General features: G+C 66.1%; 60 protein-coding genes (2 of these 60 cut by a window edge). 30 read left to right on the plus strand and 30 right to left on the minus strand.

All coding sequences use genetic code 11. The features are described 5' to 3' along the window. On the plus strand, nt 1–39 hold the end of the coding sequence (nadD, locus tag KDG50_00445) for a nicotinate-nucleotide adenylyltransferase (protein MCB1863871.1). The gene continues 609 nt to the left of window position 1, outside the view; the window shows 39 of its 648 coding nt (coding positions 610–648); its start codon lies beyond the left edge, outside the window; its stop codon occupies nt 37–39. Between the two features lie 279 nt (nt 40–318). Here the strand turns inward: nadD and KDG50_00450 are convergent, their stop codons facing one another. Next, nucleotides 319–810 carry an Appr-1-p processing protein gene (locus KDG50_00450; GenBank protein MCB1863872.1) on the minus strand — a complete coding sequence of 164 codons (492 nt, stop codon included), beginning with the start codon at nt 808–810 and terminating at the stop codon, nt 319–321. 238 nt (nt 811–1,048) lie between these two features. Between KDG50_00450 and pepN the strand changes: the two genes are divergently transcribed. Together pepN and KDG50_00460 are read left to right on the plus strand one after the other, a co-directional pair. Then, nucleotides 1,049–3,694 carry an aminopeptidase N gene (pepN, locus tag KDG50_00455; protein MCB1863873.1) on the plus strand — a complete coding sequence of 882 codons (2,646 nt, stop codon included), beginning with the start codon at nt 1,049–1,051 and terminating at the stop codon, nt 3,692–3,694. Between the two features lie 172 nt (nt 3,695–3,866). After that, nucleotides 3,867–4,094, plus strand: a complete 228-nt coding sequence (locus tag KDG50_00460) for a hypothetical protein (GenBank protein MCB1863874.1) — start codon at nt 3,867–3,869, stop codon at nt 4,092–4,094. 31 nt (nt 4,095–4,125) lie between these two features. Here KDG50_00460 and KDG50_00465 read toward each other — a convergent pair whose 3' ends face one another. Both KDG50_00465 and KDG50_00470 read right to left on the minus strand, forming a co-directional pair. Further along, entirely contained in the window at nt 4,126–4,452 is a 327-nt protein-coding gene (locus KDG50_00465; GenBank protein ID MCB1863875.1) for a YqcC family protein, read from the minus strand. After that, nucleotides 4,449–5,738 carry a TAXI family TRAP transporter solute-binding subunit gene (locus tag KDG50_00470; protein ID MCB1863876.1) on the minus strand — a complete coding sequence of 430 codons (1,290 nt, stop codon included), beginning with the start codon at nt 5,736–5,738 and terminating at the stop codon, nt 4,449–4,451. The genes KDG50_00465 and KDG50_00470 overlap by 4 nt, the downstream gene beginning before the upstream one ends. Nucleotides 5,739–5,919: 181 nt before the next feature. Here KDG50_00470 and KDG50_00475 point away from each other — a divergent pair, with 181 nt between their 5' ends. The 7 genes from KDG50_00475 to KDG50_00505 all read left to right on the plus strand — a co-directional run bounded on the left by KDG50_00475 (nt 5,920) and on the right by KDG50_00505 (nt 11,214). Continuing rightward, a complete protein-coding gene (locus KDG50_00475) occupies nt 5,920–6,408 on the plus strand; it encodes a DNA starvation/stationary phase protection protein (GenBank protein MCB1863877.1) in 489 nt (162 codons plus the stop codon). Continuing rightward, nucleotides 6,405–7,148 (plus strand): 2,3-bisphosphoglycerate-dependent phosphoglycerate mutase, encoded by a 744-nt coding sequence (locus KDG50_00480; GenBank protein MCB1863878.1) that lies wholly within the window; start codon nt 6,405–6,407, stop codon nt 7,146–7,148. The genes KDG50_00475 and KDG50_00480 overlap by 4 nt, the downstream gene beginning before the upstream one ends. A gap of 82 nt (nt 7,149–7,230) precedes the next feature. After that, nucleotides 7,231–7,605: a hypothetical protein gene (locus KDG50_00485; GenBank protein MCB1863879.1), complete on the plus strand. Its 375-nt coding sequence runs from the start codon at nt 7,231–7,233 to the stop codon at nt 7,603–7,605. A 44-nt stretch (nt 7,606–7,649) separates the two neighbouring features. Then, nucleotides 7,650–8,822: a hypothetical protein gene (locus tag KDG50_00490; GenBank protein ID MCB1863880.1), complete on the plus strand. Its 1,173-nt coding sequence runs from the start codon at nt 7,650–7,652 to the stop codon at nt 8,820–8,822. 223 nt (nt 8,823–9,045) lie between these two features. Next, nucleotides 9,046–9,336 carry a DUF3144 domain-containing protein gene (locus tag KDG50_00495; GenBank protein ID MCB1863881.1) on the plus strand — a complete coding sequence of 97 codons (291 nt, stop codon included), beginning with the start codon at nt 9,046–9,048 and terminating at the stop codon, nt 9,334–9,336. After that, nucleotides 9,314–9,991 (plus strand): endonuclease, encoded by a 678-nt coding sequence (locus KDG50_00500; GenBank protein ID MCB1863882.1) that lies wholly within the window; start codon nt 9,314–9,316, stop codon nt 9,989–9,991. Before KDG50_00495 ends, KDG50_00500 begins: the two co-directional genes overlap by 23 nt. Nucleotides 9,992–10,029: 38 nt before the next feature. Continuing rightward, on the plus strand, nt 10,030–11,214 hold the full coding sequence (locus tag KDG50_00505) for a hypothetical protein (GenBank protein ID MCB1863883.1): 1,185 nt from the start codon (nt 10,030–10,032) through the stop codon (nt 11,212–11,214). Nucleotides 11,215–11,290: 76 nt separating this feature from the next. Here the strand turns inward: KDG50_00505 and KDG50_00510 are convergent, their stop codons facing one another. Beyond that, nucleotides 11,291–12,184, minus strand: coding sequence for a hypothetical protein (locus KDG50_00510; GenBank protein ID MCB1863884.1), 894 nt, complete (start codon nt 12,182–12,184; stop codon nt 11,291–11,293). A 670-nt stretch (nt 12,185–12,854) separates the two neighbouring features. Here KDG50_00510 and KDG50_00515 point away from each other — a divergent pair. From KDG50_00515 to KDG50_00525, 3 genes are read left to right on the plus strand one after another with little or no spacing between them, the layout of a single operon-like run. Further along, on the plus strand, nt 12,855–13,466 hold the full coding sequence (locus KDG50_00515) for a hypothetical protein (GenBank protein MCB1863885.1): 612 nt from the start codon (nt 12,855–12,857) through the stop codon (nt 13,464–13,466). Next, the gene (locus tag KDG50_00520; protein ID MCB1863886.1) at nt 13,466–14,122 is read left to right on the plus strand and encodes a hypothetical protein; all 657 of its coding nucleotides are present in this window, start codon (nt 13,466–13,468) and stop codon (nt 14,120–14,122) included. The genes KDG50_00515 and KDG50_00520 overlap by 1 nt, the downstream gene beginning before the upstream one ends. A gap of 18 nt (nt 14,123–14,140) precedes the next feature. Further along, nucleotides 14,141–14,911, plus strand: coding sequence for a zinc-dependent peptidase (locus tag KDG50_00525; protein ID MCB1863887.1), 771 nt, complete (start codon nt 14,141–14,143; stop codon nt 14,909–14,911). A gap of 28 nt (nt 14,912–14,939) precedes the next feature. Here KDG50_00525 and KDG50_00530 read toward each other — a convergent pair whose 3' ends face one another. After that, nucleotides 14,940–15,662, minus strand: coding sequence for a hypothetical protein (locus KDG50_00530; GenBank protein ID MCB1863888.1), 723 nt, complete (start codon nt 15,660–15,662; stop codon nt 14,940–14,942). 275 nt (nt 15,663–15,937) lie between these two features. Between KDG50_00530 and KDG50_00535 the strand changes: the two genes are divergently transcribed. The 4 genes from KDG50_00535 (at nt 15,938) to KDG50_00550 (ending at nt 22,556) form a co-directional block, all read left to right on the plus strand. Further along, a complete protein-coding gene (locus KDG50_00535) occupies nt 15,938–16,906 on the plus strand; it encodes a DUF2157 domain-containing protein (protein ID MCB1863889.1) in 969 nt (322 codons plus the stop codon). Then, entirely contained in the window at nt 16,903–17,979 is a 1,077-nt protein-coding gene (locus KDG50_00540; GenBank protein ID MCB1863890.1) for a DUF4401 domain-containing protein, read from the plus strand. The genes KDG50_00535 and KDG50_00540 overlap by 4 nt, the downstream gene beginning before the upstream one ends. Next, entirely contained in the window at nt 17,972–18,457 is a 486-nt protein-coding gene (locus KDG50_00545; GenBank protein MCB1863891.1) for a GDYXXLXY domain-containing protein, read from the plus strand. Before KDG50_00540 ends, KDG50_00545 begins: the two co-directional genes overlap by 8 nt. A 130-nt stretch (nt 18,458–18,587) precedes the next feature. Continuing rightward, complete coding sequence (locus KDG50_00550) at nt 18,588–22,556, plus strand: patatin-like phospholipase family protein (GenBank protein MCB1863892.1); 3,969 nt, start codon at nt 18,588–18,590, stop codon at nt 22,554–22,556. A gap of 24 nt (nt 22,557–22,580) precedes the next feature. Here KDG50_00550 and KDG50_00555 read toward each other — a convergent pair whose 3' ends face one another. After that, on the minus strand, nt 22,581–23,552 hold the full coding sequence (locus KDG50_00555) for a YafY family transcriptional regulator (GenBank protein ID MCB1863893.1): 972 nt from the start codon (nt 23,550–23,552) through the stop codon (nt 22,581–22,583). An 81-nt stretch (nt 23,553–23,633) separates the two neighbouring features. Here KDG50_00555 and KDG50_00560 point away from each other — a divergent pair, with 81 nt between their 5' ends. Beyond that, nucleotides 23,634–24,641, plus strand: a complete 1,008-nt coding sequence (locus tag KDG50_00560; protein MCB1863894.1) for a phosphotransferase — start codon at nt 23,634–23,636, stop codon at nt 24,639–24,641. 127 nt (nt 24,642–24,768) lie between these two features. Here the strand turns inward: KDG50_00560 and KDG50_00565 are convergent, their stop codons facing one another. After that, the gene (locus tag KDG50_00565; protein MCB1863895.1) at nt 24,769–25,548 is read right to left on the minus strand and encodes a DUF4395 domain-containing protein; all 780 of its coding nucleotides are present in this window, start codon (nt 25,546–25,548) and stop codon (nt 24,769–24,771) included. A gap of 737 nt (nt 25,549–26,285) precedes the next feature. Here KDG50_00565 and KDG50_00570 point away from each other — a divergent pair. Continuing rightward, a complete protein-coding gene (locus KDG50_00570) occupies nt 26,286–26,789 on the plus strand; it encodes a hypothetical protein (GenBank protein MCB1863896.1) in 504 nt (167 codons plus the stop codon). A gap of 71 nt (nt 26,790–26,860) precedes the next feature. On the opposite strand, the gene KDG50_00575 is transcribed toward KDG50_00570, so the two are convergent. The 12 genes from KDG50_00575 to KDG50_00630 form a co-directional block, all read right to left on the minus strand. Then, entirely contained in the window at nt 26,861–28,888 is a 2,028-nt protein-coding gene (locus KDG50_00575; GenBank protein ID MCB1863897.1) for an NADPH-dependent 2,4-dienoyl-CoA reductase, read from the minus strand. Nucleotides 28,889–28,925: 37 nt separating this feature from the next. Continuing rightward, complete coding sequence (locus KDG50_00580) at nt 28,926–30,002, minus strand: histidinol-phosphate transaminase (protein ID MCB1863898.1); 1,077 nt, start codon at nt 30,000–30,002, stop codon at nt 28,926–28,928. 16 nt (nt 30,003–30,018) lie between these two features. Beyond that, entirely contained in the window at nt 30,019–31,335 is a 1,317-nt protein-coding gene (gene hisD / locus KDG50_00585) for a histidinol dehydrogenase (protein MCB1863899.1), read from the minus strand. 21 nt (nt 31,336–31,356) lie between these two features. Beyond that, a complete protein-coding gene (locus KDG50_00590) occupies nt 31,357–31,998 on the minus strand; it encodes an ATP phosphoribosyltransferase (protein ID MCB1863900.1) in 642 nt (213 codons plus the stop codon). Then, complete coding sequence (murA, locus tag KDG50_00595) at nt 31,995–33,254, minus strand: UDP-N-acetylglucosamine 1-carboxyvinyltransferase (GenBank protein MCB1863901.1); 1,260 nt, start codon at nt 33,252–33,254, stop codon at nt 31,995–31,997. The genes KDG50_00590 and murA overlap by 4 nt, the downstream gene beginning before the upstream one ends. A gap of 10 nt (nt 33,255–33,264) precedes the next feature. Beyond that, nucleotides 33,265–33,558 carry an STAS domain-containing protein gene (locus tag KDG50_00600; protein ID MCB1863902.1) on the minus strand — a complete coding sequence of 98 codons (294 nt, stop codon included), beginning with the start codon at nt 33,556–33,558 and terminating at the stop codon, nt 33,265–33,267. Next, entirely contained in the window at nt 33,555–34,166 is a 612-nt protein-coding gene (locus KDG50_00605) for an ABC transporter substrate-binding protein (GenBank protein MCB1863903.1), read from the minus strand. Before KDG50_00605 ends, KDG50_00600 begins: the two co-directional genes overlap by 4 nt. After that, a complete protein-coding gene (gene mlaD, locus KDG50_00610; protein ID MCB1863904.1) occupies nt 34,163–34,651 on the minus strand; it encodes an outer membrane lipid asymmetry maintenance protein MlaD in 489 nt (162 codons plus the stop codon). Before mlaD ends, KDG50_00605 begins: the two co-directional genes overlap by 4 nt. Nucleotides 34,652–34,654: 3 nt before the next feature. Beyond that, a complete protein-coding gene (gene mlaE / locus KDG50_00615; GenBank protein ID MCB1863905.1) occupies nt 34,655–35,398 on the minus strand; it encodes a lipid asymmetry maintenance ABC transporter permease subunit MlaE in 744 nt (247 codons plus the stop codon). A gap of 38 nt (nt 35,399–35,436) precedes the next feature. After that, nucleotides 35,437–36,252, minus strand: coding sequence for an ATP-binding cassette domain-containing protein (locus tag KDG50_00620; protein ID MCB1863906.1), 816 nt, complete (start codon nt 36,250–36,252; stop codon nt 35,437–35,439). A gap of 103 nt (nt 36,253–36,355) precedes the next feature. Then, nucleotides 36,356–36,934 carry a hypothetical protein gene (locus KDG50_00625; protein ID MCB1863907.1) on the minus strand — a complete coding sequence of 193 codons (579 nt, stop codon included), beginning with the start codon at nt 36,932–36,934 and terminating at the stop codon, nt 36,356–36,358. Beyond that, nucleotides 36,931–37,440, minus strand: coding sequence for a dihydrofolate reductase (locus tag KDG50_00630; GenBank protein ID MCB1863908.1), 510 nt, complete (start codon nt 37,438–37,440; stop codon nt 36,931–36,933). The genes KDG50_00625 and KDG50_00630 overlap by 4 nt, the downstream gene beginning before the upstream one ends. A gap of 71 nt (nt 37,441–37,511) precedes the next feature. Here KDG50_00630 and KDG50_00635 point away from each other — a divergent pair, with 71 nt between their 5' ends. From KDG50_00635 to KDG50_00650, 4 genes are all read left to right on the plus strand, one after another. Continuing rightward, nucleotides 37,512–38,198, plus strand: coding sequence for a methyltransferase domain-containing protein (locus KDG50_00635; protein MCB1863909.1), 687 nt, complete (start codon nt 37,512–37,514; stop codon nt 38,196–38,198). A gap of 10 nt (nt 38,199–38,208) precedes the next feature. Next, nucleotides 38,209–38,976, plus strand: coding sequence for an NRDE family protein (locus KDG50_00640; GenBank protein MCB1863910.1), 768 nt, complete (start codon nt 38,209–38,211; stop codon nt 38,974–38,976). A gap of 51 nt (nt 38,977–39,027) precedes the next feature. Continuing rightward, nucleotides 39,028–39,909 (plus strand): dienelactone hydrolase family protein, encoded by an 882-nt coding sequence (locus tag KDG50_00645; GenBank protein MCB1863911.1) that lies wholly within the window; start codon nt 39,028–39,030, stop codon nt 39,907–39,909. 141 nt (nt 39,910–40,050) lie between these two features. After that, nucleotides 40,051–40,854, plus strand: coding sequence for a hypothetical protein (locus tag KDG50_00650; protein ID MCB1863912.1), 804 nt, complete (start codon nt 40,051–40,053; stop codon nt 40,852–40,854). A 41-nt stretch (nt 40,855–40,895) separates the two neighbouring features. Here the strand turns inward: KDG50_00650 and KDG50_00655 are convergent, their stop codons facing one another. The 6 genes from KDG50_00655 to KDG50_00680 all read right to left on the minus strand — a co-directional run bounded on the left by KDG50_00655 (nt 40,896) and on the right by KDG50_00680 (nt 45,130). Further along, entirely contained in the window at nt 40,896–41,921 is a 1,026-nt protein-coding gene (locus tag KDG50_00655; GenBank protein MCB1863913.1) for an SPASM domain-containing protein, read from the minus strand. 61 nt (nt 41,922–41,982) lie between these two features. Beyond that, nucleotides 41,983–42,420, minus strand: coding sequence for a sel1 repeat family protein (locus tag KDG50_00660; protein MCB1863914.1), 438 nt, complete (start codon nt 42,418–42,420; stop codon nt 41,983–41,985). Continuing rightward, nucleotides 42,375–42,596: an acetyltransferase gene (locus KDG50_00665; GenBank protein MCB1863915.1), complete on the minus strand. Its 222-nt coding sequence runs from the start codon at nt 42,594–42,596 to the stop codon at nt 42,375–42,377. The genes KDG50_00660 and KDG50_00665 overlap by 46 nt, the downstream gene beginning before the upstream one ends. A gap of 25 nt (nt 42,597–42,621) precedes the next feature. After that, on the minus strand, nt 42,622–42,852 hold the full coding sequence (locus tag KDG50_00670) for a BolA family transcriptional regulator (GenBank protein ID MCB1863916.1): 231 nt from the start codon (nt 42,850–42,852) through the stop codon (nt 42,622–42,624). Beyond that, nucleotides 42,852–43,550: an MBL fold metallo-hydrolase gene (locus tag KDG50_00675; GenBank protein MCB1863917.1), complete on the minus strand. Its 699-nt coding sequence runs from the start codon at nt 43,548–43,550 to the stop codon at nt 42,852–42,854. Before KDG50_00675 ends, KDG50_00670 begins: the two co-directional genes overlap by 1 nt. Beyond that, nucleotides 43,547–45,130: a peptide chain release factor 3 gene (locus tag KDG50_00680; protein MCB1863918.1), complete on the minus strand. Its 1,584-nt coding sequence runs from the start codon at nt 45,128–45,130 to the stop codon at nt 43,547–43,549. The genes KDG50_00675 and KDG50_00680 overlap by 4 nt, the downstream gene beginning before the upstream one ends. 42 nt (nt 45,131–45,172) lie before the next feature. On the opposite strand from KDG50_00680, the gene KDG50_00685 reads away from it, so the two are divergent. Beyond that, nucleotides 45,173–45,511 (plus strand): DUF3301 domain-containing protein, encoded by a 339-nt coding sequence (locus tag KDG50_00685; GenBank protein MCB1863919.1) that lies wholly within the window; start codon nt 45,173–45,175, stop codon nt 45,509–45,511. 428 nt (nt 45,512–45,939) lie between these two features. On the opposite strand, the gene KDG50_00690 is transcribed toward KDG50_00685, so the two are convergent. The 5 genes from KDG50_00690 to petA are packed head-to-tail and all read right to left on the minus strand — an operon-like array spanning nt 45,940 to nt 49,768. Then, nucleotides 45,940–46,332 (minus strand): ClpXP protease specificity-enhancing factor, encoded by a 393-nt coding sequence (locus KDG50_00690; protein ID MCB1863920.1) that lies wholly within the window; start codon nt 46,330–46,332, stop codon nt 45,940–45,942. Between the two features lie 33 nt (nt 46,333–46,365). Next, complete coding sequence (locus KDG50_00695) at nt 46,366–46,971, minus strand: glutathione S-transferase N-terminal domain-containing protein (protein MCB1863921.1); 606 nt, start codon at nt 46,969–46,971, stop codon at nt 46,366–46,368. A 57-nt stretch (nt 46,972–47,028) separates the two neighbouring features. Beyond that, entirely contained in the window at nt 47,029–47,781 is a 753-nt protein-coding gene (locus tag KDG50_00700; protein ID MCB1863922.1) for a cytochrome c1, read from the minus strand. Then, entirely contained in the window at nt 47,781–49,172 is a 1,392-nt protein-coding gene (locus tag KDG50_00705; GenBank protein ID MCB1863923.1) for a cytochrome bc complex cytochrome b subunit, read from the minus strand. The genes KDG50_00700 and KDG50_00705 overlap by 1 nt, the downstream gene beginning before the upstream one ends. A gap of 5 nt (nt 49,173–49,177) precedes the next feature. After that, nucleotides 49,178–49,768, minus strand: coding sequence for a ubiquinol-cytochrome c reductase iron-sulfur subunit (gene petA, locus KDG50_00710; protein MCB1863924.1), 591 nt, complete (start codon nt 49,766–49,768; stop codon nt 49,178–49,180). Nucleotides 49,769–50,114: 346 nt separating this feature from the next. Here petA and fabL point away from each other — a divergent pair, with 346 nt between their 5' ends. The 6 genes in view from fabL to KDG50_00740 are tightly spaced (at most 56 nt apart) and all read left to right on the plus strand, a layout consistent with a single transcriptional unit that may run on beyond the window. Continuing rightward, on the plus strand, nt 50,115–50,870 hold the full coding sequence (gene fabL / locus KDG50_00715) for an enoyl-[acyl-carrier-protein] reductase FabL (GenBank protein ID MCB1863925.1): 756 nt from the start codon (nt 50,115–50,117) through the stop codon (nt 50,868–50,870). Further along, complete coding sequence (fabG, locus tag KDG50_00720; protein ID MCB1863926.1) at nt 50,870–51,634, plus strand: 3-oxoacyl-ACP reductase FabG; 765 nt, start codon at nt 50,870–50,872, stop codon at nt 51,632–51,634. The genes fabL and fabG overlap by 1 nt, the downstream gene beginning before the upstream one ends. Nucleotides 51,635–51,690: 56 nt before the next feature. Continuing rightward, nucleotides 51,691–52,071 (plus strand): hypothetical protein, encoded by a 381-nt coding sequence (locus tag KDG50_00725; GenBank protein MCB1863927.1) that lies wholly within the window; start codon nt 51,691–51,693, stop codon nt 52,069–52,071. Nucleotides 52,072–52,099: 28 nt separating this feature from the next. Further along, nucleotides 52,100–52,945 carry a hypothetical protein gene (locus KDG50_00730; GenBank protein ID MCB1863928.1) on the plus strand — a complete coding sequence of 282 codons (846 nt, stop codon included), beginning with the start codon at nt 52,100–52,102 and terminating at the stop codon, nt 52,943–52,945. Continuing rightward, nucleotides 52,938–54,254, plus strand: a complete 1,317-nt coding sequence (locus KDG50_00735) for a beta-ketoacyl-[acyl-carrier-protein] synthase family protein (protein MCB1863929.1) — start codon at nt 52,938–52,940, stop codon at nt 54,252–54,254. The genes KDG50_00730 and KDG50_00735 overlap by 8 nt, the downstream gene beginning before the upstream one ends. Next, nucleotides 54,251–54,485, plus strand: the start of a protein-coding gene (locus tag KDG50_00740; GenBank protein MCB1863930.1) for a hypothetical protein. The gene runs 1,055 nt beyond the window's last position; 235 of the gene's 1,290 nt are visible here — the first part of the coding sequence; its start codon is at nt 54,251–54,253; its stop codon lies off the right edge, out of view. Before KDG50_00735 ends, KDG50_00740 begins: the two co-directional genes overlap by 4 nt.

A 54,485-nucleotide genomic window follows, 5' to 3' on the forward strand; every position in this document is an offset into this window, starting at 1 on the left:
ATCGCTGAACACGGTTTATACGGTTCAGGCGCTGCTTGAATACAGCGGCTGGTCGGGGACAGGACGCGAGTGGGCCAAGTGGCAAGATCTGTAACGCTCAGCCACGCCGCAAGTCTTGTGGGCAAGGCGCAGTCCGCAGGGAATGGCAGGCCCTTTCCAAGGACCGCGACACAGCCCACGATGCTTGTGGCGCGGCCCTTCGGGAGCGCGACTGGGTGTTGCGTTCCTTGGCAAGGGCGGGGCCATTGCCCGCGAAACGCGCCTTGATTCGCGCTCGCACGGTGACTCTGAGTGTCACAGAACCTTCCACTTGGCCCACTAGGCCCCAGGTTCCTGTGCCTGCTGGCCCTTGTGGTAGGTCGTATAGATGTAGACCGGTGTCGAAATATCCCCGAGCGCCTGGTCGATCACCGGCTTGACCTCGCTCCAGTCGAGCCCACCGACCCCGGTGGCCACCTTCGGTAGCGCCAGCGACGCAATCGCGGATTTCTCCAGCTCATGTCGCAGCCGCTTGAAACAATGGCTCACGTTGCTCAGCGTGGCACGGCCGGGTTTCGCGCCCGGATGGTGCTCGCCTTCCTGCGTCAGCAGGTTATAGATTCGTACACCGCCAACACCGCCCCATTCCCACAGTTCGCCCGGCTGCGGATGGGTCTGGTGTGCGTAGTGACGAAAGTCCTTGACCATGGCCGGCCACATCTCCCGCAACGCGAGTGCCAGACCGGAATCGAAATGGTCGTTCGGCGCCACCCCGTGTGCGATTGCCTGAGCCTTCGTCAACAAGATATCGCCCGTCACTTCATGAATCACGTCGCCTGCTCCGAATGTGGATGAATAACGTCCATCTCAACATCCGGGGAGAGCGTCCGGGATGACGCTGATCAACAAATCGCGAGGGCTTGATTCAACTGGTGTGGCAGGCCGGATGCGGCGAGTGTCCCCGCTGGGACCGGATCTCCGCGGGATTCAATCCGGGGATTGGACTGGCGCTGGTGCGCGGTCGGCGCCGTGCTAGCATTTGCGACTCCCGACTGCGCGGTGTTCACCGATGCGCGAAGGTAATCCCAAAACCGTCCGTCTGCGTGATTACACGCAGCCGCCCTACCGCGTCGCGAGGGTCGAACTGCGCTTCGAACTGGAGTCGCCGGAAACCCGCGTGCACGCGAAGCTCTCGATCCTGGCGGCGCCGCAGACACCGACCGGCGCGCCACTGCGTCTGGACGGCGAAGGTCTGCGACTGGAACGCATCGCCGTGGATGGCCGCTCGCTCGCGCCTTCCGACTACACGCGGGATACGAACGGCCTGACCCTGCACGTGCCGCCCGCGGAGTTCGAGCTCGAGACCGAGGTCACGATCCGCCCGGACGAGAACACCGCGCTCGAGGGCCTGTACCGTTCCGGGCCGAGCTACTGCACGCAGTGCGAGGCCGAAGGGTTCCGGCGCATCACGTTCTATCCGGACCGTCCCGATGTCCTCGCCGTCTATACGACGACGGTGGTGGCCGATCGCCAGGAATGTCCGGTGCTGTTGTCCAATGGCAATCGGGTGGATTCAGGCACGTTGCCGGGTGGTCGGCATTTCGCGACCTGGCACGATCCGTTCCCGAAACCGAGTTATCTGTTCGCGCTCGTCGCCGGTGATCTCGCCGAGGTGCGCGATGTGTTCACGACGCGTTCCGGGCGCAAGGTCGACCTGCATGTCTATGTCGACCCGGGCAACGAGGATCGCGCCAGTCATGCGCTCGCTTCACTGGCACGTTCGATGCGCTGGGACGAGGAGGTCTTCGGCCGCGAATACGATCTGGATATCTACATGATCGTCGCGGTGGACTTCTTCAACATGGGCGCGATGGAGAACAAGGGGTTGAACATCTTCAACTCCAAGTACGTGCTGGCGCGTCCCGATACCGCGACTGACGACGACTACGAGCACATCGAGGGTGTGATCGCGCACGAGTACTTCCACAACTGGTCGGGCAATCGCGTGACCTGCCGCGACTGGTTCCAGCTGAGTCTCAAGGAAGGCTTCACCGTGTTTCGCGACCAGGAATACACGGCCGACCAGACCTCGCGCGCGGTCAAGCGCATCGGCGACGTGCGCCTGCTGCGCAGTCACCAGTTTCCCGAGGATGCCGGCCCCATGGCGCATCCGGTGCGGCCTGATTCGTATGTGGAAATCAATAATTTCTACACCGTGACCGTCTACGAGAAGGGCGCGGAGCTGATCCGCATGCTGCATCGACTGGTCGGCGCCGAAGGCTTCCGGCGCGGCACCGACCTGTATTTCGAGCGACACGACGGCCAGGCCGTGACGACCGATGACTTCGTCGCCGCGATTGCCGATGCGAACGGCGCGGACCTCGCGCAGTTCAAACGCTGGTACACGCAGGCCGGCACGCCGGTCGTGCGGGTGCAGGCGCAATACGATGCCAATACGCGGGAATATCGCCTGGGCTTCGAACAGCACACGCCCGACACGCCGGGCCAGCATCGCAAGCTGCCCCTGCACATGCCGATTGCCGTGGCGCTGCTGGGGCCGGACGGTCTGCCGCGCGCGCTGCGCATGCAGGGTGAATCAACCGCCGGTGCAACCGAGCGTGTGCTTGAGCTGCGCGAGGCGCGTGAGACATTCGTGTTCGTGGATGTCGCGGAGCCGCCCGTGCCTTCGCTGCTGCGCGGTTTCTCGGCGCCGGTGCGGCTCGAATACGAATGTCTGGATGATGAACTCGCCTTTCGTGCGGCACACGATGATGATCCGTTCAACCGCTGGGATGCCGGTCAGCAATATGCCGAACGGCTGTTGCTGCGCGAGATCGAGGACCCGGCGAACTTCGGTGCGCCGCCGGCGGTGTTCATCGAAGGGCTTCGGCGCACTCTGCTGGACAACGCGCTGGATGGTCGGCTGCGCGCCGAGGCGCTGACCCTGCCCGGCGAGGCCTGGCTTGCGGAATGCGTGCGCCCGGTCGATCCGCTCGCGATTCACATCGCGCGGCGGCGGCTGCATCGAACTGTCGCCGACGCACTGGCCGGCAGATTCGCGGAGGTCTGGGCGGCGCTTGCGCCGCGCGGCGCGTATTCGAATGCCCCGGCGGAAATCGCGCGCCGGCGGCTGCGCAATGTCTGTCTCGCATATCTGGTCGACACCGGCGAGCAGGACTGGATCGAGGCCGCGCACACCCAGTTCCGCGATGCCGACAACATGACCGATCAGCTCGCCGCGCTGGAGGCGCTCAGCCACACCGACGTGCCTGAACGCGACGCGGCCCTGGCCGCGTTCCACACGCGCTGGCGGGATGACCCGCTGGTGCTCGACAAGTGGTTCAACGTACAGGCGCGGTCGCAGCGCAGCGACACGTTCGAGGCGGTGCAGGCGCTGGTCGAACATGCGGATTTTGACTATCGCAATCCGAATCGCGTGCGCTCCGTGGTCGGCGCGTTTGCGGCCGGCAACCCCGCGCGATTCCATGCGATCGACGGCGCGCCGTACCGCTGGTTCGCCACACAGATCCTCCAGCTCAACGCAAGCAACCCGCAGATCGCCGCGCGTCTGCTCGGCCCGATCCGCAACTGGCGGCGGCTCGAACCGGTACGCCGGTCGATGGTCGAGGCGCAGTGGCAGCGCATCCTTGCGCACGAGGGCCTGTCACGCGACGTCTACGAGATCGCGTCGAAAAGCCTCGCTGAACCCGCCTGACCCCGCGCGCGCGACGCGCCACGGCGGTGCGCGCCGCACCGTTTTGTAGCGCTATCGCAACACTGTTGTAAATTGACAATTCGCAATGCGGGGGTGGCTTTTCGCAGCGCACAATGACCGCCACTTGATCAGTAATTGGTTAATTACTGAATTTACAACGGAGGTCGTCGAAATGCGCTACATCCTGACGAGTCTGATCGTGGCGTCGCTGTTCGGGATTGCGACGGTGTTCGCCTACGGTGCCGGCTCGATCCAGAGCCCGCTGTGGGTGGATGCCGTGTTCTGGTCGATGATCGGCGCTGGTTCACTGCTGGCCGCGATCGACTGGACTGCCTGCCATCTGTGTGCGCACTCGGCGCCGGGCCGGCATCCGCTGGCGTGCCGTCTCGCGCGCTGCTGACCGAAATGATCGCCAGGCAGTCGCTGCTGTGTCAGCGACTGCCCATGCGGTTCAGTACTTCATCGAGCGCGCCGATGTGGCGCTCGAGTGCGCCGGTATCGGCCGCGACTTCGGCAAAACGCAGTTCGGCCACCGGGCGGATCTCGCAACGCCCGGGCAGTGCCGTGCCTTGCGCGAGCAGGACGCGGGCGCGCGGGATGAAGATCCACTGCAACCACTGTTCGAGCCTGAGGGTGTCGTAACAGAACGGCGTCGCGCTCTGCAGTGCCCGCACGGGTGGCGGCTCGTCGTCCCACAGCGAAAGTCGCTGTAATTCACGCTCGATATCGTCCAGCAGCTGGAGCGGGTCGGCGCTCACGCGCAGTCACCGCGCACCTTGCGGCGCACGAGTTCGATGTGCGCACGCAGGTGGTAGACCTCGTCGGTATACGACAGCGGCACGGGTACGCCCATGATGTCACGCGCAATGCGGTCAAGGCGGTCTTCGAGCGTCTGCGGGTCGACGCCCGGGATATCCGCATCGCTGTCGATCGCCTCGAGCTGTTCGTACCAGCGGAACACGCGCGAGCGAACGCGCCAGCGATACACCGGCGGCAGGAAGCGTGCGAGCGGAATCATCAGCGTCAGCAGTGGCAGCAGCAGCACCGCGATGCGGTCGAGCAGGGTCGCGGCCCAGAACGGCAGATAGCGCTGCAGGAACGGCACGCCGCGCTCAAAAAACCGTTTCGCCTCGGGTGCCAGCGGCAGGTCCATGCCCTTCGCGGACGGGTAGTCGTCGGGTTCGCTGAGCAGGTCGCCGTCGTGAAACAGCCGGTGGGCGTACTGCATCGCGAGCGAGCGCAGCGCCGGGTGCAGATCGGCGTTGACGGCCAGCAGCGCCGGGGTCGCGAGCAGCCTGACGTGTGCCGACGGCAGGTCGGTGGCCGGGTCGATGACGCCGGCCGGCAGGTCGACGACCTTCAGGTAGTGGTGTCGACGCGGGTAGGTCTCGATGCGCGCAAGCTGCATCGGCGCGACCGCCGGTGCGCGCAGCAGCCGGTCGACGGCGTCGGCGCGATACGAGGCGACGATGAATGCGACGTCTGCCGTGCCGGCGAGCAGGGCCGCAGCCGCGTCATTCGAGTTGAGTTCCAGCAGCGTTGCCGAACTGGCGTCGATGCCGTTGTCGGCGAGCAGCGCGCGCGCGACGACCTGCGTGCCGCTGCCCGGTGCGCCGACGGCGATGCGCCGCCCGCGCAGCCGGTTGAGCCGGTCCGGTGCCGGAGAGATGCGCGAGAACACCCAGACGGGTTCGAGATAGAGGCTGGCCAGCCCCTCGACGCGGTCGTCGTCCGGCGGCCGTGTGGCGGCCAGGCCTGACTGCACGAAACCCAGCGCGGCGCGGCCGTCGGCGAGGCGCTCGAGGTTGTCCATGCTGCCGGCGGTCTCCAGCACCGTGGCCTGGATGCCCTCGGACGCGAACAGCTTCGCCAGTTCAGTCGCCCAGCGGTGATAGGCGCCACCGGGCGCGCCGCCAGCGATGGCGATCTCTTTGGGCGGCGCCGGCTTGACGAACTGGAAGGTGATCGCGAACGCGACGACGGTGATCAGCAGCGCCGGCAGGCCGATGCGGCGCAGATCTTGCGAGCGGTTCTTGCTTTTCAAGGTGATTCAGGCGGTTCGAAACGATGGGCGCGATTGTATCCCGGTGTCTGCGTCGGGGCCGAAGGGCGATACGTTTTTACAATCGAGTTGTTTTAATCAATTCATTAGATTTATTTACGACGCGACCCTATCCTCCATAGCCATGAAGAACCGTTCTCACCCAAACGCGGAGATTTCAGTCATGGCCGCCACCCCGAAGATCGATATTGGCATCAGCGAAAGCGACCGACAGGCGATTGGCGCGGGTCTCGCGCGCCTGCTTGCAGACACCTACACCCTGTACCTCAAGACCCACAACTTCCACTGGAACGTGACCGGGCCGATGTTCAACACCCTGCATCTGATGTTCGAGACGCAGTACAACGAGCTCGCGCTGGCCGTGGACTCGATCGCCGAGCGCATCCGCGCGCTGGGGCTGCCCGCGCCTGGCTCGTACGCGCAGTTCGCGAAGCTGACCTCGATCGCCGAGGAGACCGGCACGCCGAACGCCGAACAGATGATCGCCCAGCTCGTGCGTGATCAGGAGGCCGTCGTTCGCACGGCGCGTGGCATCTTCCCGACGGTGGACGACGCGCACGACGAGCCCACCGCCGATCTGCTGACCCAACGCATGCAGGTGCATGAAAAGGCCGCGTGGATGTTGCGCAGCATGCTCGAGCGGCCGTCATGAGCCGCGCGGACGACGGCATGCGCGAGATCGTGCTGATCCGCCATGCGCAGAGCGAGTGGAATCTGCAGAACCGTTCGACCGGCTGGGCCGACGTGGAGCTGACTCCGGGTGGCGTGTTCGAGGCGCGCCAGGCCGGGCGGCGCTTGGCGGCCGCCGGACGCGGTTTCGACGTGGTGTACACATCCCTGCTCAAGCGTTCGCGACATACCGCCCGTCTTTTGCTCGAAAGCCTCGGCACCGCGGACCTGCCGATGTATGCGAACTGGCGCCTGAACGAGCGCCATTATGGCGCGCTCGAGGGTCTGAACAAGGATGGCACCCAGGCCAAGTACGGCCCGGACCAGTTCCAGCGCTGGCGGCGCGGCTATGCCGATCGCCCGCCGGCGCTCGCGTCCGGAGACGAACGCTGCCCGGTGCACAAGGGCTATGCGGCGGCGGTGCCGGCGTACGCGTTTCCGCGCACCGAAAGCCTTGCCGATACCGAAGCGCGGGTCGTGCCGCTGTGGGACGGCGTGATCAAGCCGCAGATGCACGCCGGCCGGCGCGTGCTGGTCGTCTCGCACGGCAACACGATGCGTGCGCTCGCGCGCCACATCGAGGGCCTGGACGTGCCGGCCGTCGAAGCGCTCGAGTTTCCGACCGCGACGCCGGTCGTCTATCGCTTCGATGCGCGCGGGCGGTTTGTCGAGCGCAGCTGTCTTGAAGGCCCCTGCGACGGCCCGGTCGCACACGCGGCATGAGGTGATTGCGCATGCGCATGGAGGCGCATGCTTGCCTGCGCGTATGATCGGGACCAGGCATTTTTTGACCGGCGCCGATCCAATGCTTCGAAATCTGCGGGTTTTTTCTGTGCTGTTGCTCGTGCTGCTTGGCGCCGGTGACGCGCGTGCCGCCGCGGTCGTGCAGGCCTACGTGCCGCGGGTTGCGATGCCCGGTGATGTGATCGAGATCTACGGCACGGGCTTTGGTTCATATCGCCAGAAACATTGGATGCACCTGCGCTATGGTCGCGGCAACGACATGCTCGGCCTCATCGAACCCGGACGCATCATGCTGTGGCTGCCGCATGTCATCCGGCTGCGTCTGCCCGAAGACCTCACACCGGGGCCGTACTGGATCGCGCTCTATGACAGCCTTGGCAAACTCGTCAGCAATCGCACGCCGGCGCTGAATATCCAGCGGCCCGGCGGTCGGTGATCGCCGCGCGAAGCGTTGTGGCCTCCCTTTCGCGCGCAGCGGCGATGCTGGCCGCCATCGGCTGTGCTGCGTCGGCGCTCGCCGCTCCGGTCCCGCTCACGTATGTCGAACAGTCGGCGACGCTCGGCGGCGAGCCGTTCACGATTCGGGTGCCCGCCGGCACCACGCTTGAGCTCCTGGTCGGCGGGCTGGACGTACCGCGCATGCTGCACTTCGGCGCGCACGGTGAGCTGTTCGCCGGTTCGCGCGGCGGTAAGGTCTATCGTTTTCGTCCGCCGTACCGACAGGCCGAGGTGCTGGTCAGGCTTGACGATTATCCGCACAGCATCGCGACCCGCACGGGCGAGATGCTCATTGCCCGCACCGTCGGTCTGTATCGCGCGCCGTACACGCCGGGCCAGCGCGCGATCGACCCCGATTCCGTGGAGTTGCTCGCGCCCCTACCGGCCGGCGGCGGTCATTCCAGCCGCACGGTGCGCATCGGGCCGGACGGTCGTGCCTACGTGAGCCTCGGGATCGCGGGCAACTGTTCGAACCAGTTCATCGGCGCGGACTACGCGTTCAACGCCCGGCGTGGCGGTGTGATGGTGCTCGACGAGACGCGCGATCCGCCCGAGTGGCAGCCATTCGCCACGGGGCTGCGCAATCCGGTCGGCTTCGACTGGCATCCGCTGACCGGCGTGGCCTACGCGAGCAACAACGGCCCGGACCACCTCGGCTACGACCAGCCGCCGGAAGTCTTCGCGCGACTGGACCCCGGTTCGTTCCATGGACAACCCTGGTACCAGTTCGACGGCCGCAGCATGGTGCGCGACGATTGCATCGACCGGCCACCGCCGCGCTCGGACCCGGTGCCGCCTGCGGCCACGTTTCCGGCCCGTAACGCACCGCTCGGCATGGCCTTCGCCGGGCGCGGCACGCGCCTGCCGATCCCGTTCGGTGACGCGGTCGTCGCCCTGCACGGCTCCTGGGGCACGCAGCCCGACGGTGGCGCCGGGGGCAGCCCCGCCACGCGGCGCGTGCCGGCGCTGGTGGTCGTGCGTTTCGACGACGGTGAGGCGCACTCGGTCGAAGACCTCGTGACCGGCTTCCAGCTCGACGATGGCCGGCGCTGGGCACGCCCGGCCGGCGTCGCATTCGGCCCGGACGGCGCGCTGTATTTCACCAGCGATGCGGGATTGCAGGGCCTGTTCCGGCTGCGGTCGGCAGCGCCCTGACAGGTTGTTGAAAAAGGTCCGTCCATGGTCTTTTCAACGTCGCAACCGAAAAGCGTGGTTTTCGGTTGCTCACAAAAATCAAACACTTGCGTGTTCGATTTTCGGGCGAGGCGTCCCTGTCTCGCGATATCAGGCTGTTGAAATGAGAATTTCAACAGCCTGCTAGGCCCGCTTCCTGTTAGAGTCGCGGGCCTGATTCACAGTCCGCAGGCCCGTTTTCATCATGACTGACCAAGCCGCCGAAACCCGCCAGGCCATCGTCGACCGTTTCATCGCGACTGCGAACGAATTGCGCGATGCCGGCAAAAGCATCGCTGAGGTCAACGAAGGCATGACCATTGCCTGCGCGGTGTACTCCACCTTCGTCGCGGCCGGTGGCCAGAACGTGGCGATCCTGCGCGAAGACGGCATTCGCCGTGTGGCAAACGCCTACGAGCAGATCCTGCGCATGGTGCAGAAGGCGAAGATCGCCGAGGCCAAGGCGGCCGGCCATGAAGTTCCGGACGATATCTGAGTCCGGCGCCCGCGTAGTAACGGCGCTACTCGCGCTGACGATCGTCGGCTGCGACGCGGCCCCGGACGCCCGCGGACTGCCCGACTATCGCGCCGCGTTGCCGGTGTTCTGGTCCGAGGTTTATCCCGACGGCGGCGACACTCTGTATTGCGGTCATCGTTTCGGCCCGCGGCACTCGCGCGAGATCAACATCGAGCACGTGTTCCCGATGGCTTGGGCCATGAATGCCGTCGGCTGTCCCGATCGCGAAAGCTGCCGCGCATCGAGCGCCGAGTTCAACCGCATCGAGGCCGATCTGCACAACATGTACCCCGCGCGTCGCGACCTGAACAAGGCGCGCGGCAGTCATGGCTTTGGCGAGGTCGCCGGTGAGCCGCGTCGTTACGGCGCCTGCGATTTCGAGATCAACGAACGCGCCCGCCAGGTGGAACCGCCGCCGGCCAGTCGCGGCAACGTCGCGCGCGCGATGTTCTACATGGCCGACCGCTACGGGCTGAAGATCTTCGCGCGGCAGGCGCAGACGCTGCGCGAATGGCACCAGGCCGATCCACCGGATGCCGAGGAACGCCGTCGCAACGAGGCCATTGCACGCGTGCAGGGCACACGCAACCGCTTCATCGACGATCCCGCTGCCGTTGGAGCGCTGCGCTTCTGATCGGGCGCGCCTGGCCACGCATCGAATCTGCCGAGCGGGTGCCGCTCGCCGCCTCGACGATCTATTTCTTCTGCCTGCTCGGCGCGTATTACCTGATCCGCCCGGTGCGCGACGCATTCGGCGTCGCGAGCGGCATCGACAAACTGCCGTGGCTGTTCACGGCAACCTTCATCGTGATGCTGCTGATCGTGCCGCTCTGGGGCTGGGCGGTGCGCCGTTACACGCGCGCGCGGCTGGTGCCCGGCGTCTATCTGGCGTTCATCGCGCAACTGCTCGTGTTCTACGGCCTGCTGCTCGGCGAGATTGCGCCGCGGATTGTCGCGCCGGTGTTCTTCGTCTGGCTCAGCGTGTTCAATCTGTTCGTGGTCTCCGTGTTCTGGAGCTTCATGAGCGAGGTCTGGAGCAGCGCGCAGGCGCGGCGCCTGTTTGGACTCATTGCGGCGGGCGGCAGTCTGGGGGCCGTGGCCGGGCCCGCCGCGACCGCGATGCTGGTGGATCGCGTGGGTGCTGCGCCCCTGTTGCTGATCTCTTCGACGCTGCTGGCGCTGGCGCTGGTCGCCGTGCGCGTGATCGAACGCCGTCTGTCACCCCATGCGACGCAGGCGAGCGACCCGCGCGGTTCTGTCTTCGATGGCGTGAAGCTGATCATCCGCTCACCGTATCTCGGGCTGATCGCCGTGTACGTTGCGCTGTACACGCTGCTTTCGACATTTCTGTATTTCGAACAGGCACGCATTGTCGGCGAGGCCTTCGCTGATACTGCGGCGCGCACGCGCTGGTTTGCGCAGGTCGATCTCGCCGTGAATGTGCTGACCTTGCTTGCGCAGGTGACTGCGACGCATCGACTGGTTGCGTGGCTCGGTGTCGGCCGGACGCTCGCGCTGATACCGGCCGCGGTCGGTGTCGGACTGCTTGCGCTCGCATTCGCCCCCGGCCTCATTCTGCTGGCAGCGGTGCAGATCATCCGCCGCGCCGGCAACTACGCATTGGCTCGCCCGGCGCGCGAAATGCTGTTCACCGTCGTGAACCGCGCCGAGCGCTATCAGGCCAAGAACGCGATCGACACACTCGTCTATCGCGGCGGCGATGCCGCCGCCGGCTGGGCCTACAAGGCCCTCGCTGCATTCGGTGCACCCGCGCTCGCAGGCGTGGGCATGATCTCGGCGGTGGCGTGGGCGATCACGGGGCTGGCGCTCGGCCGCCGGTACAGGTCGCGGCTCTGACCGGTCGCACACACGGCGCGAGCGGGATTGCGCGACAGCTTCGAGCGCCTTGTCTGGTGCTGCGCGAACCGCGGCGTCAGCCCATGCCACGCTGTGCAGATGCGGCGCGCGCCGTTCCGCGGAGGACCAGGAATCCGAGCGCGCCCACCAGAAACACCGTCAGCATGAAGGTGCTGTAGATCCACGCCCCGGCATGAAGCCAGTCGAGTGGCGTCGGATTCGGGGCGTTCGCCGCGGTAAAGGCGTAGCGAGCAACGGCGACGAGTTCGAGTGCGCCTACCACGGCATAGGATGCCGTCGGTCCCAGGCTGCGGCGCGCGTCGTTTTCGCGCAGGACCATCGTCGCGGCCACCGCCATGCCGAGCAGCCAGGCGGCGACGGCGCGCGCGGTCAGCGGGCTCAATGGCCATGGCCAGAACTGCGCGCCAACCTCCGGCACGAGGAAGAGCATCGCGCCGAACCACGCCAGCAGGGCGCCCTGCAGTCCGAGCGAAACCCGCAGCCAGCGCGGCAGTGCGGTGGTTCGCGGGGGATCGTCGCCGGGCCGACGCGACTGATGGAGCGCAAGCGCGACCAAGACGGGAGGCACGATCCAGTAGACCAGCATCCAGGCCCAGGTCGCGACCTGGGTGATCGTGGCGGGGCTGTCGAAGTGGAAGCGATCCATGTGCAGGAGGGTCGCAACCGTGGTCAGACAGGTGAAGGTCAGCGCCGACATCGCGCCGGCGCGGGCGTTGGCCCACTCGCGCTCGCGCGCCGCGGCGAGCACCAGCACAAAACTTCCCCAGTACGCGGCGCCAAGAAACGCCGCGGTCAATGGCGGTTTCACGGTCCAGGCGAAGTAGGTCGCCGTGTGCTCGGTCAGCACGAACAGCTGGTAGCCGGCGATCGCGACCAGCAGCGCGGCGACATACAGGATCGCCCGCATCCCGGCGGTCGTGGCTTTGCGGTTCGTTGCGACGTGATTCATTTCAATCGGTCGGGCCGGGCGTCCCGGTCGGGCCGGGCGTCCACCCGCGCAGAACGGTGGCTGCGGAAAGTCGAATTAGCGACCCGCGCAAGATTCAGGTTTCGTCGCCCGGCAAACGTGTCAAGGATGGAGTCGAGCCTGTCCAGTATACGGTTGCCGGCACCTCCGTCCGAGCAGTCGTCGTTCAGGAGAGGACCAAGACCGCAATCCTGTTGCCGCGCTTCGTGATAGCGGCCAACGCCGCAGTGGTGGTGGGCGGAACGCAGGGTCCGCACCACGCACCCTTTAACAGGTGTATTCCCGGGGCGAACCGCATACCGGAAAGAATAGTCATTGGAGCTTTGGCAGTCGCGCTTGCCAAGTGCTGACAACCACTTCTGCGAAAAATGTTCTATGTTTGGCAAAAGCCCCGCATCCATCCAACGCCGGAAGGTTTAACAAGGGGTGTATCAACACATCGGGGAATGGGCTGAAGTCATGGCCCCTTCCAGCAGCGGGCAACGGCGCTCGAGCGTTGCCCGCGGTATCGGCGTTCAGCCGGCCTGCCTGCTGCGTCGAAGGGGAGCGAACCCCGGCAACGATTCCGAATGCGGACGGCGAATGCCTTTCGCGTACTCATGGCCCGTGCGTACACGCGGATCGCACGGTCACTGCTTTTTCGGAGATCGTCATGGCCGATACCGTAGTCCGGGCGCATGATCTGCGCGAGTATTTCCATCAGGCCCTGCATGCGGCCGCCCAGGCCCAGCGATTGCGCGCCGAGGCCGCAACGCTGTGGTATCTCACCGATTTGCTGGTGCGTTTTTCACGTTCCGAGCGTTTCTACGACTACACCGAATCCGGCTGGCGGCTGCGTCCGCTCGCGGAGCTCTACGGCATCGCGCTCGAGGCCGAACAGGAATCGGAACGCCGGCGCATCCTGCAACGCATGGGCGATGTCGCGCTGTTCGTGGCGGGATTGTTCGCCGGTCAACTGGGTCGTCGCGGTATCGACGTCGATTACTACATCGCGATGGGCGGCACGGCCTATGGCGTGCTGTCGGAGATGAACGCGGAGTCGGTGCGCGACTCGGCGCTCAGCTGCGTGTTCGAGGACCTGGCCGGGCGTTTCGTCGGCTTTGCTGATGTGCTTGCCGAGATCGGCGAGCAGCGCTGCGAGCGTTCGGACGAGCAGTTGCTGCGACTGTACGAACTCTGGCAGAAGACCGGCAGCGAACGCCTGGCGCGCAAGCTGCGCGGCCATGGCATCGATCCGCTGCCGACGACCGGCAGGATGCAGTAATGCGGCCAAACCAGCTCCAGGCCCGGCTTGAGGCGCTCTACGATGTGGAGAGTGCAGTGCGGGTCGAGGATTTCATGCTCGACGATGACGCCGTGCATGCCTTGCCCGGCGCGCGGCGCGACACGCCGGAGCAACTGCTGGTCGCGCAGGACGACGCCGGCCTGCGCATGGGCGTGTACATCGAGGCGGCCGCGCTCTCGCAGCTTCGCCGCGATGACCCGGACGAGGCACTGCACAGCGGGAACCTGCGCGCATTCGCCCTGCTTGCCGAAGGGGTCAGCCACTTTCTGTGCGTGAGCTGGTGCGCCGCCAACGATCGCAGCGTCTCACCGCTCGAGCTCGAACTGCAGGCCGAGATCGACAAGTTCGTCTGCGCGGCACTGCTGTTGCGCGCCCAGACCGGCAGTGACCAGTGCGCGCCCTTGATTCGGGTGCTGTTCGACCATATCCGGTTTGATCCGGCCCTGGACGCGAGCGAACGTGACCGCTATCGAACCGCAAACGGCGACGCGCGCCGCTACTGCCAGTTTCTCGCCGGGTACCTCGTCGCGCGCCGGTTTCACGAGCTGCGTCGCGAACTGCGGCGGTTCTACCGGCTCTCGCGCAACGACAAGGTCGGGCGCATCGGCGAGGTCGCGCAGCGAACCCACGGCTGAGCGGCCGGCGCGCGGCCCATGATCCGCGCACTGAGCCGCTGGTGGCATGGGCGCCGCCCGCCCGGCACGCTGATCGATTTCGAAACTTGGAACACTGTGTGTACGGCGCTGCCCCCCGTGGCCCGCTACGATGCGGCGACCCGCACGCGACTGCATCTGCTGGCCGAACAGTTTCTTCGCGAGAAGGCCATCGACGGTGCCGGCGGCATCGAGCCCGACCTGCGACTCGGCGCGTGGATCGCGATCCAGGCCGCGATCCCGATCCTGAATCTCGGGCTCGACTGGTACGACGGCTGGTATTCGGTGATCGTCTATCCGGACGACTTCCGTGCCCTGCACACCTACACCGACGAGGCCGGCGTGGTGCACCAGACCACCCGCGTGCTGGCCGGCGAGGCATGGCATGGCGGGCCGGTGATCCTGTCCTGGGCGGCCGTGGCGCGCGAGGGGTCGGCCGAGCCCGGTGACGACAATGTCGTGATCCACGAATTCGCCCACAAGCTCGACATGCGCAACGGTTCCGCCAACGGCTTCCCGCCGCTGCATGGGGACATGGACCGCGAGCGCTGGAGCCGGGTGTTCGCGCACGCGTTCACCGACCTCAAGGACCGCATGCGCTACCGCGAGATGCTGCCCGTCGATCGCTACGCGGCGCAGTCGCCTGCCGAGTTCTTCGCGGTGGCCAGCGAGGCGTTCTTCATGGACCCGCGTCCGCTGAAGGCGATCTGGCCGGCCGTCTACGCGGAGCTTGCGCTGTTCTACCGGCAGGATCCGGCCAGGACTCCGTAGCGCTTGAGCTGACGGCTTCGGGTGATGCCTATCGCAACCCGGCTGCGGCCGAAGCGGCTGGTATGGCCTCGGCAATGGATTTGATCGCAAGTTCCTTGTACCGATCCAGAAATTCGTCTGTAACCGATCGTGGATCCCAACTGGCTTCCATGCGCATGTGATGTTCTTGTCCAAATCTTGGGTGCGAGCCGCCGAGATACTTCGCCGGAGATGTCTGAATAACCACAATCTCGCTCGCCATCACCGGGTCAATCGAGCAGAGCACAAGAAAGCACTTTGACATCAGTCCGTAATTGCTGGTGCCCACCGTCGAGTTTGGGGCTGCCGCAATCCAACTGGGGCGCAGCAAGATGAGATAGTCGACGTTGTTATTCAGTCCAACGCGCGCGATCTCGGGTTCGAGCTTTTCATTCAGGTAATAGCCGAGCGAGTTGTGTTGGATAATCGAGGTGCGCAACTTGCGCAGCGAGTTGGGCGGTTCCAGCGCCTTGACTTCAAGCTCCAAGTAGTTCGCAAAGTGATCGCTGATCATCTGTTCGAATGCGGACCCGATGCCCCAGTTCGACGCGCTGTCACGACGGAAGTTATTGAAGATGGTCGTGCCCATGTGGGCATGGGTCGGATGTTCGTCGACCAGCGAAATAACGCCAATGCGCTGTCCGGGCTTGGCGATGATTTCCTTCTTCTCCGGCGCTGTCTCGCAACCTGCCAGTAACGCGGTGACAATCATGACGATCCAGATGCCCTTCATTGCCCTGTACCCCTGTTCCGATTGAAACCCTTGCCTGTCCTGGAATCGATTGCAGTCCTCAAACGTATCCACTGCGCGATCATCCAGCATCCGAATCTAGCATGGGTCCGTGCGGACGGGAACCGTCGCCTTGAACCGGGTTGCGGAGCGCGCTTGTTCAGTCGGCAAGGGCGGGAGGTCCTGTCGGACGGAACGGGCGCCCAGATGCTGCGGAGACCGGGCTGGTTCGGCTAGAGTGATTCGGCAGCGAATGCTGTGACAGGCAAGGGCATCGAGTGACCGGCGCGCGTGCGACCGTGCTGCGTTGGGCGAAACAGGGCCGCATCGAAGCGGGTGCGCTGCCGCGTGCCGTGGCCGCGGCGGGCGTGATTCCCCCGCGTGCGGACTGGCGCGCGTTTCTCGGCCACCTGTTTCTGTGGACCGCCGTGACGCTGATCGGCGTCGGCGTGATCTTCTTTTTCGCCTACAACTGGGCCGAACTCGGCCGCGTCGCGCGCTTTGCGCTGGTCGAGGCGCTGATCGTCGCGGCGCTGGGGTTCGTCTGGCGGCTTGGTCTTGCGCGCGCCGGCGGGCAGGCGGCCCTGTTCGGCGCGGTCGTGCTGGTCGGCGCACTGCTCGCGCTGGTCGGCCAGACCTACCAGACCGGCGCCGACACGTTCGAACTGTTCGCCGCCTGGGCCGCGCTGATCCTACCCTGGGTGCTGGTCGCGAACGCCGGCGTGCTCTGGCTGGTGTGGCTTGCGTTGGTGAACATCGCGATCTGGCTGTACTTCGACGTGCGTCCCGGCGGGCTGGCGGGAATCGTGTTCAGCCCGGTGACCGTGCAGTGGCTGCTGTTTGCGCTCGATACGGTTGCACTCGTTGCCTGGGAGCTGATCGGGCGTATTCGCCCGGGTGCTGCGGGTCGGCTCGGGCCGCGCGTACTGGCGACGGCGAGCGGCGGGTTCATCACGGCGCTGGCCTTGCTCAGTGTCGCGAGCGGCTCGCAGGAGGCGCGCGGCGCCCTGCCGATCTGGGCCGCGTGGCTGGTCGCCGCGGTGCTGGTCTATCGCCGGCGGATTCCCGATCTTTACGTGCTGGCCGGCGGCGTGCTGTCGGTTGTGATCATTGTCGCGAGCGCCATGCTGCGCAATCTCGGTCGCGCGAGCGGTGATACGTTCCTGCTGACGGCGCTGGTGGTGATCGGGTTGTCCGCCGGTGGCGCCGTATGGCTCAAGCGCGTGGCGAAGGAGCAGGCCGGATGAACGCCCGCGATGCCGAGGCACTCTGGCAGCGGCTTTCCGGTCATGGCCTGGTGTGCGGAGCGGCGCCGGCCTTCGACGAGGTCGACTCGCCCTGGTACGTGCGCCTGATGCTGGGCATCGCCGGCTGGTTCGCCGCGCTGCTGATGTTCGGTTTCATCGGCGCGGCGTTTGCGTTCGCGACCGAGTCCGCGGCGGCAGCGATTGGGGTCGGTCTGTTGCTGTGCGCGGCGGCGTGGCTGCTGTTTCGCATTCAGGGTGCGAACGAGTTCGTCGAGCAGTTTGCGCTGGCCGTGAGTATCAGTGGCCAGGGCTTCGTGCTGTTCGGGCTGGCCAAGGGTGTATCGCAGGATGTCGCACAGGTCGCGATCGGCATGATCGTGTTGCAGGCGGCGCTGTTTTTCCTGGTCGACAACTTCGTGCACCGTGTCTGGTGCGCGATGGCGGCGAGCGCAGCATTCGCGGTACTGATGGCCGACCTGCACCTGCTCGACTACGCGCCCGGCCTGTTCGCGCTTGCCAGCGCGGCGGTGTGGCTGCACGAGTTCCACAGCGAACGCCGGGCCGAGGCGATGCGCGCGGCTGGCTACGGCTTCGTGCTGGCGTTGCTGGTCGCGGCCGGTGTCGTGATCGCGTTCGGCATGGTGGCCGACTGGGGCGACATGGCGGACTACCGCAGCGTGCTGGTGCATGCCCACATCGGCCGTGTGCTGTCCGGGATTGCGCTGCTGTGGGCCTGCGCGACGTTGCTCGCGGGGCAGGGGCTGCTCAGGTTCTCCGCGGCGGGCCTGCGCGTATTCGTGACGGCGGGCGTGATCGTCGTCGCGAACCAGTTTGCGCCCGGGCTCGCGCCGGCGATGCTGATCGTGATCCTGGGGTTCGGTCATGGCAATCGCTTGCTGCTCGGCAGCGGTGTGATCGCGTTGCTCGCGTATCTGAGCTTCTATTACTACTCGTTGCAGACGACGCTGCTCGTGAAGTCCATGGTGATGATTGCGACCGGGCTGGCCTTGCTCGCGGTCCGTTATGTGATCCGCTCGGGCAGCGCCGTGGATTCGCAGGTGAACCATGCGTAAATGGCTGGCGCTTGCGTTCGGCGTGGCGATCCTCGCCATCGTGAATTTCGCAATCCTGGGCAAGGAAGGGATTCTCCGCGATGGGCGCGTGCTGTTGCTCGAGCTCGCGCCGGTGGACCCGCGTTCACTGATGCAGGGCGACTACATGGCGCTGCGCTTTGCGGTTGGTCGCGAGCTGCCCGAGCAGATCGCAAGCGACGGCTACCTCGTGCTGGCGCTCGATGCCGACGGTGTGGGGCGTTATCGTCGACTCGATGATGGGGAGCCGCTGGCCGCCGACGAAGTCCGTCTGCGCTACCGTGTGCGTGCCGGCATGGTGCGCTTCGCGACGAACGCGTACTTCTTCGAGGAAGGGACCGGCAAGCAATACGACGACGCACGCTACGGCGAGTTTCGCGTGAACCAATCCGGTGAGGCACTGCTCACCGGGCTCCGCGACAAGGACCTGGGTCGACTCGGGCCGGATGCCGAAGGCTGACGGAGGACGTGCCTTACGGAATTTGTCGGGCGGATTTGTTTCAATAGAACGAGACGACTGCGGGTCGCGACGGTGCTGAAATCGTCGCCGATCGCATGCGGGGGCGTGCGGGAATTCAGGAGGAAAATCCATGGAGAAGACAGATTCGGTTGGTGCAGACGACGGTTCGGTGCGCGACGCCGGCGAGCCGGTCGATTTCGACACGGTTCTGCACCAGGAGCTCCACTTCATCGAGGCGCGGCGCGCGCGTCTTGGAGATTCCAAAGGCAGCGACGGTCAGGATTCCGAGCGGCAGGACCAAACACCGGCATCCGCCAAAGACCGCGCATATAACGCGTCCTTGTTGGGATTGAGTTTTTCCGGCGGCGGCATTCGTTCGGCGACCTTCAATCTCGGCATCCTGCAGGCACTTGCCGAACGTGGTCTGCTTCGGCGTGTCGACTACCTGTCGACGGTATCGGGCGGCGGCTATATCGGCGGCTGGTTGCAGGCGCTGCTGCGTGAAAAGCGCGATAACCCCGCTGATCCGGACAAGTTGCCGATTGAATCGGTCGAGTCGGACCTGGACCCGACCGCGGCTCGCGATGCCCATGCGCCGGAAAACCATGCGATCGGCTTTCTGCGCGCCTTTTCGAACTACCTGACGCCGCGGCTCGGATTCTTTTCGGCCGACACCTGGGCGCTGGTCGCGACCTATCTGCGCAACGTGTTGCTGAACCTGAGCCTGCTGGTACTGGCGCTGGCGATCGTTCTGCTCATCCCGAGGGTTTTCAACGGCGCGCAGTCCTGGTTCATGGATCTGGTGCGCGCCCATGGCGACGGGGCTGCGCTGTCGATACGCGCCGTGATGTTGCTGTCGATCCTGCTTGGCGCCGTCGCGGCCTGGTTCCTCGGGCGCGAGTTCGGGCACGTTGGCGACGCCGATCCGGCGAAACCGAATGCCACGGGCAAGCGTGCGGTGATCTTCGGCATCCTGGTGCCGAGCCTTTGCGCGGCATGGCTGCTGGGCATCGGGGTGCCGCTGCTCTACGAACACGGGAACATCGGGTTGGTCGGGATCGAACCGCAGTTCTACATGGCCAATCGCTGGTGGATCGTCTGGGCGTTTGTCGCGGCGCTCACCACCCTGATCTGGGTGATCGCCGGTGTGAGCGCACGCAGACACTGGGGCGATGAACGCGGTGCCATCGGTGGGCGACGCTGGTTCAAGATCGCGATGTGGGGCGCGCTGGCAGGCATCGCCGCCGGTGCGTTGACGGCCTTCGTTGCGAGCCTTCTCGCCGAACAGGGCAGTTCCATCACCGCGACGACCCTCGGCGTGCCCATGACGCTGGGGTTGCTGGTGCTGATCGCGTTCATCCACACGGGGTTCGCCTCACATGACTTCGACACGCTTGAACGCGAGTGGTTGAGCCGCCTTGGCGGCATCCTGATGATTGCCGCGCTCGGCTGGCTGGCCGTCTTTGGTGCCGCCCTGTTCGGGCCGTTTCTGGTCGAGCTGACCGCGGACTGGGTGACCAACACCATTTCCGCCGGCTGGATCGTGACGACCATCGCCGGGCTGCTCGCCGGCCGCAATGCGGCCGGCAACGGCTCGGACGGTATCGCCCGCCGATTGCTGCTCGCCGTTGCGCCGTATGTGTTTCTCGCCGGCCTGGTCGTGCTGTTGTCAGTCGGCGTGGAGCGTGGACTTGTGTACTTCACGGATGGCGAATGGTCGGAGATTTCAAATGAATTCTCGAAGCTAGACAGCTCTAATCTAGATGACTCCAAAGCATGGTCTGCGCAGATCGCTGAAGTACAGGGCGGGAATGGTCTTGCGCTGAATATCGAAAAAACGAACCCTGTTGAACCCACTTTTTCAGAGCGCCTTTGTGTTTATGAAGCGCGGCAGACTGAGCTTAGCAAAGGCTGGACTTCTGCCATCGCGATCGCCGTGTTGGGCTTGCTGTTGTTTGCTGCGTCCGTGCGATTTGATGTTAATGCATTTTCGTTGCATCAGATGTACCGCAACCGGCTCTCGCGCGCGTATCTAGGTGCGGCGGTGCCCGCGTGCTCGCCGGATGAGCAAGCACCAACGGGTTGTCGTTACCGCGATCCGTTTATTGGGTTTTCAAGTGAAGACGACTTTCCACTGGCCGAGGCCGCGCTTGGGCTAGATGCCGAGAGCAAACAAAGCTTCGCGATCGGGCCATACCCAATCGTCAATACAGCGATCAATCTCGTGCGTGGTCGTCAGCTTGCCTGGCAAGAACGCAAGGCCGCTGCATTTGCCTTGACGCCGTGCCATTGTGGATTCTCAAAGCCCGACGACCCGCAGGGCGCGTATCGGCCGACCAAGGTATTCGCCGCGGAGGGTGCAACCATGCTGCAGGCCGGCGCAGGCGGCATCACGCTCGGTGATGCCATGGCCACATCGGGTGCGGCGGCCAGCCCGAACATGGGCTATCACACCACGGCGGCACTGTCCGCGCTGCTCGCGATCTTCAACGTGCGTCTCGGACGCTGGATCGGAAACCCGTATTCGCGCCGGGGCAACTGGCGGTATTCAAGCCCACTGTTCGCAATCGGTTACTTTTTGCGCGAGGGCTTTGGCGCCACGCATGCACGCTCGGAGTTCGTGTATCTGTCCGATGGCGGACATTTTGAAAACCTGGGTGTTTATGAGCTCGTGCGTCGCCGATGCCGTTACATCATCGCCTGCGACGGTGGTGCGGATGGTGACTTCACGTTCGAGGACCTCGGCAACGCGATCCGCAAGTGCCGGATCGATCTCGGCGTGGACATTCGCGTGGATATCGCCGGCATCCGCGAGCGTGACGAACGTGGCGTCAGCACCAATCCCTGCGCGGTCGGCGAGATCGATTACGGGGGCGGACAGATCGGCACGCTGATCTACATCAAGGCGTCGCGCATCGCGCAGATGTCGACCGACATCGTGCAGTACGCCGAGTATCACCCGGACTTTCCGCATCAGACGACGGGCGACCAGTTCTTCTCCGAGTCGCAGTTCGAGAGCTATCGCCGCCTCGGGCTCGAGATCGGTCGCCGGGTGTTCGACGGCGGTGGCGATGCGGACCGGGCGCAGGGTGACATTCGCATGCTGTTCGCACGGCTGCGGGAGTACTGGATCGCCCCGAGCCGCCAGACGGCCGGGTCGTTCACACGGCTGACCGCAACGCTCAAGGCGCTGTATCGGGAGCTGTCGAAGCGTGATGAACTCGCCTTTCTCGACGAGCAGTTCTATCCGGAATGGCCGGCCCTCCTGGAGCTGACTTCATCCGCGCCGAAATCGGGTTCCTCCACCGCGGCCAAGCGCGCGGCGGCGACCCCGCCACTGAAGGGCGCGGCCCTGACCCGCCGGACACAGGATGACCTGGTTCAACTTCTGAACCAGATGCCGCACGATCCGCAGCAGATTCGTGCGGGCTTTTATTTCTGCAACGAGATGATCCAGCTGATGGAAGACGCGTATCTGGATCTCGATCTCGAAAACGAATGGAGTCATCCGGACAACAGTGGCTGGATGAACCTGTTCAAGCACTGGAGCTGGTCGGCGATGTTCCGCGCGAGCTGGGCGATCAGCGCGCCGACCTACGGCCGTCGATTCCAGCGCTTCTGTATCGAGCGCCTTGATCTGCAACTCGGCAGGGTCGTATGTCAGCCGGTTCGTCTGGGTGACCTGCGCGCACCGCTGAATCCGCTGGAACGCCATCAACTGCTGGAGCTGACCGGCAATCGCGGGCGGTTCAGCGTCTACAGCATCCGGCTCGTGACCGGCACCAGTGACCTGTTCGAACGCGATGTCGACGACGAATCGGGCTTTGTCTTCAGCATTGGCTATGCGCTGGTTCGCAACGGCATGCTCGAGATGTATCGCATCCAGGACCACCTGCGTGCGATGGGGCTCGGCCGCAAGGGACTCGAGGCGCTGCTCGAAACGCTCGGCGTTTCCGCGCGACGCCGCGATGCGCTGCGACCGGTCGCGTTCGCCGAGCTGAGTCCCTATGCGCTGACCATCATCGGCGCCGACGACCCACGCGCGCGCTACGACCGCTTCCACGCGATGTTTGAGGAAGTGCGCGACAGCCGCAGCTGAATGACCGCGGCACGGCGAGTGGTGTCAGTCCGTGTTTGCGCTCAGGGCCGAGCGCAGACGTGCAACGAAGGCCTCGCGCAACTCTTCCGGCGCGAGCACTTCGACATCGCCGGCCCAGCGCAGGATGTCGCCAATGAGTTCGCGCGGATCGCGGTAGGGCACTTCGAGTAGCAGCCGGCCGCCGGCGTCGATCCGGGCGCGTTGGTCCGGATGCCATTGCTCATCGGCGACCCAGCGGGCGGCATCGCCCGAGAACCGCAGTACCGCGACTGCGTCTGGCGTGCCGGCGAACAGCCCGTAGCTGCCGGTCAGCGCGGCGTCCAGCGCTGTTGCGTCGACCTCGCGCGCGGCCTCCTCGATCTGCTCGACAATCTGCAGGCGATCGAGCGCGAAGGTGCGTACGCCGTCGCGCAGATGGCACCAGGCATCGAGATACCAGTTGTCGCCGTAATACACCAGTCGCTGCGGTGACAATGCGCGTTCAGTCGTCTCGTCGCGCTCGCGGCCGTGATAGAGCACGCGCAGTTGGCGGCGCTGCATCAGCGCCTCGCAGACCGCGCGGAATGCGCCGGGCGGTGTCGCCCGCGGCATGCGTTGCAGGATGCGTACGCGGCGCACGAGTTCATCGGCCGCGAGGCTTCGCGCTTCGAGCACGCGTTCGATGCGGCTGCGCAGCGGTGCGATTGCCGCGTCCATCACGCCGGGCTGGATGCTGCCGAGCAACTGGTAGGAGGCCAGCAGTGCGTAGAGTTCGGCCGCGTCCATCCACAGTCCGGGCAGTTCGTAGAGCGCGCGGACCTTCGCGTCGTACCAATAACCGCGCTGTGCGCGGTCATAGACGATCGGCGCGCCCACCTCCTCGCGCAGTTCGCGAATCGCGCGCTTCACGCCCTGTTCGTCGGTGTCCAGCCGCTCGGCGAGCGCGCGTGCGGACAGCGGTACACGCCGGTCTTTCAGAAGCTGGTGCAGTTTGAGCAGGCGGTGGAACGGGGACATCGGGCGAATTCGTCCAAAACTGGAGGGCCGGGCGCAAAGGTTCTACCATGCCCGCCCGTTTCCGTGCTCGCTCAACCGCCCATGTCGCAGGACCCGCGTCTCGACGAACTCACCGAATGGACCCGCGCCACGCTCGGCGCGGGCGCGCTCGCGATCGCGCCGGCCTCGGGCGATGCGAGCTTCCGCCGCTACTTTCGCGCTGTGGCGGACGGCCGGAGCTGGATCGTCATGGATGCCCCGCCGGAGCGTGAGAACGTCACCCCGTTCATCGCGGTCGCCGAGACCCTGGCGCGGGCCGGTGTGCAAGTGCCGCGCCTGCATGCCATCGACCGTGATCGCGGCTACCTGCTGCTCGATGATCTGGGCAGCCGGCTGTACCTGCCGGCGCTGACGAACGCCACGGCCGACGGGCTGTATGGCGACGCACTGGGTGCGCTTGCGACGATGCAGGCCGCCGCGCCCTGCGCTGACCTGCCGCCGTACGACGAGGCGCTGCTGCGCCGCGAGATGGCGCTGTTTCCGGACTGGCTGCTCGGGCGCCATCTGGGCCTTGAACCTGAAGCGGCGGAGCGTTCGGTGTGGGAGGTCGTGCAGGACATACTCGTCGCCAACGCGCTCGAACAGCCGCGCGTGTTCGTGCACCGCGACTATCACTCGCGCAATCTCATGTGCGTGGATGCACGCAATCCCGGCGTGCTGGATTTTCAGGACGCCGTCTGCGGCCCGGTGACCTATGATCTGGTCTCGCTGCTCAAGGACTGCTACATTGCGTGGCCGCGTGCACGGGTCGTCGACTGGGCGATGGGTTATTTCCGGCTCGCCGCCGCGCGTGGCGTGCTGGACGCGTCACTCGAAATGCGCTGGCTGCGCTGGTTCGATCTGATGGGTGTGCAGCGTCATCTCAAGGCCGCGGGCATCTTCGCGCGGCTCAACCACCGCGACGGCAAGGCCGGCTACCTGCCGGACATCCCTCGTACGCTCGGCTACATCACGGCGATCGCCGATGAATATCCCGAACTCGGCGGTCTCGCGGCGATGATCGAGCGTCACGTCGCGCCGCACTACGCAGCGCTCAGGGCAGGACGCTAGGGAAGCTCTGATCAATCCGTCCCGGATTGCCAGAGCGGCACGTCCATGTGCCGCGGGAAACTCTGACAATTCAGAGTTTCCCTAGCGGCGAAGACGGGCGGACTGCCGCCACTGGGCCTGTGGGCGGCTACTGCCGCTGCGCGGCTTCCTCCTGCGCGTCCTGCAACGCCAGTTTCTCCGCGTTACGGCGGGCGATCGCCTCCCAGTCGATGTTGTTGCATGCTTCGCAGGGCTCCTTGTGGATGCCGAGCCTGCACATCAGCGCGTAGACCTTGCAGCCCACGCAAAAACCGATCACCGATTCGAGCCACATGAACGCGAGACAGACCCAGATCATCGTGTTGGGTATCCACGCCGGCATGTAGTTCTCGGTGGTGGGCAACACCTGCTTGCCGCGTATGGCGTTCACCCACTCCGCGAACGTATCCGGGTTGAAGAACACCAGACAGAGACTCATCAGGCTGATGCCGATGATCCATGCATATCGTTTGGGTACCAATGGTTTCCAGACCGGGTCCTTGTTTCGCGCCAGTACGGTCGCGAGCAGGATCGTCGGCGAAAGCCGCGAGGTGATGACGAACATGCTTGCGAACAGTTCGAACAGGCCGTAGATCAGAATCCACGACTGCGTGCTGTACTCGAACACGCGGCGGGTGGCGTCCACGCGATAGATCGTACGGCCGTCCCAGTCGGTCTCGTAGGTATCGGTGGCCGTGTTGATGATCGGTTCCCAGGTCGGCATGTAGGCCACGTCGTACAGGGTCAGGCCCATGTACAGGGGGATCGCCAGAAAGATGCCGGCACGGATGCGGATCGCGACATCGTTGACGTAGATGTCGTGCTCGTTCGTATCGCGGAACCACAGATTGCGAAAGGTTTTGACGACTTCCTTCGTGAATCGCTTCATAAGAGTCATTTGGTGGCGCTCCTCTCGTTCGTCTGCCGATCGCTGCGCTTGCGGTGCGCCAGACATGGCGATCGGGCTGTCGTTGTTTAAGTTCTTCGGGCGCGCGATCCGTTCCACGACCGGCGCCGATCAGTGCTCTGCTGGCAAGATGCGGGCCATGGGGCATCTTGCGCCGCGGGCCGCGGTTTTGCGAGCGCGTGTTCGATGAACGGGCGTTGCAGGCGGCTTGATCGAACTGCACAAGGCAACGCCGGAGGTTGCAATCTGCAACAGCCGGCGGCGGCTGCAATGAAAAGCCAATCCGAGCGATGGCGTTCGCCGGGGCGTGCCGTCAGGATGCCGGGCGGCGCGCGGGCCGGATCTCGCTGTCACCTTTGCCCGGTCATGCAGGTCTGTAGATCGAGGCGCGTGCGACTGGCCAGCCCCACCGGCCGGATGCGTGGGCCTCGGCTCCGAAGCGACTGCGCTGGATTGCGTGTCGCTGTCCTGTGACCCCCAGGAATAAAGGCCCGCTTTTCCACCCAGTGCGGGTCCGCATTCCAGTCCTTGCCTGGTCCGCCCCGGCGGGCCAGGCATTTTTTTAGCCTGACCCTGCGCCCCGCAGACCCAGGGCGTTCGGTCTCTGCGGGTTCGTTCGGTTACCTTCGGGGATGCTCATTTCGTTCCCTGTCTCGCGGAAACGTCCGGTGATATTCTCGCCGGTCTGGAGGCCAGTCGCGGGTGCGATTGCGGCGGATATGGGTCGCAAATCAACGCTTCGAAAATGGATCGCCCGTGCAAGTCTCGCGGTGTTCTGTGTCCTGTTTCTTGGTCTGAGCTACCTCACCGCGAAAGAAGGCGTGAGCGAGTATGCGCGCCTCGCGCGTCTGGAACTCGACGGCGTAGCCGTGACCGGCACGATCAGCCACGTGGAAATCGAAAAGCGGCGGCCGGTGATCGCGTCCACGGGCAAGGAAGATCGCACACGCTGGGAATACCTGCGCATGGCGACCATCCGCTACGGGTATGAAGATCGCGTCTTCGAGTCAGACGTTCGCTACTGGCTCACCGACTCGTTCGAAAATGCCCAGGTGGGTGACCCGTATCCGCTGCTGATCCTGCCGGATGATCCCGAGCGGACCTGGGCGCCGCACCTCGTCGCGGGTGCCTCGTTCGCCGTGTTCGCAACCCCGGCTCTGCTGCTGCTCGCGGCCGCGCTGTGCGGATTTGGCGCGGCGTATCGTCCACTCTGGGCGCGTTAATCGAGGCACGTGCAGCGCGCCGTTCGCAGTCTCAGGCGCGGAAACCCGGCGCGCGGTACGCACCCTGCGTGCTATAGCGATAAGGCCAGCTTTGTGCCCTGGGCGATCGCGCGCTTGGCGTCGAGTTCCGCGGCGACCTCCGCGCCGCCGATGCAGTGCACCGACGGGTGGCGATCCTGCAGCGCTTCGTAAAGACCGCGTTCGGACTCCTGCCCGGCGCAGAGCACCACGTTTTCCACATTCAGTGTCTGCGGGCCGGTTGCGGTTTCGATGTGCAGGCCGGCGTCGTCGATGCGGGTGTACTGAACACCGTTCAGTGTCACGACACCGCGCGCCGCGAGCGTTCGCCGACGGATCCAGCCCGTGGTCTTTGCGAGTCGCGCACCCGGCCGGGTGGGGGAGCGCTGCAACAGCCAGACCTTGCGCGGCACGCCCTGGTGGCGGTCGAACGGCGCGCTCAATGCCCCGCGTTGCGCAAGCGTTCCGTCGATCGACCATTCGCGAAAGAACCGCTCCGCGTCGTTGTTTGCGTCGATGTGCGGATGGGTCAGCAGCTCCGCAACGTCGAAGCCGATGCCACCGGCGCCGATGATCGCGACGGTGCCGCCGACCGGGTGGCCGGAGACCACTTCGGCATAACCCAGCACCTTGGGATGATCGATGCCCTCGATCGGCGGTACGCGTGCGCGCACGCCGGTCGCGATTACGATGTGGTCGAATCGCTGCGCGAGCAGATGGTCACCCGTCGCGGCGGTCGCGAGCCTTGTCTCAACACCCGCGCGTGCGAGTTCCGTGCGGTAGTAGCGCAGCGTTTCCGCGAATTCCTCCTTGCCCGGGATGCGTTGCGCGAGGCGGAACTGACCGCCGATCGCGTCACCTTTTTCGAACAGCATGACGTGGTGCCCGCGTTGCGCGGCGGCAAGCGCGCAGGCCAGGCCGGCCGGTCCGGCGCCAATGACTGCGATTCGCTTTGGCACAGTCGCGGGCCGAACCGCGAACGCCTCCTCGTCGCAGGCCGCGGGATTCACGAGGCAGCTCGCGAGCTTGCGCTCGAACACGTGATCCAGGCAGGCCTGGTTGCAGGCGATGCAGGTGTTGATGCGTTCGGGCGTGCCGGCGGCGGCCTTCGCAATGAACCGCGGGTCGGCCAGCAGCGGGCGCGCCATGGACACCATGTCCGCGAGTCCGTCGGCGAGCACCTGCTCGGCAACCTCCGGCGTGTTGATGCGATTGACCGCGATGACGGGCACATTGACCGCGGCCCGCAGCCGGCCGGTCAGGCCGGCGAACGCCGCCCGCGGCACCATGGTCGCGATGGTCGGTACCCGCGATTCGTGCCAGCCGATGCCGGAGTTCAGCAGGGTCACGCCCGCGCGTTCCAGCGCGTGCGCGAGCGCGAGCACCTCGCTGAAGTCGCTGCCGTCCGGCACGAGATCCGCAATCGAGATGCGGAAGATCACGATGAAGTCCGGCCCGGTCGCGGCGCGCACCGCGGCGACGGTTTCGACCGGCAGGCGCATGCGTGCCTCGGCCGAACCGCCCCAGCCATCGCTGCGGCGGTTCGTGCGCGGGGCGAGAAACTGGTTCAGAAAGTAGCCCTCCGAACCCATGATCTCCACGCCGTCGTAGCCGGCCTCGCGGGCAAGGGCCGCGGAGTTCGCGAAGGCGCGAATCTGTGCGCGGATGCCGCGCTCGCCGAGCGCGCGCGGCGTGAACGGCACGATCGGCGCCTTCAGCCGGCTCGCCGACACCGACAGCGGGTGATACGCGTAGCGCCCGGCGTGCAGGATCTGCATGCAGATCCTGCCGTCCTCGGCATGCACGGCCCGGGTGAGCTTGCGATGGCGACCGACCTCCCACGGCCTCGAGAGCTTGCCCGCGAGCGGCGTGAGCCGGCCGACGATGTTCGGTGCGATGCCGCCCGTGACGATCAGCCCGACGCCGCCGGCCGCGCGTTCGCGCAAGAACCGGGCGAGCCGGTCGTAATCGCGCGCGCGGTCTTCGAGGCCCGTGTGGATCGAGCCCATGAGCAGGCGGTTGCGCAGCCGCGTGAAACCGAGGTCCAGCGGCGCGAGCAAGTGCGGGTAGGGATGACTCATCGCCTCACCAGCATAGCCGCTGGCGAGCCGGAAGGTGCTAGCCGATGGCGGCTTCCAGCGCCTCGATGAACGCCGCGTTTTGCGCCGGCGTGCCGACGGTCACGCGCAGGCAGTCGGCGAGCCGCGGGTGTGAACCGTCGAGGTTCTTGATCAGTACACCCGCTGCACGCAGTGCGTCGAAGATCGCTCGTGCCTGTCCCGTGGGGGTGCGAAACAGCAGGAAGTTCGCGCGACTCGGCCACACGCGCATGCCGGGCACGCGGGCGAGATCCGCGAACAGCCGTTCGCGGTCGTCGCGGATCAGCGCCGCCTGTTCGTCGAGTGCGCGCTGGTGGTCGAGCGCGAACTCGGCGCTCGCTTGGGTCAGCACGTTGATGTTGTACGGCAGGCGCAGTTTGTCGAGTTCGCCGATCAGCGCCGCGTCGCCCGCCATGTATCCCAGCCGCAGCCCGGCAAGCCCGAGCTTCGACAGGGTACGCATGACGAGCAGCCGATCGGGGCGGCCGGCGCGTCCGATCAGGCTGGTCTGCGCAAACGGCGCGTAGGCCTCGTCGACGACGACGAGCCCGGGACTGGCCTCGATGATGCGCTCGACATCGCGCACCGCGAACAGGTTGCCGGTCGGGTTGTTCGGCCAGGCCAGAAACGTCAGCGCCGGGCGGTGTTCGGCGATTGCGGCGAGCATGGCGTCGAGATCCAGCTCGAAGTTCTCGCCCAGCGGCACCTCCACGTAACGCATGCCGGCGAACTGCGCGATCATCCGGTACATCACGAAGCTGGGGCCCGGCGCGAGCACGACCGTTTCGGGACCGGCGACTGCGAGCGCGAGGATCTGGATCAGTTCGTCCGAGCCGTTGCCGAGGATCAGGCCGGCGTCGCGCGCGATGCCCATCGTTGCGCGCAGGCGTTGTTTCAGCGCGGTGGCTTGCGGGTCCGGATAGCGGTTGACGGCGACGTCGGCGAGCCGCGCCTGCCAGGCCGCGCTGAGTTCGCCGGGCCACGCGTAGGGGTTTTCCATCGCGTCGAGCTTGATACCGTCGAACGCGGGCGGGACGTGGTAGGCGGACAGCGCGCGGACCTCCGCGCGGATCCAGCGGGTGGCGGGCTCGCTCATGGTCCCGGCATCCAGCTCAGCGCTTGACGCGGCACTCGGCCGAGGCCGCATGGGCCTCCAGGCCTTCGCCGCGCGCGAGCGTCATCGCGACGCGCCCGAGCGTGTCCGCGCCATTCGGCGAGCACTCGATCAGGCTCGAACGCTTCTGGAAGTCGTACACCCCGAGCGGCGAGGAGAAGCGCGCCGTGCGCGAGGTCGGCAGCACGTGGTTCGGGCCCGCGCAGTAGTCGCCGAACACCTCGGCGGTGTGCCGGCCCATGAAGATCGCGCCGGCATGGCGGATGTTCTTTGCGAGCGCCGCGGGATCGGCGACCGACAGTTCGAGATGCTCGGGCGCGATGTGGTTGGCGAGCTCGGCCGCGTGCGCGAGATCGCGAACCTGGATCAGCGCGCCGCGACGCTCCAGCGACGCGCGGATGATTTCGGCGCGCGGCATCTCGCGGATGCGGCGCTCGACCGCGACCGTGACGGCATCCAAGAATGCGGCATCGGGAGAGAGCAGGATGGCCTGTGCGTCCTCGTCGTGCTCGGCCTGCGAGAACAGGTCGACGGCGATCCAGTCCGGGTCGGTTCCGCCATCGCAGATCACGAGGATCTCCGACGGGCCGGCGATCATGTCTATGCCGACGCGGCCGAAGACCTGCCGCTTGGCGTTGGCGACCCAGGCATTGCCGGGGCCGACGATCTTGTCGACGCCCGGGATGGACTGCGTGCCCCAGGCCAGCGCCGCGACGGCCTGCGCGCCGCCGACGCGGAACGCGCGATCGACCCCGGCGACCGCAGCCGCGGCCAGCACGAGTTCGTTCAGCACGCCGTCCGGGGTCGGCGCGACCATGACGATCTCGCCGACGCCGGCGACATGCGCCGGGATTGCGTTCATCAGCACCGACGACGGATACGCGGCCTTGCCACCGGGCACGTAGAGGCCCGCGCGGTCCAGTGGTGCGACCTGCTGGCCGAGCACCGTGCCGTCGGCCTCGGTTACGGTCCAGGGCTCGATGCGCTGGCGTTCGGCGTAGCGGCGGATGCGCGCGGCCGCGGTTTCCAGCGCCTCGCGCTGCGCGGCGTCGATGCGTGTGAGCGCCTCGGCCAGACGTTCGCGCGGCAGTTCCAGTGCGGCCGCATCGGCGGGCTGCCAGCGGTCGAAGCGGCCCGTGTAGTCGATCAGCGCGGCGTCGCCGCGGTCGCGGACATCCTGGATGATGGCGGCGACCTTGGTCTCGAGTTCCGCGTCGGCGACCGATTCCCATGCCAGCAGCGCGTCGAGCTCGCGCATGAAGTCGGGCGCGCTGGCGTCGAGCCGGCGCAGGCGAACCGTGGTGTTGCTGGTCATGAATGCGTCGCCCGCAGCGGCTCAGGCCGCGGCGGCCCTCACCGCGGCTGCAAGCTGGTCAACCAGCGCCGCGACCGCCGCGTGGTTCATCTTCTGTGCCCCCGGGTTCACGATCAGCCGCGAGCTGATCGTCGCGAGGGTCTCGGTCGCGGCGAGCCCGTTCGCGCGCAGCGTGCCGCCGGTGTCGACCAGGTCGACGATGCCATCGGCGAGTCCGACCAGTGGCGCGAGCTCCATCGAGCCGTACAGCTTGATCAGATCGACCTGCTGGCCGCGCGCGGCAAACCAGGCACGCGCGGTGCGCACATACTTCGTCGCGATGCGGATGCGCCCTTCGGGCAGCGGTTGGCCGTCGCGGGTGGCGACCATCAGCCGGCAGCGCGCGATGCCCAGATCCAGCGGCTCGTAAAGCCCGGCGCCGCCGTGTTCGAGCAGCACGTCCTTGCCGGCGACGCCCATGTCGGCCGCGCCGTATTCGACGAAGGTGGGCACATCGGCGGCGCGGATCACGACCAGGCGCACATCGGGACGCGAGGTCTCGAGGATCAGCTTGCGGCTGGTGACGGGGTCTTCGGCCGGCTCGATGCCGGCACGCGCGAGCAGCGGCAGCGTCTCCTCGAAGATGCGGCCCTTGGATACGGCGATGGTCAGTGGTCGACTCATGACGGTACGCGGCGGATCTTTGCACCGATGCCGGAGAGCTTCTCCTCGATGCAGTCGTAGCCGCGGTCGATATGGTAGATGCGATCGACGCTGGTTTCCCCGTCGGCGACCAGTCCGGCCAGCACCAGCGAGGCCGACGCGCGCAGATCGGTCGCCATGACCGGCGCGCCCGTGAGCCTGCTCACGCCCCGCGAGATCGCGGTGTTGCCCTTCAGCTCGATGTCCGCACCCATGCGCTGCATCTCGAGCACGTGCATGAAGCGGTTCTCGAACACCGTCTCGGTGATCGTGCCCACGCCCTCGGCGATCGCGTTCAGCGCCGTGAACTGCGCCTGCATGTCGGTCGGAAACGCCGGAAACGGCGCGGTGCGCACGTCGACGGCCTGCGGGCGCCGCCCGCCCATGTCGAGCGTGATCCAGTTCTCGCCCGTGCTGATGTCGGCGCCGGCCTCGCGCAGCTTGTCGAGCGTGGCGTCGAGCAGTTCCGGGCGCGTGTCGAGCAGGCGAACACGTCCGCCGGTCATGGCCGCGGCGACCAGGTAGGTGCCGGATTCGATGCGGTCGGGCAGCACGTCGTATTCGCCGCCGCCGAGCGCGGACACGCCCTCGATCTCGATGCAGTCCGTGCCGGCGCCCTCGATGCGTGCGCCGATCGTGTTGAGGAAGTTCGCAAGGTCCACGACCTCCGGTTCGCGCGCGGCGTTCTCGATGATCGTCGTGCCTTTCGCCAGGGTTGCGGCCATCATCAGGTTTTCGGTGCCGGTCACGGTCACGAGATCCATGACGATGCGCGCACCGTGCAGCTGGTCGGCGCGCGCCTTGATGTAACCGCGCTCGACGTGAATCTCGGCACCCATGCGGGTCAGGCCCTTCAGGTGCTGGTCGACCGGCCGTGAACCGATCGCGCAACCACCCGGCAGCGAGACCTCGGCGCGACCGAAGTGCGCTACCAGCGGGCCGAGTACGAGGATCGACGCGCGCATGGTCTTGACCAGGTCATACGGTGCGGCAAAGGTGTGTATGGAGCGCGCATCCACGTGGACGTGCATGCGCTCGTCGACGATCAGGTCCACGCCCATGCGCCCGAGCAGTTCCATGGTCGTCGTGACGTCCTGCAGGTGCGGGACGTTGCCGATGGTGACCGGCGCTTCGGCCAGCAGCGCGCCGGCCAGGATTGGCAGCGCGGCGTTCTTGGCGCCGGAGATGCGCACGTCGCCGGTCAGGCGGGTGCCGCCCGTGATGATCAGACGATCCATGGGCAGGGCCTCAGTCGAGCAGCTCGGTGAGTTCGGACAGTTCCAGCAGGTCGCGCAGCGACTGCGGCAGACCGCGAAAGCGCAGCGTGCGGCCGTCGAGCCGGGCACGCCGGCGCCACTCGACCAGCAGTGCGATGGCGGCGCTGTCGGCGCGGCCGATCGCCGACAGGTCGATCGTCGCTTCGCGGCGTGCCGCGAGCAGCGGCTGCGATTCCTCGAGCAGTTCCATGATCGATTCGAACGTCAGGTCGCCCGAGGCCTGGAATTCGCCGCGGGCCGTCTCGTTCAGCCATGCGAGGCTCATGCCGGCGACTCCGCCGCATTGCGGTCGCGCATGCGCTCGATGAGGCTGTCCGGTCCGTGGCGGCGGATATGGCTTGCGAAGCTGCGTCGATAGGTCGATACAACGCTGACGCCCTCGATCGACATGTCGTAGACCTTCCAGCCCGACTCGCCGTAGTGCAGGCGGTAGTCGATCGCGAGCGGCGGTGCGCCGCCCTCGATGATCTTGGTGCGCACCATGACGTCGTCGTCGCCGGGGTTCAGGCGCAGCGGTGAGACGTTGATCAGCTGGTCGCGAAACTCCAGCAGGGCCTTTGCATAGGTCGAGATCAGCAGGGTCCGGAACAGCGCCGTGAACTCCGCGCGCGAGGCCTCGTTGAAGCGGCGCTGGTAGTTGCCCAGGGCATAGCTCGCCATGCGCTCGAAGTCGAAATGCGGCACGATCAGCCGGTCGACCAGCGCGGCCAGTTCGCTCGGGGACTGTTCGATGCTGGCGCGGCGCTCGCGTAGTTCCGCGATCACCGCGGAGGTCGTGCCTTCCACCAGCGCGCGCGGGTCCCCGCGTTCGGCGGCGGCGCTGCCTGCGAACGCGATCAGCAGCAGGACAAGGGCGCGGCTGGTTGTGATCACAACGGGGGCGGCGGCAGCGGCGAGGATTCCTGGGTCTTGGAGAACAGGAACTGCCCGATCAGTCGCTCCAGCACCAGGGCGGATTGCGTCAGGCGCAGTTCCGAGCCTTCCTTGAGGTTGTCGTTCGCACCGCCGGGCTCGATGCCGACGTACTGCTCGCCGAGCAGGCCGGCCGTGTAGATGCTCGCGTTCGAATCGGACGGAAGCGTGTTGTAACGCTCGGCGATCAGCATCGTGACGACGGCCTCGAAGGTGGTCTTGTCGAAGTCGATCGACTCGACCTGGCCGACCTTCACGCCGGCGACCGTGACCGGCGCGCGCGGTTTCAGCGAGCCGACATTGTCGAAGCGCGCCGTCACGCGGTAGCCGGCCTCGGGGCGAAAGCTCGCGAGGTTACTGACCTGCATTGCCAGGAAGAACAGCGCGGCCAGACCGACCGCGACGAACACACCCACGCCGATCTCGGCGCTGCGGGAAACTTCCATCGCTCAATCTCCGAACATCAGGGCGGTCAGGACGAAGTCCAGCGCCAGCACGGCGAATGCCGTATGCACCACGGTGCGCGTGGTCGAACGGCTGACGCCGGCCGAGGTCGGCACGGCATCGTAGCCCTCGAACAACGCGATCCACAACGCGACGAAACCGAACACGACGCTCTTGATCACGCCGTTGCCGATATCGTCGAACAGATCGATCTTGGCCTGCGTCTGGGACCAGAACGCGCCGGCATCGACGCCGAGCAGTCCGACGCCGACGAAGTAGCCGCCGAACACACCGACCGCCGAGAACATCGCGGCGAGCAGCGGCACGGACAGAAAGCCGGCGATGAACCGCGGCGCGAGCACGCGGCGCATCGGGTCCACGGCCATCATTTCGAGCGCGGCGAGCTGTTCGGTGGCCTTCATCAGACCGATTTCGGCGGTCAGCGACGAACCCGCGCGACCGGCGAACAGCAGCGCCGTGACGACCGGCCCGAGCTCGCGCACCAGCGACGCGGCGACCAGCACGCCGAGCGTCTGCTCGGTGCCGAAGCGCGACAGGATGTAGTAGCCCTGAAGCCCCAGCACCATGCCGACGAACAGCCCGGCGAGTCCGATGAGCGCCACGGTGAGCACGCCGATCGACCAGAACTGCGCGAGCAGCACGCGCACGCGTGGCAGCGAAGGCGGTATGGCGCGCAGCACCGCGAACAGGAACAGCGTGCCGCGACCGAGCCGGCCGACCGTGTCCATGCCGCTGCGACCGAGGCGCGAGAGGATGCCGACCGGGCTCAAGGCTGTGCCCCGAACAGGTCTTCGGCGTAGTCGGCGGCCGGGTAGTGAAAGGCCACCGGGCCGTCCGGCAGGGCATGCAGGAACTGGTCGGTGAACGCGCTGGCGCCCTGTTCGAGCTGCTGCGGCGTGCCGTGCTCGACGATGCGTCCGCCGGCGATCAGGTAGGCGTAGTCGGCGATCGAAAGTGTCTCGTCGACATCGTGCGAGACGATGATGCTGGACAGTCGCGCCGCGTCGTTCAGCTTGTGAATGAGCCGGATCAGCACGCCCATGGTGATCGGGTCCTGGCCCGTGAAGGGCTCGTCGTAGAGGATCATCATCGGGTCGAGTGCGATCGAGCGCGCCAGCGCCACGCGCCGCGCCATACCGCCGGAGAGCTGCGCAGGCATCAGTTCGCGAGCGCCGCGCAGGCCCACCGCCTGGAGTTTTGCGAGCACCAGGTGTTGGATCAGCTCGGGCGTCAGGTTCGTGTGCTCGCGCAGCGGAAACGCCACGTTGTCGTAGACGTTCATGTCGGTCAGCAGCGCGCCGCTCTGGAACAGCATGCCGATGCGCTTGCGCAGTTCGAACAGCTCGGCGCGCGGCAGCCGGTGCACGTCCACGCCATCCACGCGGACGGTCCCAGCGGTGGGCTTGAGCTGCCCGGAGATCAGTTTCAGGAGGGTCGTCTTGCCGGTGCCGCTCGGCCCCATGATGGCCGTGATGGCGCCGCGCCGGATGTCCAGATCAATGCCGTCAAAGATCACGCGGGAGCCGTGCGCGAAGCGCAGGCCGCGGACCTCGACCAGCACATCGGTCGGTTCGGCACTCATGGTCGGGACGGGTGGGACACCAAAACTGGATTGGACCGCGAATTTTCGCCAATGGCGGCCCGCGGGACAAGCGCGGGCGTATGACGGCGACTGGACCGGAGTCCTAAATCAGCCCGGCAATCGTGTTTGCTGCGTGCAGTGTGGCAGGGGTGTCGACCGCCGGGGTGAAAAAAAGATAGCCATGCTCGCTCGCGCCGGCCAGCGTCCGTGTGCGCTCGATTACCGCCCGCAGCGCCGGCAGGTCGCGGGTGCTGAGGTTGGTGGCCAGGATCGCGGAGCCGAACACCCGCAGCCCCGCCTCGGCGTGGCCGGTCTCGACCGGTGGGCCGTCCGGCAGGGCGCCGTGGGCGGCGGCCGCGGCGCAGGCGCCCTCGCAGAGCACGCCGGCCAGCCGCCCGCCAAGCCCTGAGGCCGCGCGGGTCAGCGCGGCGCCGGGCGCGCCCGGCAGCGTGCCGGCGTCGGCGTGCAGCCAGAACCGGAACGCCGGGCTCACCAGATCGGCCCACCCGGCCCAGGTCTGGTCGGTGGCGTTCCACCACAGTCTCTGCGGCACGAGCACCGTCGAGAATTCGTTCGCGTAGTAGCCGAGCCGCCAGTCCTCCGGCAGATCGTCCGGATAAAAGCCGTTGCGCCACTCGGGCTCGTCCCAGCCCAGCGCCCCGACCCGCACGAGCCCGCTCACGGCAGGCGCTCCAGCGTGATGAAGCTGTAGCGGTGCGGGTTCTTCGCGTCGGCCGTGTGCGTCTCGCGCAGCGTCTCGCGCCACTGGCGGCGGTCGAGATCGGGAAACCAGGTGTCGCCCTGAAACGCCGCGTCGATTTCGGTCCGATAGATGCGCGTGGCGAGCGGCAGGGCCATCGCGTAGATCTGCGCGCCGCCGATGATCATGACCTCGGGCACAGCGCCGGCCGCGGCGAGTGCCGCATCCAGATCGATAACGACCACGGCGCCATCGGCGCGGAAGGCCGGGTTGCGCGTCACGACAATGTTCGTGCGCCGCGGCAGCGGCTCGCGCAGTGATTCGAAGGTACGCCGGCCCATGATCACCGGCTTGCCGATGGTCAGTTCACGGAAATGCGCCATGTCGGCGGGCAGCCGCCAGGGCAGGCCGTTGCGTGCGCCGATCAGCCCGTTGCGGTCGGTGGCCACGATCAGCGCGATACGTGTTCCGGTGGAAGTCTCCGACATGAAGTAAATTTACACGGTCACCCGCGGCCGCACGAGCCATGCGGGGGCTGCCGAGCTGCCGGAGTACGTCGATGCGCAATCTCGTGATCGGGCTGATGCTGAGCCTCGCGGCCGTGACGGCCGCGCGGGCGCTCGACGAGCAGAGTGTGCGTCCCGGCGTGAACAGGAATTACGAGAACCCCGACTTCGAGGCGTGGGCTGCGCGGTTCGAGCAGCCGCAGCGCGAGCTGTATGCGCGCCGCGCCGATGTGCTGGCCGCGAGCCGGGTGCGCCCGGGTATGGCGGTCGCCGACATCGGTGCCGGCACCGGTCTGTACACCCGCGAGTTTGCCGCGGCGGTGGGTCCGTCCGGCACGGTGTATGCCGTGGATATCGCGCGCTCGTTTCTCGACGGCATCGAGCGCCTCAACCGCGAGCGCGGCATCACCAACGTGCGCACGGTGCTGAACAATCCACGTTCGGTGGAACTGCCCGAGCAGTCGATCGATCTCGCCTTCGTCGCGGCGACCTACCACCACTTCGAGTATCCGCAGAGCACGCTCGCGTCGATTCGCCAGGCATTGCGCCCGCGCGGGCAGCTGATCGTGATCGACTTCCGCAAGGCGCCGGGCGTGAGTTCGCCCTGGGTCATGCAGCATGTGCGCGGCGATCAGCGCCAGACGGTCGCGGAGATCGAGGCGGCGGGTTTCGAACTCGTCGAGGATCTGCTGTTGTTGCGCGAGAACTTTTTCCTGCGATTCCGCCCGCGCGGCAAGTGATGCTTCAGGCGTGTGCACGCTGATCATCGCTTTACGTCCGGGTCACGACTGGCCCGTCGTGCTGGGCGCAAACCGCGACGAGCGCATCGAGCGCGAATCGCGCCCGCCCGCTCGCCACTGGCCGGATCGCAGCCAGGTCGTCGCCGGGCTGGACACGGTCGGCGGCGGCAGCTGGCTCGGCGTCAGCGACTGGGGGCTGGTCGCCGCGGTCATGAACCGTTCCGGCACGCTCGGGCCGCAGGACGGCAAGCGTTCGCGCGGCGAGCTCGTGCTCGAAGCGCTGGAACACCCGGACGCGCGCAGCGCCGCGCTGGCCCTGGTCGACCTGAATCCCGCGGCCTACCGGCCGTTCAACCTGTTCGTCGCCGATGCGGCTTCCGCGCACTGGCTGCGGCTCGTGGAGGGTGGTTCGAAAGTCGAGGCGATGGCGCTGACGCGCGGCGTGCACATGCTGACCGCGCGCGATCTGAACGACACACACGATGCGCGCATTCGCGTGCACTTGCGGCGGTTGCGGTCCGCGGCGCTGCCCGACCCCGACCGTGACGACTGGTCGGACTGGCAGCGGCTGCTGGCCTCGCGCCTGCATGCGGAAAGCGACGGGCCCGGCGCGGCCATGTGTGTCGGACCGCACGACGGCTTTGGTACCGTGTCGAGTGCACTGGTCGCACTGCCGCGGCATACGGTCGGCGACATCCGGCCGCGCATGCTGTATGCACCGGTCGCCCCCGAGTCCGGCGATTGGCGAGCGATTGATTTGACCGCGGCACGCGTTTGATCTTTCCTCCTGTGAGACCGGTTCCAGGAAGTATGTTCTGAGGAGTTACGCATGATTCGTTCCGTTGCTTTGATTGCGGCATTCGTCGCGACCGGTGTCTTCGCCCAGGGCTACGAGCCGCACCAGAACCCGATCGGCGCGAGTGCCTGGTGGTGGGATGCCGCGTGGTGGGACAGCGGTCAGCTCGCAGCGGCCGATTCGCATCCGCTGCGCACCGGGTGGGTCGAATACCCGAGTGGTGAAACCAATGTGCCGGCCATGGTCGTGCGCCCCGACGACGACCAGCGCTACCCGGCGGTGCTGTATCAGCACGGCCGCCGCGGGCTGGACGATCTCGTGCAGGGGCAGGTGCGACGCATCGCCGCGCGGGGTTTCGTCGTGCTCGCGCCGGACCTCTACAGCGCGCACTTCATCGAAAAGCTGCCGATCGAGCACGATTACTCGATCGAGGCCGACGTCGCGGCGGGTCTCGACGTACTGCTTGCGCGTGATGATGTCTCGACCACGCGCGCCTGTCTTGCGTCGCACACTCGTGGTGGCTACATGACCCTGAAGGCCGCCGTGACCCACGGGCGGCAGGACGATGCGGCGGTGTGTTACGTGTCCTGGTATCCGCACTGGCAGGACCCGAACGCGCCCGAGGCGATGCAGGTCTATCGCTACGCGACCGAGGTGGACTCCCTGAAGCTGCCGGTCATGATCTTCATTGGCGAGCAGGAACAGTACCAGCGGCGCCGCTCCATCGAGACCGGCATTGATGCGCTGAAGGCGCTGGGGCGTGATGCGACGCTGATCGTCTACCCGGGCGTCGGCCGTGGCTTCGACTTCCGCCCGCCGAACGTGCGTACGTTTGCGGATGATCTCGCCGCGAAAGATGCCATCACACGCGCCGCGACATTCATCCGCTCACATCTGGCGGCACACGCCAAATGACCCACTGGTCGAGCATGTTTCGCCGGGTGCCCACCGCGCACGGGAGCGGTCGGTTTTGAACCGCAAAGGCGCAAAGATCGCCGAGGGAATTCGTGGGGTCGCAGGGTGCCTGCCGCGCACCGTGTGTGCGGGAGACGCGAAATGATCTACCAGATGGTTTCACACAGCGGAGCGGGCTTGTTTGCCACGAGAATGCCGGCCGGCATTTTTTCGGCGCTTGGTGGATTCGACCTGAGATTCACCAACAGTGATCACCATGTCAACCAGATGATCGTGGGTGGCGTGACCAGCGGCCGTTCACTGGAGGATTACGACAGCTACCTGATCGGTCTCAGTGACGGCGATTCAAACGATCCACTGGGTTCGGGCGACCCCATCTCCGCGTGGGCCAAGTGGGTGAATCTGGGGGCCCGCCCGACCTTCGCTGCAAGCGGCCGAAGCAACGGCCGCGGCAGGGCAACGGTGCGCATCCCCGAGCTGAACGACGACGAGCTGTTCGTCCTGCGCGGATTCTCGATCATGGGCGCACGCGGCCGGAACCACCACCTGCGTCAGCTGGGTGTCCGGCACCTGCGTCGCAGCCACAGCATAGAGGTCAGTTTCGCGGACGATTCGGCAGGCGATGACAGCTTCAGTTTCAGCGTTCTGTACACCGTGGTGCAGCATGCCCGCTTGACGGGCACACGCATCACGCCGCATTTTTTTGGCCCCTTTTCCACCACCTTCGTTTTTACCGAGCAGACCACGACGCCCAAGCCCGTGCGGGGCTTTTCCCTGTTGTCCGGATTTCATTTCGAGTTTGACGATCACGATCATCAGTTTCGGCGCATCACCATCGACCCGGTGAGCCACACGGCGTTTGAGGTGTGGTTTACCGACGATGAGCGTGACAACCGTGTTTCCGCAAGCCTGGACTATGTGCTGATGATGGGCTACATCGCCTGAACGGGCGGCAGGCAACGCGGGCCTCCGGCGGCGCGAACGCGCTATGCGCCGCGCAGCTTGCGACGCAAGCCGCGTAGCAAACGCCTGGCCATCGATGTTTCCTCAGGTCGTTTGATCCAGTCATTGTTTACACGGCGCGACAGATAGATATCACAGTTGCTGCACGGCAGGTCGTCGCGATGGGGCGCCTGCCCCATCAGCATCCTGCGCGCATATTCGATCTTCTCGCCGGAGAGCGCCTGCTGCAGGCCGTCCTCCATGGCGTTGCCGCCAAAGTCGCCCCAGAAATTGCGACAGCAACCGAGCACCTTGCCGTCCCAGTTGATCTGCGGTTCATCCCAGAGCTGCAGACAGATGCCGGCCATGTAGTCGCGCCCGTTGCGCGCCTTGAACGCCGCTCGGGAGGGAACGCCAAATTCCCCGGTTGCGACTTCATCGCTCCATGGGGATAGCTTCTCGTCCCAGGACAGCTTCGGACGGAATTGCATGTCGAGTGAGCGGGCAAACGATCTGGCCGCTTCCAGCTCATGCTCGTTGTGGCCAAACAGGATGAACTGCCAGCGCAGTTTCGGATACGGCGATCGATACTGCGCCTTGTAACGATTGATGGTTTTGATATTGCGGATCACCGTGTCCAGGTCTCCGCCCACACGGTACCTTGCGTAGCTCGACTGGCTGACGCCATCGATGGAGCAGGTCATTCGTCTGACCCCATACTTGACGACGCCCTCCAACACCTCTTCGCGCACATTGTTGAGGTTCACTCCATTCTCGGCCGAGACGTGGACGCCTCTGGTGTGCGCGTACTCGAGAATGCTCAGTAGCTGTGGATTGAGGAAGATCTCGCCGTAGTTGGACAGCTCGATTTCCCTGAGCCACGGGCTTTCATCGACCAGCTTGCGGAAATCCTCCAAACGCAGGAATCCGTTGCCAATGGTTGGCAAGATCGCCTTGCTTGCCGTGGGGCAGGAGGGGCACTTGAGCTGGCAGGCCGAGCAGGCTTCGAGCCGGATTTTCGGGTAGGTACGGCGGGACAAGGGTCTTTCCACAATCTGCACCGATTCCATCAAACCGGTTCGTAGGGTGCGCACCGCGCACCATTTGCGCTCAGTGGGTCGCCCCGGTGACTCAGGGCAGCAACAGCCGCCCGCCGGGCTTGAGTTCGCCGGGGCAGTAGCCCTGCGCGATGGCGCGTGAGTACCAGTATTCTGCTTCGGAGAAATCCGCGGGCATGCCGATGCCGGCCTCGGTCAGGGCCGCGAGTTCGGCCTGTGCATGGGGATTGCCGCGTTCGGCGGCGATGCGGTACCACTCGATCGAGCGCTTGCGGTCAGCGTCGACACCGAGCCCGCGCTGGTAGGCAAAGGCCAGGAACATCGCGGCCTCGCCGCTGCCGGCCCCGGCCGCGCGTTCGAAGGCCGGAATGGCCACGGCGTGATTGCCGCGGTTGAACTCGCGCACGGCGGCGTCAAGCCCGTCGGCGCCCGCGGGCTGCGTCGCGAGCAGGGCCAGCGCGAGCGTCAGCGCGCCAGTTCGTCGTCGCGGTAGTGCACGTCGCGCCAGCATTGTGGCAGCGCCTCGCCGGATGGAAAGACGAGAGCAGACTTCCCGAACTTCTCGGCGTCCTGCATCTCCTCGCCGTAGTGGTAGCGCCCGACGATGTTCGGGTGGTTCGGGTTGAACAGGTCGGCGAGGCTCAGGACCTCGACCAGATGGCCGTTTTCGCGATGCTTGAGAAACATGATCGTTCTCCTGCCGTGAGCGCGTTTATGGCTGCTCCTCAGGAGTATAGGTCTTGAACGACAGGGCGTGCAGGCGGCCGCTGGCGATTTCGGCGTTGACGGTCGCGTAGACGAGCCGCTGGCGCGCGACGGCCGAAAGCCCGGCGAAGGCGGGGCTGACGACGACGGCCTCGAAGTGGCTGCCGTCGCCGCTGACGGTAACCTCACAATCGGGCATACCGGCGCGGATCAGGTCTTCGACTTCCGATGGTTCCATCATGAATGTTTGCCTCCGGGTTCGGCGTCATACGGCTCGTGGCGCACGCGGTCGTGCACGTGCATGCGGTAGTTCACGAACGCGGCGCGTTCGTCGAAGTGCATGAAGGGATTGCCGGCGCGCTCCTCGGCGATGGTCGAGGTCGGCGTGACCGAGTAGTTGTGCCCGGGGCGGATGACCGTATCCGGCGTCTGTTCGGCAGCCAGCCGGCGCAGGGTGTCGAACATCTGGTTGGGGTCGCCGCCGGCGAGATCGCAGCGACCGCAACCGAACACGAACAGGGTGTCGCCCGTGATCAGGTCGCGACCCAGCCGATAGCAGGCCGATCCCGGAGTGTGGCCCGGCGTGTGCAGCACCTCGATCTCGGTATCGCCCAGGGCGATGCGGTCGCCGCCGTGGTGCAGGGTGGGCAGGTCCGTGTGCCGTCCCCAGAATTGCGCCTCGGCCTTCAGCAGATGCAGTCGTGGGTCGGCGTGCGCGCGCAGCGCGTCGATGCCGTTGATGTGATCGTGGTGGCTGTGGGTGAGCAGGATGTCGGTGATGCGGAGGTCCTGCTCGCGCGCCAGCCGCTGGATCGCTTCGACCTCCCAGGCCGGGTCGACCACGGCCGCGCGACGACTCGCGATGTCTTCGATGACGTACACGAAGTTCGCCATCGGGCCGAGTTCAAGCGTATGCAGTTTGTAGCTGGCGCTCATCGAATCTCTCGCGTTGCGGCGAATTCGATTTTAGGCCAGCGCTCGCGCGCGAGTTCAAGGTTCACGCGGGTCGGCGCCAGATAGACCAGGGCCTCCGAGCCGTCCAACGCCAGATTGTCCGAGGCCTTCGTGCGGAATTCCTCGAGGTGTCTGGCGTCGTCGCAGCGGATCCAGCGCGCGGTGTGAACGTTGACGGCCTCGAAGCGGCATTCCACGCCGTATTCCGAGCGCAGGCGATGCGCGGTGACGTCGAACTGCAGGATGCCGACGGCGCCGAGGATCAGGTCGTTCGAACGCATGGGCCGGAAGATCTGCGTCGCGCCCTCCTCGGAGAGCTGGATCAGGCCCTTGAGCAGGGCCTTGGATTTCAGCGGATCGGTCAGCACGACGCGGCGGAACAGCTCCGGCGCGAAGAACGGCACCCCGGTGAAGCGCAGCTTCTCGCCCTGGGTGAATGAATCGCCGACCTGAATCGTGCCGTGATTGTGCAGACCGAGGATGTCGCCGGGTTCGGCGGACTCGATGTGCTCGCGTTTGTCGGCGTGGAAGGTCAGCGCGTTCGCCACCGTGATGTCGCGACCGAGGCGCACGTGGTGCAGCTTCATGCCCGGACGAAAATGCCCCGAGCAAAGGCGCATGAAGGCGATGCGGTCGCGATGCGCGGGATCCATGTTCGCCTGGATCTTGAACACGAAGCCGGAGAGCTTCTCCTCTTCGGGGGCGACCTCCCGACCGTCGGTCTCGCGCGCGAGCGGTCCGGGCGCGTAGCGCTCGATCGCATCGAGCAGTTCGCCGACCCCGAAGTTGTTGATCGCCGAGCCGAAGTAGACGGGCGTCTGTTTGCCCGCGAGGTACGCCGCGTGATCGAACCGGGCCGCGGCACCACGCACGAGTTCGACGTTGTCGCGCAGTTCCCGGGCGTCGCCGCCGAGCAGTTCGTCGAGGCGCGGATTGTCCAGGCGATTGATGACCTCGCCGGTCCGGATCTTGCCGCCGTGCTGTGCCGCAAACAGATGGATGCGGTCGGCATACAGATCGAACACGCCGCGAAAACGCTTGCCCATGCCGATCGGCCAGGCCATCGGCGCACATTCGATGCCAAGTACGGATTCGATTTCGTCGAGCAGTTCCAGCGGCTCGCGGCCCTCGCGGTCGAGCTTGTTGATGAAGCTGATGATCGGTGTGTCGCGCAGCCGGCAGACCTCCATGAGCTTGATGGTGCGTTCCTCGACGCCCTTGGCGACGTCGATGACCATCAGCGCGGAGTCGACCGCCGTCAGCGTGCGGTAGGTGTCCTCGGAGAAATCCGCGTGTCCGGGCGTGTCGAGCAGGTTCATCACGCAGTCGCCGTGTTCGAACTGCATGACCGAGGTCGTCACCGAGATGCCGCGCTCCTTTTCCATCTGCATCCAGTCGGAGGTCGCATGACGGGCGGCCTTGCGGCCCTTGACCGTGCCGGCGAGCTGGATCGCGCCGCCGAACAGCAGCAGCTTTTCGGTCAGCGTGGTCTTGCCGGCGTCCGGGTGCGAGATGATCGCGAAGGTGCGGCGCGGTGCGGGATTGCTGGTCGTGTCGTTCACGGGATACTTGTCGGCGGCGTACGCGGCGCGCACGATACCACCATGGGTTATGTCATCGGTTTCGGACTGCTGCTCGCACTCGTCTGGTTTTGGCTCGACAGTTTGCGTGCGCGCGAGATTGCGACGGGCATCGCGCGCGAGTGGTGTTCGCGTCACGACCTGCAGCTGCTCGACGAGACCGTCGCGCTCGCGCGGCTGCGACTGGCCCGCGACGACGGCCAGCGGCTCGTCCCGGCGCGTCGCTACGGGTTCGACTACACCACCGGTGGGGGCGCTCGGTTTACCGGGTCCATCGACATGGTCGGCCGGCGATTCGCCGCGTTCGACTGGGGCAATGGCGAATCGATCATCAATTCCACGGCGCAGAAAGAGCGCGCGTAGCGGGACACCAGGGCCTGTTCACACTACGCGTGACGCAGCGACGGTGGCCGTTGTTGTGGCCAACAAGGCGCTGTGAGCGCAGTGTACTTGACGTACATCAGCGAACCGCAACGCGGTTGGACACCACAACGGCCCCGTCCCGCGGGGTTGCGCCCCAAAATCCGTCATGCTGTGTTGCTCGTCGTTCATTTAGGCACGCTAAACCGCTCTCCTCGCGCCTTGCCTGACGGATTTTGGGGCAGCAACGCTGCGCCAAGCGTAGTGCGAACAGGCCCTAGGGAAGCTCTGATCAATCCATCCCGAATTGCCAGAGCTTTGAGCCCGAAAAAGTGCGATTTTTCGTTTTCTTTCATTTTCAATGTGTTACACCCGTTGAAAATGGCGGCACGTCCATGTGCCGCAGGAAACTCTGACAATTCAGAGTTTCCCTAGCGCACCAGTTTCAGGTTCGGTTTGCCGCGCGCCGGCGTCGAGTCGCCGTCGTCCGGGCCGCCCTCGGGCGGCGGTTCACTGCCGTCCGGCGGGAACACCATGCCTTCGCCGTTCTCGCGTGCGTAGATCGCGCGCACGGCGGTCACCGGTACCTGTATGTCGCGCGGCTGGCCGCCGAAGCGGGCGCGAAAGGTGATCCAGTCATCGCCAAGCACCAGGGCGTGCACGGCGTTGGGTGCGATGTTCAGGATGATCTGGTCGTCCTTCACGAACTCCGCCGGCACGACCGTGCCCGCAACGCTGGCGTCCACCACCAGATGCGGCGTGGCGTCGTTATCGAGGATCCATTCGTTGAGTGCGCGCAGCAGGTAGGGGCGGCTCGAGGTCATCGTGCGGGCGCGCCCGGCGGCGCGCGGCGGTCATCAGCGCATTTCGCGCTCGAACTCGGTCAGGCTGCTGCGGAACGACGGACGCAGGAACATGCGGTCGCAGTAGTCGTGCAGGGCCTTGTAGCGCGCCTGACGCGGGAATTCGATGCCGACGCTGGGCAGCCGCCACAGCAGCGGCACGATGGAGCAGTCCGCCAGCGTGACTTCGTCGGACAGATAGAACTTTTTCGCACCGAGCACCGGCAGCCGCTGGGTGATGCGCGCGGTCAGCAGGTCACGGGCCTGGTCGGCAATCTTGGTGCCCGGGTTGTCCAGAATGACCTTGAGAGGTGCGTAGAGGTCGACCTGGGTCTGGCGCACGTTCGCGCGCGCCCGTGCACGGTCGATGGGGTCGATCGGCATCAGCGGCGGATGCGGAAAACGCTCGTCGAGGTACTCCATGATGACGTGCGGAAAGTACAGCGCGAGGTCGCGGTCGACCAGGGTCGGCAGGCTCGCGTACGGGTTGACGTCCGCGACATCCTCCGGGAGGTTTGCGAGTTCCGCGTCGACGATGTCGATTGCGACGTTTTTCTCGCCGATCACACAGCGGATCTGGTGGCTGTCCACCCCCCGCGGGTCAGAGTAGATCGTCAGCACAGTATGCCGTTCTCCGTGTGTCGCCGTTTCGCAATCGCCAGACCGTGACGCCCTGCCTCAGTGCAGGTCGCGCCAGTATTCCTTCTTGAGCGCGTAGGCGAGCAGCCCGAACAGGATCAGGAACCCGATGACCCACTTGCCCATGTGCAGTCGTTCGATCTCGGCCGGTTCGCCCATGTAGGCCATGAAGTTCACGAGATCGCGCACGGCCGTGTCGTACTCGTCCGCCGACATCGAGCCTGGTTCGACGATTTCGAAGCGGTCGAACTTCTTATAGGTGTGGGTCTCGCCGTCGACCTTGCGCTCCTCGTCCACGAACACGGCCTTCTGCAGGCCCTGCAGGTCGGCGAGCACGTGCGGCATGCCGACGCCCGGAAACACCAGGTTGTTCACGCCGATCGGTACGCGGGATTCATCCAGATAGAACGTCCGCAGATAGGTGTACAGCCAGTCCACCCCCCGCGCGCGGGCGATCAGCGACAGATCGGGCGGCACGTTACCAAACCACTCGCGCGCCTCGGCCGCTGGCAGGGCATTGGTCAGCGTGTCGCCGATCTTGATGCCCGTGAACATCAGGTTGTCTTTCACCAGATCGTGCGTCAGCTCGAGGTCGCGCGCGATGTGCTCGTAGCGCAGGTACGCGGCCTGATGGCAGCCCAGACAGTAGTTCACGAAGTACTTCGCGCCACGCTGCAGCGAGCCGACGTCCGAAGGATCGATGTTCGCGTGGTCCAGCTTCGGGCCGTGACCGCTCGAGGCGAGCGCGAGCGACGGGACAAGCAGCGAAAGTGCCAACAGAATCGTTTTCATCAGCCTGTCACCCGATCCGGAACTTCGCGCGCACGCATGAGCGCAGGCGCGGCGGCGGCCAGCAGAAGGAACACCGCAAAATACACGATCACCACCGGCGAGCTGGTCAGAATCAATCCGAGTCGCTCCTGGTCGGCCAGGTAGCGCAGGAAGTCCATGCCCGCAACGACGACCATCGCCAGCACGAACAGCGTGCGATAGGTGCCCGCCGAGCGCACCCGGCTGTAGACGATCAGCAGCAGGAAGAAGCCGAAGTACAGCTCCGAGAGCCGGAACGCGGCCTCCGAGAACGCGGCCGTCGCCGGCTGCGTGCCGAGATAGCCGAGGATCACGAAGGTGATCACGAACACGGCGATCAGCGGTTTGAACAGCGTCTCGCGATAGCGGATCGACTTGACCGGGTTGCGGTCCAGCCACGGCAGCAAGAACAGCACGACGATCGCCGCGCCCATCGCGAGGACGCCGGTCAGCTTGTCCGGAATCGCGCGGAGAATCGCGTAGAACGGCGTGAAGTACCACAGCGGCACGATGTGCTCGGGCGTGACCAGCGGATCGGCCGGCAGAAAGTTGTCGCGCTCGAGGAACCAGTTCCAGAACGTCGGCTCGTAGAAGATCACCAGCGCGAACAGGATCAGGAACACCACCACGCCGACGATATCCTTGACGGTGTAGTACGGGTGGAACGGGATGCCGTCCAGCGGCTTGCCGTCGGCACCCTTCTTCTTCTTGATCTCGACGCCGTCCGGGTTGTTCGAGCCGACCTTGTGCAGGGCGACGATGTGCACGAACACCAGCGCGACGAGGATCAGCGGCACGGCGATCACGTGGAACGCGAAGAAGCGGTTCAGCGTGATGTCGGAGACGACGTAGTCACCGCGAATCCACTCCGCGAGACCCTCGCCGATATACGGAATGGCGCCGAACAGCGAGATGATCACCTGCGCGCCCCAGTACGACATCTGGCCCCAGGGCAGCAGATAGCCCATGAACGCCTCGGCCATCAGCGCGAGATAGATCGCCATGCCGATCAGCCACACGAGTTCGCGCGGCTTCTTGTGCGAGCCGTAGATCAGGCCGCGGAACATGTGCATGTAGACGACGATGAAGAACGCCGATGCACCCGTCGAGTGCATGTAGCGGATCAGCCAGCCCCAGTCCACATCGCGCATGATGTACTCGACCGAAGCGAAGGCCTCGGCCGCGGACGGCTTGTAGTTCATCGTCAGCCAGATCCCGGTCAGGATCTGGTTGACCAGCACGAGCAGCGCCAGTGAGCCGAAGAAGTAGAAGAAGTTGAAATTCTTCGGTGCGTAGTACTGGGCGAGGTGCTCGTTCCAGACCTTCGTCAGCGGAAAGCGGTCATCGATCCAGCCGACCAGATTGCGCAGCATCTGCATCACGCCACCCCTTCGGCTTCGCCGACCTTGATTTCCGTGTCGCTCAGGTAGCGATACGGCGGGATTACCAGATTGGTCGGTGCCGGAACGCTCTTGTAGACACGGCCCGAGAGATCGAACCGCGAACCGTGACAGGGACAGAAAAACCCGCCCTTCCAGTCCGGCCCGAGGTCATCGGGCGCCACATCCGGGCGGAACGTCGGCGCACAGCCGAGATGCGTGCAGATGCCGACCACGACGAGGTATTCGCTGCGGATCGCACGGCCCTCGTTGCGGCAGGAATCGGGCTGTTCGGATTTCTCCGAGCCCGGATCGCGAAGCTGCGCGGCCAGCACCGGCAGCGACGCGAGCATGGCCTCGGTGCGGCGCACGATCCAGACCGGCTTGCCGCGCCACTGGATGGTGATGCGCTGGCCGGGCTGAAGCTTGCCAATGTCGACATCCACAGGCGCACCGGCCGCGCGGGCCTTGTCGCTGGGCTGCATGGAGGCCACGAAGGGCACGGCCGCGTAGACCGCGCCGACGGTACCCACCGCCGTGGTCGCGATCAGCAGGTTGCGCCGCTTGCGATTGATCGAGTCAGAACTCATGAGGGAGCGTCTCTCCGCATTGATTTTCGGCCCCGGGACACCCGCGCCCCGGTCCACCCCTGCGCCGCGCCAGTGCGCGTCGCCGCTGCGCGGGTTCTCGGTCGCGCGCACCGGCCGTGACGGGTTCGGCCGACCGGTTTCCCGGCGGGCCTGCGCCTGACGGCATGTCTATCAGTAAATCAAAATATAAGGATTTGGCCGAAGCCGGCCGGCAATTGTCGTACAGTGCGCGAAAACGGTCAAGGTTACCCCATGTTTCGGGGTGTTTTTCTCGCGCCGTGTGGCATGAATCCGGGCCTTGCAGTAGGCTCGCGCGCAAACCTTCTGCGGGGCGGATCGCGAACCGATGTCCTTACCACTCGCCGGCCGCGCAGCGCTGGTCACCGGTGCCGCGCGCGGCATCGGCCGTGCCACGGCACTGAAACTGGCGCGCGCGGGCTGCGACATCATCGCCGGCTATTACGGCAGCCATGCCGAGGCCGAGTCGCTGTGCGGGGAGGTCCGGGCACTGGGGCGCCGCGCGCTGGCGGTGCAGGCGAGTGTCGCGCTGCCCGACAGCGTGGCAGAGCTGTTCGCGGCCATCGCCGCGGAGTTCCCGCGCCTGGATATCGTCGTCAGCAACGCCGCGACCGGCGTGCTCAAGCCGCTGTCCGACCTCAAGCTCAAGCACTGGCGCTGGTGCATGGAAACCAATGCGCTGGCACTCAATCTGCTCGCCCAGCACGCCGTCGAACGCATGCCCGACGGCGGCCGGATCATCGCCCTGTCTAGCCTCGGTGCGTACCGCGCGATCCCGAACTATGCCTTCATCGGTGCTTCCAAGGCCGCGCTGGAGTCGCTGGCGCGGTCACTCGCGCAGGAACTCGGTCCGAAAGGCATCCGCGTGAATGTCGTCAATGCCGGCGTCGTGGACACCGACGCCCTGGGCTATTTCCCGAACCGCGAGCAGCTGCTGGCGGAGTTCGCCGCCCGCACGCCGGCCGGGCCGGTGCTGCGCGCCGAGGACGTCGCCGACGCGGTCTATCTCCTGTGTCTGCCCGAGGCGAACATGATCAACGGCCATACGCTGTTCGTCGATGGCGGTTTCGCGGTGTCCGGCTGATGACGGTGGACACCGACGCGGGACTGTCCGGCAAGGTCGCGCTGGTCACCGGCGGCAGCCGCGGCATCGGGCGCGCGGTCGTCGAACGCCTGGCCGCGGCCGGCATGGACGTGACCTTCGTCTACCGTGACCGTGCGGATGCGGCCGAAGCGGTGGTCGCGGACTGCATCGCCGCAGGTGGCCGGGTGCGGGCCGAACGGCTGGACGTCACGGACGCCGGGGCCTGCGAGGCCATCGCGGAGGCGCTGTTCGAACGTGCCGGGCGCATCGATCTGCTGGTGAACAATGCCGGGATCATCCGTGATAACCTCCTCGCGCTTTTGACGCCCGATGATGTTCGAGCGGTGCTCGATACGAACGTCTCGGGCGTTTTCAATGTCACGCGCGCGGTCGTCCCGTTCATGATCATGCAGCGCGCGGGTCGGATCGTGAACATCAGTTCGGTGTCGGGCGAGCGCGGCGGGCGCGGGCAGACCAACTATGCCGCCAGCAAGGGCGCGATCAATGCGCTGACGCGGGCGCTGGCGGTGGAACTCGGCCGGCGCGGCATCCTGGTCAACGCGGTCGCGCCCGGCGTCATCGACACCGAGATGTCGCAGGCCGTCCGTGACGCCGCCGGCGAGCAGGTGCTCTCACGCATCGTGCTGCGTCGCATCGGCACACCGGCGGATGTCGCGCATGCGGTATGGTTTCTGGCTTCACGCTTCGCCGACTACATCACCGGTCAGGTGCTCGGCGTCGACGGCGGCTTCAAGATGGAGTGATTTGCAACGTGTCTCTGGCTGAAATTTCCGACGCTGACATCCAGGCCGTATATCCGATGGTTGCGACAACCATCGCCGATGCACTCGGGCTGGATGCCGAGGACGTCGAACTCAAGCACTCCCTGATCGAGGATCTCGAGGCCGAGTCGATCGATTTTCTCGATCTGGTGTTCCGTCTGGAGCGGGCGTTCAAGATCAAGATCCCGCGCGGGCGCATCCTCGAGGACGCGCGTGGCGAGATGGCGGAGTCGGAGTTTGAAGCCAACGGTACGGTCACCGAAACCGGCCTGGCCCGGCTGCGCGAGTTCCTGAGCGAGGTGCCGGCGGCGCGTTTCACACCCGGCCTGAAGACCGCCGACATTCCCCGGCTGTACACGGCCGAGACCTTCTGCAAACTGGTCGTGCGCGCGCAGCGCGATGCGGCCGCGGCGGGCTGAACCCGGCCCGATTCCCGACCGGTCTGGCGTGGCGGATCGCTACAGCGCATTTTCGTTCGTCGACCGCATCCGCGTGCTCGAACCGGGCGTCCGCGCGCGGGGCCGCTTCCACGTGCCGGCACGGATCACGCGCTTCTCGGCGCAGCTCGCCTCCGAGGCGGTTGGCCAACTCGCCGCTTGGGTCGCCATGAACGAACTCGGATTCCGGCTGCGGCCGGTTGCGGGCATCGCTTCCGACGTGCGCTATTTCGCGGACGTTCCACCCGGTGCGACGATCGATCTCGAGGTTGGGATCGACCGGCTCGACGAGGAGTCCGTGATCTACCACGGCGCGGCGCGGGTGGCGGATGCCCCGGCCGCCGTGCTGACCGATATCCTCGGCCCCATGCTGCCGGCCGGTGATTTCGATTCCCCCGAGGACCTGCGCGGGCGCTACCAGTTGCTGACCACCACGGGCGCCGCTGTGGACCGCTTGCGCGAACTGCCGGCATTGCCCTGGACCGTGATCCGTAGCGAACCGGGACGATCGCTGGCTGCGCAGCTCGATGTACCCGGCTTTGCCCCGGCGTTCGCCGATCATTTCCCGCGCAAGCCGGTGTTCCCGGCGACCCTGCTGGTCGATCGGCACGTCGAAATGCTGCGTGGCCTGGCCGCCGAAGTGCCGGGCTGGTCCGACTCGAACACGGCCGAGGTGCGGCTCACCGATCTCAAGCAGCGCGCCTTCGTGGAGCCTGGCTCAAGGCTCGAGATGGAGACGAAGATCGAGCGCGTTGGCGATGAAGTCCTTTCCGCGCGACTGCTTGCGACCTGTGCCGGGCGTCGGGTCGCGCAGGCCCGCGCCGAAGTGCGGGCGGGGGCGATGGCGAATGTCTGAACTGCGCCGCGTCGCCGTCACGGGGGTCGGACTGGTCACGCCGGCCGGCAACGACGTTGCGAGCAGCTGGGATGCCATGCTGGCCGCGCGCAGCGCGGCCGGCCCGATCACCCTGTTCGACGCCAGCGGCTTTTCGACCCGCATCGCCGCCGAGGTCAAGGGCTTCGACGTCCGTGCAGTCATCGACGACCGGCGCCTGCTCAAGTACGCCGGGCGTGCCCAGGCCTTTGCACTGGCGGCCGCGGAACAGGCCATTCGCGATGCCGGGATCCGGCCTGCTCCCGGCACGGCCTCGCGCTGGGGCTGTGCGGTGGGCACCGGCATGATGGGCGGCACGTTCGACGATCTCGCCGCAATCCATGCCGGGAGCACCCGCGATGGCATGCTCGACCCGGCGCGCCTGCTCGACAACCCGGCGGCGCAGGATCCCATAGCGTTCTGTCGCAGCCAGTCGACCGCCGGCATCGCGCTGCTGCTCAAGCGTTTCGGCATCCGCGGCTACGCGAGTTCGGTGCACACCGCCTGTGCCTCCGGCGGGCAGGCCGTGGGCACGGCCATGAAACTCATCCGCCGTGGCGGCGCGGACTATGCGCTCGCCGGTGGGTTCGACTCGATGATCTCGCCGGTCGGCCTCGCCGGATTCTGTCTGCTGCACGCGGTCTCGCCGGACAACGACGCGCCCGAACGCGCCAGCCGACCGTTCGACGAGACGCGCAACGGCTTTGTGCTCGGCGAGGGGGCCGGGTTTCTCGTGCTTGAGGAGTGGCAGGCGGCGCGGCGGCGCGGGGCGCGCATCTATGCCGAACTCGCCGGCGACGGCAACTCGCTTTCGAGCTACCGCATCACCGATTCGCACCCGTCCGGCGACGGGCCGATCCAGGCCATGCGTCAGGCACTGTGGAGCGCCGGTGCGGACCCCGCCGAGGTCGATTACCTGAACGCCCATGGCACCTCGACGCAGATGAACGACCGCAGCGAATGCGCGGCCGTGCGCGCGGTCTTCGGGGCCGGTTTCGCAAACGTCGCCGTGAGTTCGACCAAGAGCGTGATTGGTCATCTGATCGCCGGCGCCGGCGCCGTGGAGGCAGTGGTCTGCGCGCTGGCGATCCACCACGGTCGCTTGCCCGTGAACGCCAATCTGCACACGCCCGATCCCGCCGCCGATGGCATCGACATCGTGCGCGACCAGGCACGCGAACGCGAGGTGCGTGTCGCACTGTCGAACTCGCTGGGATTCGGCGGCTCGAACAGCTGCCTGGCGCTGCGGCGGCCGGACCTCACGGACGCGCTGGCGGGTACGCGGGCATGAGCGGCGATCCGGCGATCGTCATCACCGGCAGCGGCGCGGTCTGCGGCCTGGGCAGTACGCCCGCAGACATCGCCACGGCGCTGTTCGACGGGCGCTCGGCCATCGCGCCGGTCACCGCCTGGGACACCGCCGGCTGGCCGCGAAACCTCGGCGCCGAGGTGCACGAACCCGGGCTGCGCGAACTGGTGCCGGACCGCAAGGTGCACAAACTCATCCGGCGCACGGACTTCT

The sequence above is a fragment of the Chromatiales bacterium genome (genome assembly GCA_020445605.1).
Classification (GTDB): Bacteria; Pseudomonadota; Gammaproteobacteria; order JAGRGH01; family JAGRGH01; genus JAGRGH01.

What these genes read in the sequence shown, in the direction of transcription:
- KDG50_00550 (MCB1863892.1), top strand. Translation starts at nt 18,588, where the DNA reads ATGGAGAAGACAGATTCGGTTGGTGCAGACGACGGTTCGGTGCGCGAC.
- KDG50_00515 (MCB1863885.1), top strand. Translation starts at nt 12,855, where the DNA reads ATGGCCGATACCGTAGTCCGGGCGCATGATCTGCGCGAGTATTTCCAT.
- KDG50_00565 (MCB1863895.1), bottom strand. Translation starts at nt 25,548, where the DNA reads ATGAAGCGATTCACGAAGGAAGTCGTCAAAACCTTTCGCAATCTGTGG.
- KDG50_00635 (MCB1863909.1), top strand. Translation starts at nt 37,512, where the DNA reads ATGCGCAATCTCGTGATCGGGCTGATGCTGAGCCTCGCGGCCGTGACG.
- KDG50_00660 (MCB1863914.1), bottom strand. Translation starts at nt 42,420, where the DNA reads ATGCTGGCGCGACGTGCACTACCGCGACGACGAACTGGCGCGCTGACG.
- KDG50_00700 (MCB1863922.1), bottom strand. Translation starts at nt 47,781, where the DNA reads ATGAAAACGATTCTGTTGGCACTTTCGCTGCTTGTCCCGTCGCTCGCG.
- KDG50_00655 (MCB1863913.1), bottom strand. Translation starts at nt 41,921, where the DNA reads ATGGAATCGGTGCAGATTGTGGAAAGACCCTTGTCCCGCCGTACCTAC.
- KDG50_00705 (MCB1863923.1), bottom strand. Translation starts at nt 49,172, where the DNA reads ATGCTGCGCAATCTGGTCGGCTGGATCGATGACCGCTTTCCGCTGACG.
- fabG (MCB1863926.1), top strand. Translation starts at nt 50,870, where the DNA reads ATGACGGTGGACACCGACGCGGGACTGTCCGGCAAGGTCGCGCTGGTC.
- KDG50_00545 (MCB1863891.1), top strand. Translation starts at nt 17,972, where the DNA reads ATGCGTAAATGGCTGGCGCTTGCGTTCGGCGTGGCGATCCTCGCCATC.
- KDG50_00520 (MCB1863886.1), top strand. Translation starts at nt 13,466, where the DNA reads ATGCGGCCAAACCAGCTCCAGGCCCGGCTTGAGGCGCTCTACGATGTG.
- KDG50_00575 (MCB1863897.1), bottom strand. Translation starts at nt 28,888, where the DNA reads ATGAGTCATCCCTACCCGCACTTGCTCGCGCCGCTGGACCTCGGTTTC.
- mlaE (MCB1863905.1), bottom strand. Translation starts at nt 35,398, where the DNA reads ATGGACACGGTCGGCCGGCTCGGTCGCGGCACGCTGTTCCTGTTCGCG.
- KDG50_00690 (MCB1863920.1), bottom strand. Translation starts at nt 46,332, where the DNA reads ATGACCTCGAGCCGCCCCTACCTGCTGCGCGCACTCAACGAATGGATC.
- KDG50_00590 (MCB1863900.1), bottom strand. Translation starts at nt 31,998, where the DNA reads ATGAGTCGACCACTGACCATCGCCGTATCCAAGGGCCGCATCTTCGAG.
- KDG50_00600 (MCB1863902.1), bottom strand. Translation starts at nt 33,558, where the DNA reads ATGAGCCTCGCATGGCTGAACGAGACGGCCCGCGGCGAATTCCAGGCC.
- petA (MCB1863924.1), bottom strand. Translation starts at nt 49,768, where the DNA reads ATGAGTTCTGACTCGATCAATCGCAAGCGGCGCAACCTGCTGATCGCG.
- KDG50_00500 (MCB1863882.1), top strand. Translation starts at nt 9,314, where the DNA reads ATGAAGTTCCGGACGATATCTGAGTCCGGCGCCCGCGTAGTAACGGCG.
- KDG50_00645 (MCB1863911.1), top strand. Translation starts at nt 39,028, where the DNA reads ATGATTCGTTCCGTTGCTTTGATTGCGGCATTCGTCGCGACCGGTGTC.
- KDG50_00685 (MCB1863919.1), top strand. Translation starts at nt 45,173, where the DNA reads ATGGGTTATGTCATCGGTTTCGGACTGCTGCTCGCACTCGTCTGGTTT.
- KDG50_00570 (MCB1863896.1), top strand. Translation starts at nt 26,286, where the DNA reads ATGGGTCGCAAATCAACGCTTCGAAAATGGATCGCCCGTGCAAGTCTC.
- KDG50_00485 (MCB1863879.1), top strand. Translation starts at nt 7,231, where the DNA reads ATGCTTCGAAATCTGCGGGTTTTTTCTGTGCTGTTGCTCGTGCTGCTT.
- KDG50_00510 (MCB1863884.1), bottom strand. Translation starts at nt 12,184, where the DNA reads ATGAATCACGTCGCAACGAACCGCAAAGCCACGACCGCCGGGATGCGG.
- KDG50_00675 (MCB1863917.1), bottom strand. Translation starts at nt 43,550, where the DNA reads ATGAGCGCCAGCTACAAACTGCATACGCTTGAACTCGGCCCGATGGCG.
- KDG50_00620 (MCB1863906.1), bottom strand. Translation starts at nt 36,252, where the DNA reads ATGAGTGCCGAACCGACCGATGTGCTGGTCGAGGTCCGCGGCCTGCGC.
- KDG50_00650 (MCB1863912.1), top strand. Translation starts at nt 40,051, where the DNA reads ATGATCTACCAGATGGTTTCACACAGCGGAGCGGGCTTGTTTGCCACG.
- KDG50_00580 (MCB1863898.1), bottom strand. Translation starts at nt 30,002, where the DNA reads ATGAGCGAGCCCGCCACCCGCTGGATCCGCGCGGAGGTCCGCGCGCTG.
- KDG50_00665 (MCB1863915.1), bottom strand. Translation starts at nt 42,596, where the DNA reads ATGTTTCTCAAGCATCGCGAAAACGGCCATCTGGTCGAGGTCCTGAGC.
- KDG50_00725 (MCB1863927.1), top strand. Translation starts at nt 51,691, where the DNA reads ATGGTTGCGACAACCATCGCCGATGCACTCGGGCTGGATGCCGAGGAC.
- murA (MCB1863901.1), bottom strand. Translation starts at nt 33,254, where the DNA reads ATGGATCGTCTGATCATCACGGGCGGCACCCGCCTGACCGGCGACGTG.
- mlaD (MCB1863904.1), bottom strand. Translation starts at nt 34,651, where the DNA reads ATGGAAGTTTCCCGCAGCGCCGAGATCGGCGTGGGTGTGTTCGTCGCG.
- KDG50_00670 (MCB1863916.1), bottom strand. Translation starts at nt 42,852, where the DNA reads ATGGAACCATCGGAAGTCGAAGACCTGATCCGCGCCGGTATGCCCGAT.
- KDG50_00540 (MCB1863890.1), top strand. Translation starts at nt 16,903, where the DNA reads ATGAACGCCCGCGATGCCGAGGCACTCTGGCAGCGGCTTTCCGGTCAT.
- KDG50_00480 (MCB1863878.1), top strand. Translation starts at nt 6,405, where the DNA reads ATGAGCCGCGCGGACGACGGCATGCGCGAGATCGTGCTGATCCGCCAT.
- KDG50_00460 (MCB1863874.1), top strand. Translation starts at nt 3,867, where the DNA reads ATGCGCTACATCCTGACGAGTCTGATCGTGGCGTCGCTGTTCGGGATT.
- KDG50_00525 (MCB1863887.1), top strand. Translation starts at nt 14,141, where the DNA reads ATGATCCGCGCACTGAGCCGCTGGTGGCATGGGCGCCGCCCGCCCGGC.
- KDG50_00495 (MCB1863881.1), top strand. Translation starts at nt 9,046, where the DNA reads ATGACTGACCAAGCCGCCGAAACCCGCCAGGCCATCGTCGACCGTTTC.
- pepN (MCB1863873.1), top strand. Translation starts at nt 1,049, where the DNA reads ATGCGCGAAGGTAATCCCAAAACCGTCCGTCTGCGTGATTACACGCAG.
- KDG50_00490 (MCB1863880.1), top strand. Translation starts at nt 7,650, where the DNA reads ATGCTGGCCGCCATCGGCTGTGCTGCGTCGGCGCTCGCCGCTCCGGTC.
- KDG50_00555 (MCB1863893.1), bottom strand. Translation starts at nt 23,552, where the DNA reads ATGTCCCCGTTCCACCGCCTGCTCAAACTGCACCAGCTTCTGAAAGAC.
- KDG50_00530 (MCB1863888.1), bottom strand. Translation starts at nt 15,662, where the DNA reads ATGAAGGGCATCTGGATCGTCATGATTGTCACCGCGTTACTGGCAGGT.
- KDG50_00735 (MCB1863929.1), top strand. Translation starts at nt 52,938, where the DNA reads ATGTCTGAACTGCGCCGCGTCGCCGTCACGGGGGTCGGACTGGTCACG.
- KDG50_00560 (MCB1863894.1), top strand. Translation starts at nt 23,634, where the DNA reads ATGTCGCAGGACCCGCGTCTCGACGAACTCACCGAATGGACCCGCGCC.
- KDG50_00630 (MCB1863908.1), bottom strand. Translation starts at nt 37,440, where the DNA reads ATGTCGGAGACTTCCACCGGAACACGTATCGCGCTGATCGTGGCCACC.
- KDG50_00475 (MCB1863877.1), top strand. Translation starts at nt 5,920, where the DNA reads ATGGCCGCCACCCCGAAGATCGATATTGGCATCAGCGAAAGCGACCGA.
- fabL (MCB1863925.1), top strand. Translation starts at nt 50,115, where the DNA reads ATGTCCTTACCACTCGCCGGCCGCGCAGCGCTGGTCACCGGTGCCGCG.
- hisD (MCB1863899.1), bottom strand. Translation starts at nt 31,335, where the DNA reads ATGACCAGCAACACCACGGTTCGCCTGCGCCGGCTCGACGCCAGCGCG.